Raw genomic sequence first — 56622 nt, 5'->3', positions numbered from 1 at the left:
AAACAACCCCACCAGTTGATTACGAATCAATGGGTCATTGGCTTTGACCGCCCTGGCTGCATCGGCACCCGTCACGCGCAAGGAAATATCAGCCTTGTACACCTTGAGCCTGGAACTGCCATCCAGACCGTAGTTACCCACAAATGGCGGGCTCAGACTGATGTAGCTGACCTTGTCGCCACCTTCCTGCGCCTCTTCCCCGACCGCCGCCATCGGCAAAGCCAGGGCCAGCATCAACATGATCCACGCTTTCACAATTCGCTCCTTCATTCGGTGTGGAGGCAAGCATACGGGGCTGCTTGAGGGCCTATCTAGCGTTATCGGCCAGCGGGTGACTTACTTGTGCCTGTGGTTGCCATCAGCAGTTTCTGAACGCTCGCGGGCAACATGTCCACAAATGGACGACTGCCTATGCGCCGGCAGGTCTTGACCACCTTTTCCACATCCCTCGATAGCTCGTACATGGCAGTCGATAGCTGGTCGCGTGAATACAGCCCGTCCTCAAACCCTTCAATCAACCGGTTGCGGGTTTGCCTGAACAGCGTCAACTCAGCCAGAGGCAGGTCGACCCCGCGACGAATATAGCCCCTGATTTCCCGGTTTAACTTCAGGCAGGTGAAACTGTTGATATCTGGCGCAGGTTCGCCAGCCCACGCAGTAAACGCCACAAACCCCAGCACAAGCTTCATAGCCTTCCCCCGGCGGCGCACCCCATAGGGCTGCAAAGGGGAAATTCTATTGATGTGCAGGCCAATAGCTCAGTCCTGGAGCTCCGATTCCAGCGTGGGATTGTTCCTATTGAACTTGCATTTAAACCCTACGAAAACATTTGTTGCCGCTGTATTCGCCGAGCCTGTGGATAGTTTTCAGATAGACCCGAGCAGCGAAGCTAGCCTGCTTAGGGTTTTATACCCAGGCGACATGTTCATAAGCGAAAATCGCATGTGGGATTTTTCCTTCAGCTCTAAAGGGCAAGGCCTGTCATTTTCAGTAACGAAAATGTAACGTTCGGCACCGCCGATATAACAAGAAATTTGGAGCTCTTGAATGTTTGCTTTTTTCCGACCTGCCGTACACCAGGCGCCTCTGCCTGAAGAAAAAATAGACAGCACTTACCGACGACTGCGCTGGCAAATCTTTGCCGGTATCTTTTTTGGCTATGCGGGTTACTACCTGCTGCGCAAAAACTTCTCTCTGGCCATGCCCTACTTGATCGATGAGGGCTACACCCGAGGTCAACTGGGTGTCGCAATGTCAGCGATTGCCATTGCCTACGGCTTATCCAAGTTCCTCATGGGGCTGGTGTCCGACCGCTCTAACCCGCGCTTCTTTTTACCCTTTGGCTTGATGATCTCAGCGGGAGTGATGTTCATTTTCGGTTTCGCACCTTGGGCAACATCCAGTGTGACCATGATGTTCATTTTGCTGTTTATCAACGGCTGGGCGCAGGGCATGGGTTGGCCGCCCAGTGGCCGTACCATGGTGCACTGGTGGTCGCAGAAGGAACGCGGCGGTGTGGTATCGGTGTGGAACGTGGCCCACAACGTGGGCGGTGGTCTGATCGGCCCGCTGTTTTTACTGGGTATGGCCTGGTTCAACGACTGGCACGCGGCCTTCTATGTACCTGCCACGGTGGCGCTGCTGGTGGCGCTGTTTGCGTTTGTCACCATGCGCGACACCCCACAGTCCGTTGGTTTGCCGCCGATCGAGCAGTACAAGAATGATTACCCGGCGGGTTACGACGCCAGCCACGAAGACGAATTCAGCGCCAAAGAGATCTTCGTCAAATACGTGCTGCGTAACAAAATGCTCTGGTATATCGCCCTGGCCAACGTGTTCGTCTACCTGCTGCGCTACGGCGTGCTGGACTGGGCGCCGACCTATCTGAAGGAAGCCAAGCACTTCACGGTGGACACCACGTCGTGGGCTTACTTCTTCTACGAGTGGGCGGGAATTCCGGGCACGCTGCTGTGCGGCTGGATGTCGGACAAGATTTTCCGCGGCAATCGCGGGCTGACCGGCATTGTCTTTATGTCGCTGGTGACCGTCGCAACCCTGGTTTACTGGCTTAACCCGCCAGGCAACCCGACCGTGGACATGATCGCGCTGTTTTCAATCGGCTTTCTGATTTACGGGCCGGTAATGCTGATCGGTTTGCAGGCACTGGAACTGGCACCGAAGAAAGCCGCAGGTACTGCCGCAGGCTTTACAGGGCTGTTCGGCTACCTGGGTGGCTCGGTGGCGGCCAGTGCGGCCATGGGCTATCTGGTTGACCACTTCGGTTGGGATGGCGGCTTTGTGCTGCTGATCAGCGCGTGCCTGCTGGCCATCGCATTCATGATCCCGACGCTGCGCCACAAGAACCAGGCCAGCGAAGAACGTGCGATAACCGCTCCCGCTTAAGGCGCAATCGGTACGCAGCGCTTGAGCCGCGCCTCCAGGTTTCGATCTGGCATGGCGTGGCTGCGCAGGGCACTTACGGTCTGCTCGACATAATCGCGAGTAGTGCCGTAGCGCCCGCTGGCGTTGGCCAACACCTGGCTCAACACGTCATCCGGCAGGTTGCCCGCATAGCTGGGTAAATGCCGCTCCAGCACAAAGCCCAGGGCCTGCACCTGACTGCCATCGTCCAGTCTGCACGTCAGCCAGTGCGGGCGATACGAGGGCACCGGCATTTCGCGAAGCCACAAGGCATGCAGTGAGGCGTCCAGGTTTTCTTCCGGCAAGCGATAGGCAAAGCCACTGCACGACCCCCCTCGATCCAGACCAAAAACCAGACCTGGCCACTGCGGTGTGCCGCGATGCTCGTGAGACCACAGATACAGCCCGCGATGGTAGCCATGCACCCGCCCACGCACGCGCTCGACCGCCGTGCACTCAGGGCGCCAGATCAATGAACCATAAGCAAATAACCAGACCGGCCCGCCCTGATGGCGCGCCATGGTGCTGTGCACGGAGTTGAGCAGTTGCTCTGGAGTCAACGGTGCCCCGAGATCAAGCTGCGGGGGGTAGATCGAGTTTAAACCAGCAGATTCAATAACAGTCATAACGGGGAAATGGATCCTGCAAACATGACGTAACAGAAACTAATCCACCAATCTTATATCACTGCACACTCAATGATCTGACCAACCGGACAGGCTGCTGACAGGCGCGAAACAGGATAATCAAGCCAGCGACTCAAACCAGGCGAGAATCGGTTACGCGCCAAATAAGCACAAACACCCAATAAGAAAAAGAAAATTCCTACAAGCATATATGACATTGCTTAGGTACTGCCTACACCAATTAAAACAGGATAGGTACCTCTGGATAGCTGTGCACCCTACGCACACTTCAAATAACCACCAGAAGGTGCAAAATGCGAAAAAGAGCTCTCTGCTACTGTTTACCGATACTTGCATACGCCAGCACAACCCTGGCGCAAGACAATACAACACAGGACGACAAAGGGTTCTGGTACCTGCAAACCAGCGTATATACCCGACACTTTTCACCTGACTCCGAGCACAACAACAATCAGGATTTGATTGGTATTGAACGCAATGAAGCTTCGGGGCTGGTCTATGGAGCGGCCACCTTTCGCAACTCATTCAGCCAGCGATCGTTTTACACCTACGCGGGCAAACGCTTTGATAGCGATACTTATCCTGTTTACTTGAAGTTGACGGGCGGCCTGCTGCAAGGTTACCGCGGCGAGTACAAGAACAAGATTCCCCTCAATCGCTTCGGCATTGCGCCGGTGATCATTCCCTCAGTCGGCGCCCACTACGGCCCGGTAGCCGCCGAGCTGGTGTTGCTCGGCTTCAATGCCGCCATGATTACCACTGGCGTGCGGTTTTAAGGGCGTGGGCAGTAGGCAAACACGTCGGCACGCATCTGGTGCGCGTCCATGCCGGCAGCTACCAACGCGTCGAGAGTACCGTAGATCATCGCTGGCGAACCGCTGGCATATACATGCACACTGGCCAGATCGCTGATGTCTTCGCACACGGCTTCATGCAGCATGCCGCAGCGCCCTTCCCAACCACACAAATCACTCACTACCTTATGCAGGAACAGGTTGGGGGTTTTCTCCCATTCAGCCCATTCATCCAGGGTGTAGAAGTCTTCCGGGCGACGCACGCCCCAGTACAAATGCACCGGATGCTTGAAACCCTTGGCACGGCAATGTTCGATCAGGCTGTGCATTTGCGCCATGCCGGTGCCCGCCGCGATCAGCACCAACGGCCCGTCCGGCAATTCAGACAAGTGCGTGTCACCAAACGGCAGCTCCAGGCGAACCATCCTGTTGCGCTGCAACTGCTCGATCAGCTTGCGGGCGCTGTCTTCACGCACCAGTACATGCAACTCCAGGTCGCGCCCCGAGTGCGGTGCGCTGGCCAGCGAGAATGCCGACTTGTCACCGTTTTCACGCTCCAGCATCACGTATTGCCCGGCGTGATAACGCGGCGGCTTGCCCGCAGGTGCGCGCAAGCGCACCCGCCACACATCGCCACCCATATCGACACACTCGGTCAACTGACACGCCAGGCTACGCACCGGTAATTCTCCCAACGCAAGCACGCCATCCCACAACACCACACAGTCTTCAAGCGGGGCCGCCAGGCAGGTATAAAACTCGCCATGATCACGCACGTCTCCCGCCTGCTCGACCTGGCCTTCAACCAGCAAGGCCGCACACACGTGGCAATTACCATTGCGACAGCTCTGCGGGCATTCATAGCCCAGACGCTGCGCCGCATCCAGAATTCGCTCGCCAGGCAAGGTTTCCAGTACCGCACCTGAAGGCTGCAAGGTTACACGCATCAATCTATTCCTAATTGATTCCAGATGTCATCGATCCGGCGAGTGACCGCCTCATCCTTGACGATGACCCGACCCCATTCACGGGTGGTTTCACCCGGCCATTTGTTGGTTGCATCCAGGCCCATCTTCGAACCCAGGCCGGAAACCGGTGAGGCAAAGTCGAGATAGTCGATTGGCGTGTTGTCGATCATTACCGTGTCGCGCTTGGGGTCCATACGCGTGGTAATGGCCCAGATGACGTCGTTCCAGTCTCGGGCATTGATGTCGTCGTCAGTCACGATAACGAATTTGGTGTACATGAACTGGCGCAAAAACGACCACACACCCAGCATTACGCGCTTGGCGTGCCCCGGATACTGCTTTTTCATGGTCACGATGGCCATGCGGTACGAGCAGCCTTCGGGCGGCAAGTAGAAGTCGGTGATTTCAGGAAACTGCTTTTGCAGGATCGGTACAAACACTTCGTTGAGCGCCACGCCCAAAATCGCCGGCTCATCCGGTGGACGGCCGGTGTAGGTGCTGTGATAGATCGGCTTGACCCGATGGGTGATGCGCTCGACAGTAAACACCGGGAAGCTGTCCACTTCGTTGTAGTAACCGGTGTGGTCGCCGTACGGGCCTTCGGGCGCCATCTCGCCAGGGTGGATCACGCCTTCAAGGATGATCTCGGCAGTGGCCGGCACTTGCAGGTCGTTGCCGCGGCACTTCACCAGTTCGGTACGATTGCCCCGCAGCAAGCCGGCAAAAGCGTATTCCGACAGGCTGTCGGGCACCGGGGTCACGGCGCCAAGAATGGTCGCCGGGTCTGCGCCCAGGGCCACGGATACCGGGAATGGCTGGCCGGGGTGTTTTTCGCACCAGTCACGGTAGTCCAGTGCACCGCCTCGGTGGCTCAACCAGCGCATGATGACCTTGTTGCGGCCAATCACCTGCTGACGATAGATACCGAGATTCTGCCGGTCCTTGTTAGGGCCTTTGGTCACGGTCAGGCCCCAGGTAATCAGGGGCGCCACGTCGCCAGGCCAGCAATGCTGCACCGGCAGCATGGCGAGGTCTACGTCATCCCCCTCAAGGACCACTTCCTGGCACACCGCGTCCTTGACGACTTTCGGCGCCATGGCAATGATCTTGCGGAAGATCGGCAACTTGGACCACGCATCCTTCAGACCTTTAGGCGGCTCGGGCTCCTTGAGGAACGCCAGCAGCTTGCCGATTTCCCGCAGCTCGCTGACAGACTCGGCGCCCATGCCCATTGCCACGCGCTCTGGCGTGCCGAACAAATTGCCGAGCACCGGAATCGTGTGGCCAGTCGGGTTTTCGAACAGCAAAGCCGGGCCTTTGGCACGCAGCGTGCGGTCGCAGATTTCAGTCATCTCCAGGACTGGAGAAACGGGAATCTGGATGCGTTTCAATTCTCCGCGCTGCTCTAGCTGCTGCACGAAATCCCGAAGATCCTTGAATTTCATTGACGGTGGCACCCCTAAAATAGGCGTACATCCTACCTGCTATGCCGGCCGCTGGCAGCTTATCGCTGCTCAGCGGGCGGTATTGGCCTGCTCCGGGGCACGCAACGCCAGATCATCGAACAGCGGGGCCAATGCCGGGAGAACCAGGCGAGCGCCGATTTCGGACAGATGATTGTCATCGGTATACAACGAATGACCGTCCTGTTCGGCCCGGCACAACCCCGAGGCATCACACAACTGCGGGGTCGGGTCCAGTACCTGCACATTGGAATCAGCAGCCGCGATATCGGCAAACAGCCGGTTGATAAACGCTTTTTGCCTGAGGTGGTCTTCAACCGGCATGCCGACTTCGGCGGTTGGCTGGTGCAGCATCGCCAGGCGGCTCAGGCGGTACGGCGGATTGAACGGTTGCAACGGCGCCTCCTTCATCAGCCATACGCGGTACCCGGCCTTGCGCAATTGCTCGACCCTCGCCCGCAAGCCATCGGCCAACCGTTGTTCGGCGACCGCGCGGTCATAGTGGCCATTGCCATCGCGCAACGCATGGCCGTGATCGCCCTTGGCATCGCCATACAAGTACAGGCTCCAGCGGGCTACCAGCAGGATGTCGCGCACTGGCTCGGTCGCCAGGGTGCGCTCGACACGACGGTTGTAATCGGCGCACCGCGTACCGTGCTCCAGCCCCTCAAGCGGCAGGCAACCGGCCGAACTGGCCAGCATCACATTGACGCCATGCTGGCGGGCGCTTTCTTCCAGTGCCGGGATCAGGGCCGTGGCGTGGCTGTCGCCCCACACCAGCAACTGAGCCGGCGCGGTGGGCGATTGTCCGTAACGGCAGAACGGCGTGTCGGCCGGGCTCTTGTCATCAGTGATGCAGGCCATCAGCTCAGGTCGCCATTCGCTGGCCCGCGCATATTGCAACGCCTGCTCGGACAAACGCGACGGCAGGCCATCGGTCCAGCGCAGCGCCTGGCCGGCGATACCCAACACCAGAATGCCCAAGCCCGCCGCGACGAGAATCTGACGACGGCCAGCCAATATTCGACGCTCACGAAACGGCGTTTCGACAAAACGCCAGGACAGATAGCCGAGGATCAACGTCAGCGCAATCAACCCGCCCGTCAGCACGGGACCAAACTCCTCCGCGCCGGCATAACTGCCAAACACGAAAACCGGCCAGTGCCACAAATACCAGGAATAGGAAATCAGCCCGAGCCCGACCATTAGCCGCGTGCTCAACACACGCCCGACCCAGGTGCTCTGATGCTCATTGGCCCAGATCAGGGCCACCACGCCCAGCACGGGCAGCAACGCTGCGGCACCCGGGAACGGTGTGCTGTTGTCATAGCCGAACACAGCAACAAGAATCAGCCCCATGCCCAACAGGCTGATAGCTTGCGCTGCCGCCGGGGTCAGGCGCTTCTGGCTGGCAGGCGCAATCGCCAGCATGGCACCGGCCAGCAGTTCCCATGCCCGCATCGGCAACAGGAAAAACGCTTTCTCGGGATGCTGGGCCACGGCCCAGACGCTGAGCCCGAACGACACCAGCAACAGGCTGAACAAAGCCAGCCGCCAGTGCTTGAATCGGCTGGACAGCAGGGTCAGCAGCAAGGGAAAGACAATATAGAACTGTTCCTCAACCGCCAGCGACCAGGTATGCAGCAGCGGTTTTAGATCGCTGGCCGCATCGAAATAGCCCTCCTGGCGCATAAACAGCAGGTTGGAAACGAACATCACCTGGTAGCGCACCGAACGCCCCAGCTCTTCGTAGTCCTTGGGTGCCATCAGGAACCAGCCCACAGCCAGCACGGCGGCCATCATCACGAACAAGGCCGGCAGGATTCGCCGCGCGCGACGGGCCCAAAACTCGACAAAACTGAAGCGTGCCGCCTCACGCTGGCGCCAGATGATCGAGGTAATCAAATAACCGGAAATGACGAAGAACACATCGACGCCAACGAATCCGCCTGAAAAACCCGGCACACCAAAGTGGAACAGTACTACGGCAATCACGGCAACAGCTCGCAGGCCATCAATGTCCCTGCGATAAACAAGAGAAGTCATATACGCTCAATTTCGCTAATACATTGTTTTTATTGACCGAAGTTAAGCACAAACCTTCCTTTTTTTTTGGCATAAAAAAGGCGCCCTCGCGGGGCGCCTGATTTTTGTGCGAGAAACCGTGTTACTTGCGTTTCATCGACAAGAAGAACTCATCGTTGGTCTTGGTCTGCTTAAGCTTGTCGACCAGGAACTCGATGGCTGCAACTTCGTCCATCGGGTGCAACAGCTTGCGCAGGATCCACATGCGTTGCAACTCGTCGTCTGCAGTCAGCAACTCTTCACGGCGGGTACCGGAGCGGTTGATGTTGATCGCAGGGAAGACGCGTTTTTCAGCGATCTTGCGGTCCAGAGGCAGTTCCATGTTGCCAGTGCCTTTGAACTCTTCGTAGATCACTTCATCCATCTTCGAGCCGGTTTCAACCAGCGCGGTAGCGATGATGGTCAGCGAGCCGCCTTCTTCGATGTTACGCGCAGCACCGAAGAAACGCTTTGGCTTCTCAAGGGCGTGAGCATCGACACCACCGGTCAGTACCTTGCCGGAGCTCGGGATAACGGTGTTGTAGGCACGGGCCAGACGGGTGATGGAGTCGAGCAGGATCACCACGTCCTTTTTGTGTTCGACCAGGCGCTTGGCCTTCTCGATCACCATTTCGGCAACCTGCACGTGGCGGGTTGGTGGCTCGTCGAAGGTGGAAGCAACCACTTCGCCGCGAACGGTACGCTGCATTTCGGTTACTTCTTCAGGGCGCTCGTCGATCAACAGAACGATCAAGTGCACTTCAGGATTGTTACGCGAAATGTTCGACGCGATGTTCTGCAGCATGATGGTCTTGCCCGCTTTTGGCGGAGCAACGATCAGACCACGCTGACCTTTACCGATCGGAGCACAGAGGTCGATCACGCGACCGGTCAGATCTTCGGTGGAACCGTTACCGATTTCCATCTTCATGCGTACGGTCGGGAACAACGGGGTCAAGTTCTCGAAGAGAATCTTGTTTTTCGCGTTCTCGGGACGATCGTAGTTGATCGTGTCGACTTTCAGCAGTGCGAAGTAACGCTCGCCTTCTTTTGGCGGGCGGATTTTACCGACGATGGTGTCGCCGGTGCGCAAGTTGAAGCGTCGAATCTGGCTAGGCGAGACGTAGATATCGTCAGGGCCTGCCAGGTACGAGGCGTCAGCGGAGCGAAGGAAGCCGAAGCCGTCCTGGAGAATCTCCAGCACGCCATCACCGGAGATTTCCTCGCCGCTTTTCGCGTGCTTTTTGAGCAGGGAGAAAATCACGTCCTGCTTGCGCGAACGGGCCATATTTTCTATGCCCATCTGTTCGGCCAATTCGAGCAGTTCGGTAATCGGCTTTTGCTTGAGTTCAGTCAGGTTCATATAGGAATGACGTAATCATTTATGGGGAGGGAAATTAAGCTTTGGGCTTAATGAGGCCGCGCCGCAGAGAAGGCGACAGGATCGCGTACTAATTCGATAAGGAGTGCGTCGGCGACGGCTTGCAGGGGGCAATGGAGAAACCAGTGCGGGGCCGAATGTACCACTTGAGTTTCATAGCGTCTAGTCCTTGAGCCATGAAAAAGCCCCGCATTTAGCGGGGCTTTTATCGACGCTTAGATATTGGCGTCGAGGAATGCAGCCAACTGCGACTTCGACAGCGCACCGACCTTGGTGGCTTCAACGTTGCCGTTCTTGAACAGCATCAGCGTAGGAATACCGCGTACGCCGTGCTTGGCCGGGGTTTCCTGGTTTTCATCAATGTTCAGCTTGGCAACAGTCAGCTTGCCTTTGTAAGTCTCTGCGATCTCGTCCAGAACCGGCGCGATCATTTTGCAAGGGCCACACCATTCAGCCCAGTAGTCGACCAGTACAGCGCCTTCAGCCTTGAGAACATCGGCCTCAAAGCTAGCGTCGGTGACGTGTTTAATAAGATCGCTGCTCATGGAAGTCTCCGTGGTTGTAAGCAAAAACGTAGCACATCATAGCTGTCATCACCGCGTTCAGGAAGGTGAGGGACGATTGACTCTCACTATAGTGGTGCATGAGTGCAGATATCGCCCGTTTCAGGAGCCGTCGGGGGTGACGAAGGCAATCCCGGTTCGCGAGGCCGCCTGGCGAATGTGCTCGCTCATGGCCTTTTGTGCAGGGCCGCTGGCATGACGGGCCAGGGCCCGGAGGATTTTGCGGTGCTCCTGCCAGGTTTCCATGGCCCGCTCCGGGCGGATAAACGGCAGCTTCTGGCTTTCCAGAAAAATATCGCCACGGGTGATCAGCATAGTGGCCATTGCCTGATTGCCACTGGCACGCAGGATCAGTTGATGGAACTCGAAGTCCAGCTGCGCGGCACGCTCAAAATCCCCGGCGCGTAACTCATGGCGCATTGCCTCGACATTGTCCTGCAACACATCCAGTTCGTCGCGGGTCAAGCGCACCGCCGCCAGCCCCGCAGCGAAACCTTCCAGTGCGTATCGCAGCTGGAAAATATCCTGCGGGCAAGCCTGGGCTGCATAGGGCCAGTCCGTAACCGGAACAACCGGGACATCTGCTTGCGCGGCCTGCACATACACGCCTTTACCCGGCTGCACACTGATCACGCCCAGGGCACTGAGCGAAGATAACGCCTCGCGCAGCGATGCCCGGCTGACCCCCAACTGCACCGCCAGCTCGCGCTGCGACGGCAAGGCATCTCCCGGCGCAAAAGCGTTTTCGGCGATCAATTTACGAATGGCCAGCAATGCCACTTCGGGTACGGCCCGTGCGCTTGAATTCATCACAACTCGGCTTGATCGGCTCAGGAAAGGCGTAGTTGTAAAGCTATTGCCAACGCTCGGCAAGTCACGCCCCAAGCCGGTTCAAGCCCTGTGAGAAACGCCCGATAGAGGTGCAAAAAACGTCATCACTGTTCAGACCAGTCAGACCGCCGCATGCCTTTTGAAATCAGCCCTGGCGGTCATAAAAGCCCTGTTGGCATGGCCTGTGCTCTGGCTCAACGGCGCACACCACCGCGCGCCCTTTCCGGAGAATTGCCATGACCCAGCGTTACAGCGCCTTGATTTGCGCCTTGTTCGCCAGCCTGATGCTGAGCCAGGCCCCGGCCCACGCCAGTGACCTCGATGAGGTGATGGCACGCGGCACCCTCAAGGTCGCAGTCCCCCAGGATTTTCCGCCCTTCGGCTCGGTCGGCCCGGACATGCAGCCTCGCGGGCTGGATATCGACACCGCCAAATTGCTGGCCGATCAGCTCAAGGTCAAACTTGAACTGACGCCCGTAAACAGCACCAACCGTGTGCCCTATCTGACCACCGGCAAAGTCGATGTAGTGATTTCCAGCTTGGGCAAAAACCCGGATCGTGAAAAAGTCATCGATTTTTCCCACGCTTATGCGCCGTTCTACCTTGGCGTATTTGGCCCGCCAGACGCGCAGATCAAGACCCTGGATGACCTCAAGGGTAAAACCATCAGCGTGACCCGTGGCGCCATCGAAGACATCGAACTGACCAACGTGGCGCCAGCCGGCGTGACCATCAAACGCTTCGAAGACAACAACTCGACCATCGCCGCGTATCTGGCAGGCCAGGTGGACCTGATCGCCAGCGGCAACGTGGTGATGGTCGCCATCAGCGAACGCAACCCCAAGCGCATCCCGGCCATGAAACTCAAGCTCAAGGATTCACCGGTCTACGTCGGCGTGAACAAGGGCCAGCCCGAGTTGCTGGACAAGGTGAACCAGATTCTGGCCACGGCCAAGGCTGACGGCAGCCTGGAAAAAAACGCGCTGCAATGGCTTAAAGAGCCGCTGCCAGCTGACCTCTGACACTTTGCGACGGGGTCAATCATGGCTTATCAGTTCGACTTTTTACCGGTGCTGCAAAACAGCGACCTGTTATTACGCGGCGCCCTGTTTACCCTTGAACTGACAGCGATCGGCACAGTATTCGGCGTCAGCCTGGGGATTGTCGGCGCCGTGGTCCGGGCGTGGAATATTCGACCTTTCGCTGCGTTGTTCGGGTTGTATGTCGAGTTGATCCGCAACACGCCGTTTCTGGTGCAGCTATTTTTTATCTTTTTCGGCTTGCCGGGCCTGGGTGTGCATATCAGCGAGTGGCAGGCCGCGGTGCTGGCGATGGTGATCAACCTGGGTGCCTATTCCACGGAAATTATCCGCGCAGGTATTCAGGCGATCCCCAAAGGCCAGCTGGAAGCAGCATCTGCACTGGCCATGAGCCGATTCGAGGCGTTCCGCCATGTGGTCCTGCAACCGGCGCTGGCCAAGGTTTGGCCAGCTCTGAGCAGCCAGATCATCATCGTGATGCTCGGCTCGGCGGTCTGCTCGCAAATTGCCACTGAAGAGCTGAGCTTTTTTGCCAATTTCATTCAGTCACGCAATTTTCGCAGCTTCGAAACCTACGTCCTGACCACCCTGATTTACCTGTGCATGGCCTTGTTGATCCGCCAGTTACTGAACTGGTTCGGCCGCCGCTACCTGAGCAGGAGTCGCTGATGGATTTCACGTTCTGGGACATCGTGCGTAACTTGCTGACGGGTTTGCAGTGGACAGTCGCCCTGTCTCTTGTTGCGTTTATCGGCGGCGGCTTTATCGGCTTGCTGGTGTTGCTGATGCGCATTTCCAAAAGCCGCTTCGCCCGCACTCTGGCGCGCGGTTATATAGAGCTGTTCCAGGGTACGCCCCTGCTGATGCAGCTGTTTTTGATCTTCTTTGGCATTGCCCTGCTGGGCATCGATATTTCGCCGTGGATGGCCGCGGCCCTGGCGCTGACATTGTTCACCAGTGCCTACCTGGCCGAGATCTGGCGCGGCTGCGTCGAGTCGATTGCCCACGGCCAGTGGGAGGCCTCGGCCAGCCTGGCACTCAGCCCGCTGGAGCAATTGCGCTACGTGATCCTGCCGCAAGCCTTGCGGGTCGCCATCGCGCCGACCGTCGGCTTTTCGGTGCAGGTCATCAAAGGCACTGCCGTGACCTCGATTATTGGATTCACCGAATTGACCAAGACCGGCAGCATGCTGGCCAATGCCACCTTCGAGCCTTTCATGGTCTATGGCCTGGTGGCTCTGGGTTACTTCCTCTTGTGCTACCCCCTGTCGCTCAGTGCGCGCTATCTGGAAAGGAGACTGCATGCCTCTGCTTAGAGTTACCGCCCTGCATAAATACTACGGCGACCACCACGTGCTCAAAGGCATCGACCTGACGGTCGAACAGGGCCAGGTGGTCGCGATCATTGGCCGCAGCGGCTCGGGCAAGAGTACCTTGCTCAGAACCCTGAACGGGCTGGAGTCCATTAACGACGGGGTGATTGAGGTCGATGACGAATACCTGGATGCCGCCCGCGCAGACTTGCGAAGCCTGCGCCAGAAGGTCGGCATGGTGTTTCAGCAGTTCAATCTGTTCCCGCACCTGAGCGTGGGCGAAAACGTCATGCTGGCCCCGCAAGTGGTGCAAAAGGTGCCCAAAGCCAAGGCCGCCGAACTGGCGCGCCAGATGCTGGAACGGGTGGGGCTGGGCGACAAGTTCGACGCCTTCCCGGAGCGCCTGTCGGGCGGTCAACAGCAGCGGGTGGCGATTGCCCGGGCTTTGGCCATGTCACCCAAGGTGCTGTTGTGTGATGAGATCACCTCGGCCCTCGACCCGGAGCTGGTCAATGAAGTGCTCAGCGTGGTGCGCCAGCTGGCCCGTGAAGGCATGACGCTGATCATGGTCACCCACGAGATGCGTTTTGCCCGTGAAGTTGGCGACAAACTGGTGTTTATGCACCAGGGCAAGGTGCATGAAGTGGGTGACCCCAAAGTGCTGTTCGCCAACCCGCAAACCCCGGAACTGGCGAATTTCATCGGAACGTTGTAGTCACTGACGAGGTACGAGGCTACGGGAATCGTAGAGCCTGAAAACACGAGGCCTCGGATAACAGCTAACCTCATTGCTTTCGTGCTCCACATCAAGGCAGGTGATATCACGCGTTGGCGCGAGCCTTTGATCGTGGCACGATGGCCGGGTTATCGACCGAGACCCCTCAACCATGCCCCAATCCCAAGCAAGGAATCCGTCCCTGATCGCCGCCATTGATCTGGGTTCTAACAGCTTTCACATGGTGGTGGCCAAGGCCCAGAACGGCGAAATCCGCATACTTGAGCGTCTTGGTGACAAGGTGCAGTTAGCTGCCGGCATCGACGAAGAACGCAAGCTCAGCGAAGAATCCATGCAGCGCGGGCTCGATTGCCTCAAGCGTTTCGCCCAACTGATCAACGGTATGCCGTTGGGTGCCGTGCGTATTGTGGGAACCAACGCATTGCGCGAGGCGCGCAACCGCAACGAGTTTATCGTGCGTGCCGAAGAGATCCTGGGTCACACCGTTGAAGTGATTTCCGGTCGTGAAGAAGCGCGCCTGATCTACCTGGGTGTGTCCCACACCCTCGCCGACACGCCGGGCAAACGCCTGGTGGCCGACATCGGCGGCGGCAGTACCGAGTTCATCATTGGCCAGCGTTTTGAGCCCCTGCTACGCGAAAGCCTGCAAATGGGCTGCGTCAGCTTTACCCAGCGCTATTTCCGCGACGGCAAGATCACCCCGGCACGCTACGCCCAGGCCTACACGGCTGCGCGTCTCGAAATCATGAGCATCGAGCACGCCCTGCACCGCCTGACCTGGGATGAGGCCATCGGCTCTTCGGGTACCATTCGGGCCATTGGCCTGGCGCTCAAGGCGGGCGGTCATGGTAACGGCGAAGTAAACGCCGAAGGCCTGTCCTGGCTCAAGCGCAAGCTGTTCAAGCTGGGCGACGCGGACAAGATCGACTTCGAAGGCATCAAGCCCGACCGTCGCGCCATCTTCCCGGCCGGGCTGGCGATTCTTGAAGCAATCTTCGACGCCCTTGAACTGCAACGTATGGATCACTGTGACGGCGCCCTGCGCGAAGGCGTGCTGTACGACCTTCTGGGCCGCCATCACCACGAAGACGTGCGTGAGCGCACCCTCAGCTCGCTGATGGACCGTTACCATGTCGATCGCGAGCAAGCGGCACGGGTTGAACGCAAGGCGCTGCGCGCCTTCGATCAAGTGGCCAAGTCGTGGGGCCTCAAGGACGGTGTGTGGCGTGAACTGCTGAGCTGGGCGGCCAAGGTGCATGAAGTCGGGCTGGACATTGCCCACTATCATTACCACAAGCACGGCGCCTACTTGATAGAGCACTCCGACCTGGCTGGTTTCTCACGCGAAGACCAGCAAATGCTCGCGCTGCTGGTGCGCGGCCATCGTCGCAACATTCCTAAAGACAAGTTCGCCGAATTTGGCGAAGACGGCATCAAGCTGATTCGCCTGTGCGTGCTGTTGCGCTTTGCGATCCTGTTCTACCACATCCGTGGCAACCAGGAAGCCTCGCAGGTGAAGCTGCGCGCCGAGGGCGATCACCTGGACGTAATCTTCCCCGACGGCTGGCTGGAACAGAACCCGCTGACCCAGGCTGACTTCGAACAAGAAGCGCAATGGCTGACCCGGGTCGGAATTGTGCTGACGGTTTCCTGACCGGGCACAACTCAAACCAACTGTGGGAGCGAGCAGGCTCGCTCCCACAGTCGTTACAGCGCTATACCGATGGCCCGGTACTCACGGCCAGTACCGGCAGGCTCAGACGCTCAAGCAGCGTGGCTTGCGCACTGCGCGGGTTCTGGTTGCCCGTTGGCGTATTGCGGATATACCGCCCGTCCGACTGAAGGCTCCAGCTGTGGGTGTTGTCCGTCAGATAGCACTCAAGCTCCTTCTTGACCCGCAGAATCAGCTTTTTACCCTCGACCGGGAAGCACGTCTCAACACGCTTATCGAGATTGCGCTCCATCCAGTCGGCACTCGACAGGAACATCTGCTCCTCGCCGCCATTGAGGAAGTAGAACACCCGTGTGTGCTCCAGGAAGCGACCGATGATCGAACGCACATGAATATTGTGCGAAACGCCGGCAATCCCGGGACGCAGGCAGCACATCCCGCGTACCACCAGATCAATACGCACGCCGGACTGACTGGCCTTGTACAGCGCACGGATGATTTTCGGATCGGTCAGCGAGTTGAACTTGGCGATGATATGCGCCGGTTTGCCTTCAACAGCGAACTGGGTCTCGCGGGCAATCATGTCCAGCATGCCCTTTTTCAAAGTGAAAGGCGCATGCAGCAGTTTTTTCATGCGCAGCGTCTTGCCCATGCCGATCAACTGGCTGAACAACTTGCCGACGTCTTCACACAGCGCGTCGTCGGAGGTCAGCAAGCTGTAGTCGGTGTAAAGCTTGGCGTTGCCGGCGTGGTAGTTGCCGGTACCCAGATGCGCGTAACGCACGATCTCCCCCGCCTCACGGCGCAGAATCAGCATCATCTTGGCGTGGGTCTTGAAACCGACTACGCCATAGATCACTACCGCACCGGCAGCTTGCAGGCGACTGGCCAGTTGCAGGTTGGACTCTTCGTCAAAGCGCGCACGCAACTCGATCACCGCGGTCACTTCTTTACCGTTACGCGCCGCATCAACCAGCGCATCAACGATTTCCGAGTTGGCGCCGCTGCGGTACAGGGTCTGGCGTACGGCCAGCACATGCGGATCCTTGGCAGCCTGGCGAAGCAAGTCGACGACCGGAGTAAACGACTCAAACGGGTGCAGCAGCAAGATGTCCTGTTTGCTGACCACGCTAAAAATGTTCTCGCTGTTCTGCAACAGCTTGGGAATCGCCGGGGTAAACGGCGTGTATTGCAGCTCAGGGTGGCTGTCGAGGCTGGTGATGCTGAAAAGGCGTGTCAGGTTGACCGGACCATTGACCTGATACAACTCGGTCTCATGCAGGCTGAACTGCTTGAGCAGGTAGTCGGACAGATGCTTGGGGCATGTGTCGGCCACTTCCAGGCGTACGGCATCGCCGTATCGACGCGAGAACAACTCGCCACGCAGCGCACGGGCCAGGTCTTCAACATCTTCGGTATCAACCGCCAGATCGGCGTTACGGGTCAGGCGGAACTGGTAGCAGCCTTTCACCTTCATGCCTTGAAACAGGTCATCGGCGTGGGCGTGAATCATCGACGACAGGAACACATAGTTGTCGCCTGCCCCACCCACGTCTTCAGGCAGTTTGATCACGCGTGGCAACAGACGCGGTGCCGGGATGATCGCCAGGCCTGAATCACGACCAAAGGCATCGATGCCTTCCAGCTCGACGATAAAGTTCAGGCTCTTGTTCACCAGCAACGGGAACGGGTGCGTCGGGTCCAGGCCAATCGGCGTGATGATCGGCGCGATTTCGTCGCGGAAGAACTTGCGTACCCACGCCTTGATCTTGGTGTTCCAGTGCCGGCGACGGATAAAGCGCACCTGATGCTTTTCAAGCTCGGGCAACAGAATGTCGTTGAGGATCGCGTACTGGCGATCCACATGGCCGTGGACCAGTTCGCTGATGCGGGCCAGCGCCTGATGCGGCTGCAAGCCATCGGCACCGGCCTGCTCACGGGCGAAGGTGATTTGTTTTTTCAGGCCTGCGACACGAATTTCGAAAAACTCATCCAGGTTGCTGGAAAAAATCAGCAGAAACTTCAAGCGTTCAAGCAGCGGATAGGACTCATCCAGCGCTTGTTCCAATACGCGAATGTTGAACTGTAATTGCGACAACTCACGATGGATGTACAGGCTGCTGTCATCAAGGCCAGGAACGGCAATCGCCGGATGCACCGCCGCGTGCGACTCGGCCGCAGCAGGCGCATGGGCTTGCTGTTCAGGCGGGGTTTCAGGGACTGGCTCAACAATCGGCTGAGCTTCAGTGGCAACGATTTCAGCAAGTCCTTCGGTATTCATTGAATGTTCCTGTAAGAGCGGGTTTGACTCTCGTAACAGTTAAGCGACACCAGCAGTCAAGTTGTCAGAATGCCATCAACGCCTGTGGGTTTAAACCGCTCCCGGGCGCTTTATGCGGGCCAGAGACTGGTTAGAGGCCGATTTGTCGAAATTGTTTCCTGATCAACCGACGCAGACACTGCGGGAGCGGACTTGCTCGCGATTCAAACACCGCAGAGTTTCAGATTGACTGAGTCAACCCCATCGCAGTCAAGCCAGCTCCCACAGGTTCGAAGCAATAATCACCTGCGCGCATGGTTATAACGCTTCGCCATGAACACTAGATGACAACGCTAATGATGTAGGTCAAATACACATGATTTGTAGGACTTGTTAACGCAAAGTCACATTTCGATACTTTCCCGAACGTCCCTTAAGGCGTAGGCTGCGCGTTCATTTCGCCAGCATCCAGACAATGCTCCAACAATTTCTTCAAGAATTCGGCTACTTCGCCCTGTTTCTAGGGACGTTCTTTGAAGGTGAGACCATTCTGGTTCTCGCAGGCTTCTTGGCGTTCCGCGGATACATGGACCTCAAACTGGTCATGATCGTGGCATTCCTCGGCAGTTATGCCGGAGATCAGCTGTGGTACTTCCTGGGGCGCAAGCACGGCCGCAAACTGTTGGCGCGCAAACCGCGCTGGCAACTTATGGGCGACAAGGCGCTGGAGCACATTCGCAGGCACCCGGATATCTGGGTCCTGAGTTTCCGCTTCGTCTACGGCCTGCGTACCGTCATGCCCGTGGCAATCGGCCTGTCAGGCTACCCTCCGGGCCGCTATTTGCTGCTCAACGGCATTGGTGCGGCCATCTGGGCCATTGCCCTAGCTACCGCCGCCTATCACTTTGGCGCCGTGCTCGAAGGCTTGCTGGGCAACGTCAAGAAATATGAGCTGTGGGTGCTCGGTGCCCTGCTCCTGATCGGCCTGTGCCTGTGGGCCCGCCGCCGCTTCAAGAATGCACGCCTGGCCAGACAGACCGCTCTTGAAGAGAAAAACAAGAGCAACGCCGAAGTCAGCAACCCGCCAGCCGAGTGATACGGTTTCTGCACACGTAGAGCCCCATCACGCTCAACAGGGTGTAACTGGACAGGCCGACCCAGCCCAATGCGCTGGCCGGCCACAGACCGGCCACAGGGGCCAGCCAGACCAGTGGCAGGTTGAGCGCCAGGCGCAGCCACTCAAGTTTCAGCGCCCAGGGCCGGTTCTCCAGACCTGCCCCCAGCACAAACAGCCCCAACGCCATATACCCCCAGCCCAGCATCAGCGCCTGGGGCGACAACGTCTCGCCCAGATTCAGCAAATAACTGCCCAGCGCCAGATAAACTGCAAATTGCGCCGCGATATACACCTGTTGGCGCCGTGCCAGTGGCACCTCGAATTTTACAAACCGGCTCAGGTCCGGCTTGTTTATCGGGTACTTCGCCGCTACATCCGCCGGACGCCAGCCCGTGGGCATAAACCAGATCCTCAGCTTGTCCCGCCAGCGCTCGGTGCGCTGCGCATCAGCCAGCAACTGGCCATAGAACTGCCAGTTGGCCCACAGCGGATTCCAGCTTTGCAGCGGCGTGGTCACGCCGAAAATCACCGGCTCGGCGTCGTCTTCTTCCTGAAAAGTGCCGAACAAACGGTCCCAGACAATGAACACTCCACCGTAATTGCGATCCATATACAGAGCATTCTGCGCATGGTGAGCCCGATGATTGGAAGGTGTCACAAACAACCACTCGAACCAGCCCAGCTTGGGCACATGGCGGGTATGGACCCAGAACTGATAGAGCAGGTTGACGGTGGCCACGGTGACAAATACCGGCAGCGGCACACCCAGCACCGCCATTGGCAGGTAAAAGACCCAACCAAGCACAAACCCGGTGCTGGTTTGGCGCAGGGCGGTGGACAGGTTGTAGTCTTCGCTCTGATGATGCACCGAATGCGCGGCCCAGAGCACGTTGCGCTCATGCCCCAGGCGGTGGTGCCAGTAGTAGCAAAAATCGTACAAGACAAACGCAAACAGCCACACCCACAGGCTGTCTTCGGGCAATTGCAGCAGCGCCAGATATTTCAATGCCAGCGCGTAGGTGATCAGCCCCACGCCTTTGGTCAGCAAACCGGTGGTGGTCGACAGCACACCGGCGCTCAGGCTGCTGATAGTGTCAGCCAGGCGATAGGTGTGCATTGCGCGCCAGCGGTCGGCCAGCAGCTCGACAGCAATCAGCACAAAGAAAAACGGTACGGCATACAGAATCAGCTTCATGGCACACCCCGAGCGGTATTCCATCAAGCGTAGGCGCACTTGCTGCGAAACCCTATGGCATCAAGCGCCAAATCAGGCGACATTAATGCCATGAACAAGGAGATCGACATGACCACTAAAAAAGTTGCCGTGATTCTTTCCGGCTGCGGCGTCTATGACGGCGCCGAGATCCACGAAAGCGTGATCACCCTGCTACGCCTGGACCAGCGCGGCGCCAAAGTACAGTGCTTTGCCCCCGACATTGCACAACTGCATGTCATCAACCACCTGACCGGCGAGCCAATGCCCGAGTCACGCAACGTACTGGTGGAGTCAGCGCGGATTGCCCGGGGCGAGATCAAGGATGTTCGTGAGGCCAAGGTCGAGGATTTTGACGCCCTGATCATACCGGGCGGGTTTGGTGCCGCCAAAAACCTCTCCAGCTTTGCCACCGATGGTGCTGCGTGCTCGGTTCAGGCTGATGTGCTGAGCCTGGCCGAAGCCTTTGCCGAAGCTGGCAAACCGATTGGCCTGATGTGCATCTCACCTGCCATTGCCGCCAAGATTTATGGCCCAGGCGTGATCTGCACCATCGGCACCGACGCAGATACCGCTGCAGCCGTCACCAAAATGGGTGGCACCCACCAAGAGTGTGAAGTGTCGGAAATTGTCGAGGACAAGGCCCGCAAGCTGGTCAGCACCCCGGCCTATATGCTCGCCAAATCCATCAGCGAAGCAGCGTCAGGGATCAACAAGATGGTTGACCGCGTGCTTGAGCTGACGCAAAAAAACTGATCAACCCCGTGCCAGCCGGGTCAGGATACGGTCCAGGGCATTGGCGAACGCCTGCTTGTCGCGTTCGCCATAGGCACCCTGCCCGCCGCTGACCTGGCCTTGCTCGCGCAGATCGGTAAACAGATTACGCACCGCCAGGCGCTCGCCCATGTTTTGCGGGTCAAACTCCTTGCCGCGCGGGTCCAGCGCGGCAACGCCCTTTTTGACCAGCCGGTCGGCCAACGGCACATCGCTGCAAATCACCAGTTCGCCGGGCACGGCGTGCTCCACCAGATAATCATCCGCCGCATCCGGGCCGCTGGGCACCACAATCAGTTTGACCAGGGCGTAGGTCGGTTTGATCTGGCTCTGCCCTGCCACCAGCACCACCTCAAACTGACGCTTGAGAGCGAACTTGATGACCTGATCCTTTGCCGCCTTGGGGCAGGCGTCTGCGTCGATCCAGACACGCATAGAGAATTGCTCCTGAGTGTTGCCGCTCCCACTGAGGGGAGGTGTATAAGGATTTAAGAAGCCTGCACCCGACGCTTTTCCGCCAGTTTGCTTCGGCCGTACAACACGATAATTGCCAAAATGGCTACGGCCTGCGCACTCAGCGAGTACGCATCTGCATGAATACCCAGCCAGTCGAAGTCGAAGAACGCGACAGGCCGCGTGCCAAAGATGCCCGCCTCTTGCAGCGCTTTCACGCCATGCCCGGCGAATACCACCGACAGGGCGCAGAGCAAAGCCGCGTTGATGCTGAAAAACAGCGCCAATGGCAATTTGGCCGAGCCACGCAGGATGATCCACGCCAGGCCCATCAGCAAGACCAGTGCCGTGGCGCCGCCCGCCAGTACCGCGTTGTGGCCCGCCGGACCGGCTTGCAGCCACAGGGTTTCGTAGAACAGGATCACTTCGAACAGTTCGCGGTACACCGAAAAGAACGCCAGTATCGCGAAGCCAAAACGACCGCCACCGCTGACCAGGCTGCTCTTGATGTAATCCTGCCACGCGGCGGCGTGACGACGGTCGTGCATCCATACGCCCAGCCACAGCACCATGACGCTGGCGAACAGCGCAGTACAACCTTCCAGCAGTTCACGCTGGGCACCGCTGACGTCAATCACATAGGCCGCCAGCGCCCAGGTCGCCAGCCCGGCCACCAGGGCCAGACCCCAGCCGACGTTGACACTGCGCACCGCCGATTGCTGGCCGGTATTGCGCAGGAAAGCCAGGATCGCGGCCAGCACCAGAATTGCTTCCAGCCCTTCACGCAGCAAAATCAGCAGGCCGGAGACATAGCTCAAAGTCCAGCTCAGGCCATCGCTGCCCAGCAGCCCGGCAGATTCCTTGAGCAAGACTTTGGCCGCCTCCAGTCGCTGCTCGACCTGCTCGATCGGCAAGCCGTCCTGCAGCGATTGCCGATAGGCCATCAGGGCTTTTTCAGTGTTTTTGCGCACATTGGCGTCAACGTTATCCAGCGAGCTTTCAACGAGTTCAAAACCTTCCAGATAAGCCGCCACCGACAGGTCGTAGGCTTGCTCACGGTCACCGGCGCGGTAAGCCGCAAGGCTTTTATCCAGGGTGGCGCTGGTGTAGTCGAGCAGCTGCGCCGGGCCGCGTTTGACTTGCGGCGGCTGCGCCCGCTGGGCACGGAACGTTGCGGTCGCCTCGGGGCCTTCAGCCGCCAGCACTTCATTCGGGGTTTGACGGGCAAGGTCCGCCAGGTTGTAGGTTTTGTCTGCCTTGCTGGCACTCGGGTCGGCACTCAGCCCGGCGATGTAGGTGGCCAGGTCCCAGCGCTGACGCTCGTCCAGCTGATCAGCAAACGAAGGCATATCGGTGCCTTCAACCCCCAGGCCAAGGGTGTTGTAGATCGCGTAGAGGCTCAGCCGGTCCAGGCGCTGCGCGTCACGCAGGTTCGCAGGCGGCGGCGTCATACCGACACTGGCAGGGCCGTCACCGGCGCCGGTTTCACCGTGGCACACCGAGCAATGCTGGGCATACAAGGGTGCGCCACGGGTAGGGTCAGGGGTAATGGCGGGGGCCTGGCTGACCTCGTAGGCCACCGCCAGTTTGGCACCCAACTGACGTGCTTCATGCGCAACGGCGGTGCCGTCTACACGCTGTTCGATGGCGCTTTGCAGGGCGTTCACGCCTTGCAGCAGCTCCTCACGCTCAGGGCGTTGCGGCAAGTCCGCGAGCAGGCCTTTGAGCACGGCCAGAAACTCGAGTTGCTCGCGGTATTCGGTCTCATCAATAACCTTGCCGTTTTCAACTGTAGGCGGATAGTCAGCACCAATGTAGTCAATCAGGTGCAGCGCTTGTGAGGCGCCTTCCGGGGTGTTGGCAGAGGCAACAAGGCTGCACAACGCGAGCACGGGCAACAATAGCCATGCCAAAAAACGCGAGCGGGAGGTCATCGATCAATCCGGATGGAAATGAGAAGTAACATATTGTTTACCGTTACTGGCCGCCGACTCAAGGCCCTCGTATGCGATCGCGCCGTAAATCAGCGAATTGCAATTCTGCGATTGAACTGGCTAAACATAGCGAGCCTTGCAGATTGATAGCCCCTTTATTGCAAGTGCTTGTGGGTTAACTATCGCCACAAATGTAGGCAATTTCCCAAAGTGATTAAACACAGCCATCACGCCCTGATTAAGGCTACTTCCCCTCCGCCGACGCTGCTAAAAATACCGATCCTTCACCACAACTGATCACCCGTACTCGGGCCCGGTCTCTGCGGTATCGACAAGTATTTATGGTTTACACGCCCGGGGACACTCATACCCATGACCGCTCGCGCCCTTAACGCTCTCATTTTGAGCGTGCTCACCTTACTGACTGGATGCTCGGTATTTCGTAGTTATGACAGCGAACTGCAAGCCACCAACCAGCAGTTGTCGGCTGGCAATGTCGATGGCGCACTGGTCCTGCTCGAACAAAACAACAGCAGCCAGAACAAAGACCTTCTCTACTACCTGGAAAAAGGCGAGTTATTGCGCGCAAAGGGCGACCTTGCTGCAAGCCAGAAGGCATGGCGCAACGCTGACAAATTGATATATGCCTGGGAGGAGTCGGTCAGGCTCGATACCGCCAGGTACCTCGCACAGTTCTCCAGTTTTCTGGTCAACGACAAAGTCCGCCGCTATGAAGGCCATGACTACGAGAAAGTCTGGTTGAGTACGCAAATGGCTCTGAATCTGTTGAACCTTAACGATTTCGAAGGTGCCCGCACGGAAATCAAAAAAACCCATGAACGCGAAGCCCTGATCACTGAACTTCGGGACAAGGAATACTTGAAACGTGAGCAGGAAGCAGAACGCAGGGGAGTACGGGCCCGGCTCAAGGATCTGCGTGGCTACCCGCTGGAAAGTCTTGATGCACCCGACGTACTGGAGCTGAAAAATAGTTATCAGAGCGCCTTTAGTCATTATTTGGCGGGCTTTGTTTACGAGGCTTTGGGAGAACGAAGCCTTGCCGCACCAGGCTATCGAAAGGCCGCAGAACTGCGACCCAACACACCTCTGATCGAGCAAAACCTGCTGAACCTGGACAAACCAGAGGCCCGCAGCGATGAAAGCGAAGTTCTGATAGTGCTGCAAAATGGCTTTGCACCGGCGCGAGACTCAATACGTCTCCCACTGCCATTAACCATCAGCAACAACCTCGTCATTACGCCGCTGTCATTTCCGGTGATCAGGCCTTACACCCCCAATACGCCCCTCACCCATGTCGTCGTCAACGGCCAGCTTCATCCCCTCACCTTGCTTAACACCACCACGACCATGTCGCGTCGCGCCCTGCGCGATGAACTGCCGTGGATCCTCCTGCGTAGCAGCGCGCGGGCTGTCACTCGAGGCGTCGCACAAAAACAACTCAATGACGACAACCCGCTGGCCGGCCTGCTTCTGGGAGTTGCTTCGACTGTTCTGGAAGACGCGGATACGCGCACCTGGCGCACCCTGGCAGACAACACATATGTGGTGCGTTTACGCCTCAACCGTGGTGAGCATCAAATTAGTCTGCCCGACATCCCGGGCAGTACGCCGATACGCATAAGGGCCGAACGCGGCTATCAGGTCATCACGATACGCACGATCGGTAATCGCGTTTTCCACCATGCCGCCGCTGGCAGTACTACACCCGTCACCCCCCCGCTGGCTTTCATAAGCCGACAAAAACCCTGAGGAACCCACGATGCGATATTTGCTCTCGGGCGCTCTGGCGCTGTTTTTACTGATCGGCTGCGCCACACCGTCACCTCCACAACCCAACAGTGCAGCAAGCAAGATTACGGTCATGGGCAAGTTCAAACATATCTCTGCCGGAGCGATCCGCGTAGCGCGTGTAAATGGCTTCATGACCGTAAACGCCCAGATGACCAACACCAGCCGCCACAACCGAATGGTTTATTACCGCTTTACCTGGCTGGGCAAGGACGGTTTTCCCGTTGCCAATGAAGAAGGCTGGAAAACCATCACCCTGTACGCCAAACAAAACACTTTTATTCCTGCTATTGCACCAGTGCCCCAAGCCAGGGATTTCCGTTTGGAAGTGAAAACGCCCTGAACCCATAACTTTTGTCACTCCTGGAGAGCTATTCCATGCTTGCACGCACTTCATTACTCGCCCTTATGCTGATTCTGATCAGCGGGTGTTCCAACACTTCGCCAGTCATCGGCGGCAAAAACATAGCTTATGGCGACACCAAGGCTGTGGAACTGATCACCAATGAATTTGGCTCGACTGACCTGCAGATGATCGCCGAAAGCATGACACGCTCCCTTGCGCAGTCCGGCATTCTTCAGGGAAGACCGGTGGTGCAGGTCTACGATGTGAAAAACAAAACCAGCGAGTACATCGACACCCGCCAGATAACAACGTCGATAAAAACCCAACTGATGAAAACTGGCACCGTTCGTTTTGCGAGCGACAACACCGACATGCAAAGCCAGGTCGACCAACTTCAGTTGCAAAACCAAAGCGGCTTGTACAAAAAAACGACGATCAGCAAGACCGGTAACATGATCGCAGCCAAATACCGCCTCGAAGGCTCCATTACCTCGATTGTGAAGCGCAGCAAGGACTTCAAAGATGTTTTCTACACATTCAACCTGCAACTGGTCGATCTCGAAAGCGGCCTGGCGGAATGGATGGACGACAAAGAAATCCGCAAAACAACGGAGCGCTAAGCGATGCGTATCTGGATATGCGTTATCAGCCTGCTCTGTATCTGGGAAGTTCAAGCTGCCCCCAAAATAGCCGTGACCGACCTGGCTTATGAGACCCGCGTACAGCAATACGTCCAGTCAACCACTGCACGTAACCGTTTTCAGTCCGGCCCGTACAACGCCAATGGCTCGGCGAGCTACCAAACGTACGAGAACCGCAACAGCTACATCCAGCAAAACGAGTTGCGCAATTTCAGTGGCGATATCAAAGGAAAGATTCTCAAATCCGGGTTGTTCCGACTGGTGCAGGCCACGCCTTACAAAGCCAGCGACAAAACGGATGTTTATGACATCATCAAGCGCATAAAGGCCGGTCATTTCAAAGGCGCCGACTACGTTCTGTTTGGCACGGTGTCTGACATTGATTTCACCCGGGACCTCAACGCACTGGCCAATACCAGGAGTTATTCGGCGATACTGGGGTTGACGCTGGTTGCTGACTTCAGCCTGATCAACACCCGTACCCTTGAGGTCACCTCAGCATTCACTGCCATGGGTAAAGGGGAGGACATCAAACTGACAAACCGCCACGATCTCAGAGTGTCCCTTAACCGGCCCCAGGTTATACGCGACGTAGCCGCAACCCTTGGCGAGGACGTGGTACGGCAACTACAAGAGCAACTGACAGGCATTGCACCTCAGCCGCCAAAGAGCGCGCCAGCACCACTCAACAGACTACCCGAGGATGAAGCTGCGGTGATTCTGCGCTGAGCCCTGAGCACAAGCCAGTTGTCGCTCAACAGCTGAGATCAGACCGACGTGTAATGCTGAGCCATGAACTCGACAAAAACACGCACTTTGGGGGCCAGAAGGCGGGCGTGCGGATAGAGGGCAAAGTAATGACGCTGGCCTGCGTTGTAGTCGGGAAGAATCTGTACCAACTGGCCGCTTTGCAAGTTCTGTTGCACCGTCGCCCGTGTGAACGCGGCAATGCCCAGACCGGCCAACGCGGCGCTGTGGAGGGAGGTAATGGTGTCGGTTTTGAAACGTCCGTTGAGCGCCACCACCACGGTATCAGCCCGCGCCGAATTCAACCGCCACTCATTGCTCCCCGTAAAACCGAGTAACTGATGGGTAGCCAGCTCGTCGACCTGGCGTGGCAAGCCTTGGCGACTGACATAACCGGGTGCAGCCACCAGAATCAGATCGGATACGGTCAGTTTCTTGGCCACCAGCGAGGAGTCTTCCAGGGGGCCGCTGATGCGCAGTGCAAGGTCGAAGCGCTCAGCCACCAGATCAACAAAACGGTCCTCGCAGGACAGGTCTACCCGGATCTTGGGGTAGCGTTGCTGGAACCCGGGCAACCAATTGCCCAACTCCAGCGTCCCGATCACCAAAGGCACGCTGATACGCAGAGTCCCTGACGGTTCGCTGCCATCGTCGGCAACAGCCAACGCCGCTTGGTCGAGCCGCTGCAAAATGTCGAGGCAGGCCGCGTGATAGCGCTCCCCTGCCTCAGTCAGGCTCAAGTGCCGGGTTGTGCGGTTGATCAACCGCACACCGAGTTGTGCCTCCAGATGCTGTAAATGCCGGGACAATGTCGAAGACGTGGTTTCCCATTGCTCGGCTGCTGCCGAAAATCCACGATTCTCGACGATGCAGCAAAACGCCCGCATGGCCAGCAACTGATTCATCGATTGAGCTTCACTTTAGAGGCAATTTAACGATCTGCGCCGTAGTCATGACGTCGCCAAAGGTGTCTTCGACTGAAGCCAGGGCTGCGCGGTGCAGGCTATTTGCATCAATGCTCGAGCCGTCTGCCCGGGTAATACTGCGGGTAGCGGAAGCATCAGATGCTACCACGACCTGGTACCCCAGCGGCGCAGCGTCCCGAGCGCCGCCGGCCACGCAGGCATGGGTCATCAGGCCGGCAATAATTACCGTCTTGATGCCTTTTTCCTTCAGCAGGCGGTCCAGTTCAGTGCTGCCAAAAACGCTCACGGTGGTTTTTTGCAACACCGTATCACCCGCGCGAGGCAGCATCTGCGGGTGGAATTTCACACCTTCGCCGTCCAGCGCAAAAACCGCTGAGCCCGCCGGGGCGATATGCTGAATCTGATAAACCGGAATCCTGGCCTTGTCCGCGAATGCAATAAGCTCGCGAGCCTTGTTGAGTGCCTTCTGGCCGTCCGGGATCGGCAACCGGCCGGTGAAGTACTCCTGCTGAAAATCAATCACCAGTAAAGCCGTAGAGGCCGGGTCAAGACGATCAATCGGAACAGCGCCAGACATGGCACGGATAGTGGGGTTGGGATTGACGGCAGGCTCAGCCGCGATGGCTGAAGTTGCCGCCAGACTCAGACAGGCGAGCAATGAGGACAGTAGTTTGGGCATTGTAAAAGTCATATGAACCTCTGGTTTGGAATGATGCAACGGAGGGTAAAAGTCTAAAAAGACCGATACCTCGCAACAACGCCAGGGCGCGCATATGACTTATGCGCTTTTTGCACAGATTTCAGTTTGTAGCGCGATGCAACGTCGCCAGAAAACCCGCCGCGCCAACAAACAGACCGGCAAAGGTGCGGTTCATCCGGCGCTGTTGTTGCGGCGTACGCAGCAGACGCAGGACCTTGGACGCCAACCCTGTGTAACCGGCCATGACGATCAGGTCGACGCAGATCATGGTCACGCCCAACGTCAGGTATTGGGACACCAGCGGCGCTGCCGGGTTTACGAACTGCGGCAGCACCGCGAGCATGAACACCAGCGCCTTGGGGTTGCTGACGTTGACCAGAAAGCCGCGAAATACGAGAGCCAGCGGCTTGCCGATGGGACGCACGGCGGCGTCATCGCTCAGATCAGCCGGCAGGGCACGCCACTGTTTGACGGCGAGGTAAACAAGGTAAGCCACGCCGAACCATTTGATGGCATAGAAAGCGGTAGACGAGGCTGCAAGGATGGCGCCGACACCGGCTGCGACAATGGCGATTTGCAACGCCAGGCCCAGTTGCAGGCCCAGGGCATTCCAGTAACCGCGCCAGAAACCATACTGCAGACCGCACGACATCGAAGCAATCGCGCCAGCGCCGGGGGACAGGCTGATCACCCAACAGGCAGCAAAAAAGGCCAACCACGTTTCCAACGACATCGCACACCTCGGACAAGATCTGTAACAAGTCCCTTAAGCTAATGCGTTGGTTGAAAATTGACCACAAATTTCTGAGGGTAGTTTTGACTCTGCGGGAGCGTTACAGGTCGCTTTCTCGCCAGCGGCGTACCGAGCGCTGGAAGAACAGACTGTTGGGGACTTGCACCATGCTGCTACCACTGCCCGATTCAGCGGGTTCGATCAGCGTGGTGTAAAGCAGATTGATGGCCACCACACGACCTTTGACGCCGGGCTTGTCCAGCGTGTCGAGCAACTCCACCACGTCGCCAATGCGAAACGGCCCCACGGTAAAGATCAACACTGCACACAGCAGATTGGAAAGCACGCTCCACATGGCGAAGAAGGCAATCGCCGCCACCGCCACAAAGCCCGACAGCGCCGTCCACAACACGGTGGCCGAAACCCCCAGACGTTCCAGCACGACGATCACCGCACTGCCCATGATGAACCAGCGCAAACCGCCGCGCAGCGGCATCATCAGCTGTGGCGGGAACGGATAACGCTCGCCCAGCCGCGTCAGGAAGCGCGCCACGACACGTTGGGAGAAGTAACCCGCCAACAGAATCAGCAAAATCTGCACACCGATCCACAGCGGTGCGATCAGTTCGGCGGGCACTGGCAAGTGCAGGGCTTCCATCAGGACAGGGCTTCCAGTTCTGCTTGCATGGACTCAAGCAATTCCAGCGCTTCCATCCACCGCTCTTCCAACTGGCTTTCGAGCACTTTGAGCTTGGCCTGTTCCGCCAGCAGATCACGCAATTCATCTTTGCGCGCAGCTTCGTAAACGGCACTGTCGCCCAGGCTGGTTTCGATTTTCGCCAGCTTTTCGTTGACCTTGCCCAGCTCGCTCTCAAGCTTGTCAGCTTCGCGTTTATGCGGTGCCAGCTGCTGACGCAACGCTGCAGCGGCCTGACGTTGAGCCTTTTTATCGGTCTTGTCAGGGTTGACCAGCGTGGTGCTGACCGGCGCATTGCGCAAACGGTAGTCGGCCAGCCAGCGCGCGTAGTCTTCGAGGTCGCCGTCAAACTCCTGAACCTTGCCATCGGCAACCAGCAGGAACTCATCCGTAGTGCTCTTGAGCAGATGGCGATCGTGGGACACCACCAGCACCGCGCCGCTGAACTCTTGCAGAGCCATGGTCAGCGCCAGACGCATTTCCAGATCGAGGTGGTTGGTCGGTTCGTCGAGCAGCAACAGATTCGGGCGGCCCCAGGCTATCAATGCCAGCGCCAGGCGGGCTTTTTCGCCACCGGAGAAGTTCAGTACCGGCTCGTCGATCCGCGCACCCCGGAAATCGAAACCACCGAGGAAGTCGCGCAGGGTCTGTTCGCGCTCGGTCGGCGCCAGACGCTGCATATGCAGCAACGGGCTGGCCTTGGAATCCAGTGAGTCGAGCTGATGTTGGGCAAAATAGCCAACCACCAGATTCTCGCCACGGGCCAACCGACCCGACAGTGGTTCCAGCTCGCCTGCGAGGTTTTTGATCAGGGTCGACTTACCCGCGCCGTTTGGCCCGAGCAAGCCAATACGGGCGCCCGGAACCAGTTGCAGCTTGACCTTCTCGAGGATGGTTTTGTCGCCATAACCCAGGCGCGCATCGGACAAGTCGAGCAACGGGCTGGAGAGCTTGACCGCTTCGCGGAACACGAAGTCGAACGGCGAATCCACATGGGCCGCGCTCAGCTCTTCCATACGCTCAAGGGCCTTGATCCGGCTCTGCGCCTGACGGGCCTTGGTGGCCTGGGCCTTGAAGCGGGCGATATAGCTTTCCATGTGCGCACGTTGCGCCTGTTGCTTTTCGTAGGCCTGCTGCTGCTGGGCCAGACGTTCGGCACGGGCACGCTCAAATGCGCTGTAACCACCGCGATACAGGGTGATTTTGCGCTGATCGACGTGGGCAATGTTGTCGACCACGGCATCCAGGAAGTCCCGATCGTGAGAGATCAGCAGCAAGGTGCCAGGGTAATTCTTGAGGAAGTCTTCAAGCCAGAGAATGGCGTCGAGATCCAGGTGGTTGGTCGGTTCATCGAGCAACAAAAGATCCGACGGGCACATCAGGGCCTGAGCCAGGTTCAGGCGCATCCGCCAGCCACCGGAAAAATCGGCAACCGGGCGATCCATCTGTTCGTTGGTAAAGCCCAGTCCGGCGAGCATTTTGCGCGCCCGTGCATCGGCGGTGTAGCCGTCGGCGCTGTCCAGCTCGGAGTGCAGGCGCGCTTGCGCAGCACCGTCCTCGTCAGCTTCGGCCCTGGCCAGATCGGCCTGCACCTGGCGCAATCGCTGGTCGCCATCGAGCACATAGTCGATCGCAATGCGGTCGAGGGTGTCGATTTCCTGGCGCATATGGGCGATCCGCCAGTCGGCCGGGAGCAGACAATCCCCGGAATCAGGCGTCAACTCACCCAGCAGCAAGGCGAACAAAGTGGATTTACCGGCGCCATTGGCGCCGACCAGACCGGCTTTGTGGCCGGCGTGCAGGGTCAGCTCGGCGTCTTCTAGCAGACGTTGCGGGCCACGCTGTAAAGTCAGGTTCTGAAGTCGGATCATAATGGCGGCGGAGTCTACCAGCTTCCCTCTCAACTGGCGCGAATTGCACTATGCAGACTGACCTGTGGAATTACTGTTTGAACCTCTATGCCCGACCTGGGGTGGAGCAGGCCTGCCTGCACTTGCAGGACCAGGGTGTGGATGTGTGTGTGCTGCTGTGTGCAGCCTGGCTTGAGGAGCGCGGCGTGGCCTTCGACAAGGCGCGCCTTGGGCAACTGAATGCCTGTGCCGGACCCTGGCAGCACGAAGTGGTTCAGCCGTTGCGACAACTGCGAACACGCTGGCGCGAAGCAGCCGCGCACGACGATGCACTGGCGACGCTGCGCGTGCAGGTCAAGGCATTGGAGCTGGAGGCCGAACGGATGTTGTTGCGGCGCCTGGAATCCGTGACTCAGGGCTGGTCGAAAACGCAATCGCAGGATACCTGCGCCTGGCTGCAGAAGATGACGGTCGATGCCGGTCACCCTGATTGCGACGCGCTGCATACGCTGCGCGTCGCAATCAATCGCGCTTAAGAAGCGCTGGCTGGGGTCGTAGCCGAGTTTGTAGCGGTTACCGGAGTTGACGCCGGGGTTGTAGCGGGTGCCGCGGCGGCGGACGTCACGGCGGGCTTGGCCGGAGCCGCGGCCGGTTTGGCAGCTGCTGGCCTTCTTGCGGCAGGCTTGGCTGCTGCAGGTTTAGCCGCTGCGGGTTTTGCCGCAGGCTTGGCCGCTGCAGGTTTGGCCGTTGCGGGTTTTGCTGCAGGCTTGGCCGTTGCGGGCTTGGCCGCTGCGGTTTTAGCGGCAGGTTTGGCCGCTGCCGGTTTGGCCGCCGCTTTTACCGGGGCTTTTGCTGGTACCGGTTTGGCCGCTGCGGGTTTGGCGGTCGGTTTTGCCGCAGCCGTTTTGGACACTGCCGGCTTGGCCGCTACGGTTTTTGCAGCAACTGGCTTGGTCGCAGGCTTAGCCGCCGCTACTTTGCCGGCAGGCTTGGCGGCTGCTTTGGCCGGAGCTTTGGCCGGAGCCTTGGCAGCCCCTTTGGCAGCCGGTTTTTTCGCTGCCGCTGCAGGCTTGGCATCGCGACTCGACAAAGCCTTGCCAACAGCCTCTTTGACTCGACCGATACCTTGGGCCAACTTCAGGCTTTCTTGAGCATCACGTTTGAGTTGCAGAATATAAGTGCGCGTTTCGCTTTGACGGTCTTTGAGTGAGTCGAGCAGTTGCTCGAGCTCTTTGACCCCAGACTTGGCCTTGGCCTGAGCCTTGGATTTTCCGGCGTTGGCGGCGTCTTGCAGTTTTGCACGTGACTTGTGCAGTTTTTCCTGCGCTTTACCGCGCTGCTTTTCAAGCTTGGCGAGCAGTTTCTCAGCATCAGCCAACGCTTGGGAGCAAGCGTTTTCCAAATGCTCAAGCAGACTGCCTGAGAGCTGTTGGAGCAAGTGCAACGGCGTATTTACGGGCTTCTTATTGGCCGACATGGTTTACCTCCTGGCTGAAGTGAGTGCGGCTCATACTAGACCTCTGCAACTACCGCCGCTAGGGCATGTTGACACTAAGGATAGCTGCACGTTGCATGACGTCGAAAAACTTGTGCTGGATCAATCTTTAACGGCCAAGCCAGCTAAATTCAAAGAGTGCCCAAACGTCTTTTAGCCCCTTCGAATTAAAACATCGGCGCCGCTCGGGCGCTGGCATAATCGCTCGCACATCACGCCGGAGAACCACCATGCCGCGTTACATGTTTTGGATGTTGTTGTGCCTTGCGCCTGTGGCTGACGCAGCCCCCTCTCCCTCCCCCGACGACGCCCGCGATCTGGCCTACAGCATGGGCGCCAGCCTGGGCGAACGCTTGCGCCAGGAAGTCCCCGAGCTACAGATCCAGGCACTGATCGAGGGCCTGCACACCGCCTACCAAGGCAAACCGCTGGCCCTGACAGATGAGCGCATCGGCCAGATTCTGGCGCAGCATCAGGCTCAAACAGATCCCGGGCAGGCCTCGTCAGGCATCAACGCCGCCCTGAGCGCTGAAGAAGTTTTTTTGCTGGTCGAAAAACAGCAACCCCAGGCTCGCGAGCTGGCCGACGGCATCATCCTGACCGAACTAAAACCCGGCAAAGGCGCCAAGCCCGGCCCACAGGATTCGGTGTATGTGAGCTATGTGGGCCTACTGCCCGATGGCACCGTGTTCGACCACAGCACCCAACCACAATGGTTTCGCCTGGGCAGCGTAATCGCCGGCTGGCGCAGTGCATTGGTACAGATGCCGGTGGGTGCGAAATGGCGGCTGGCGATACCTTCAAGCCAAGCTTACGGCACCCAGGGGGCCGGGGATCTGATTGCCCCCAATACACCACTGGTGTTTGAAATCGAACTGTTCGCTACCCGAAAGTAACCGTCCCGGAAATAAAAAACGGCGCGCCATTGCGCACCGTTTTTTAAATGGATTGTTGCTTAAGCCTGAGCGGCTTCTTTCTGCTTGTGCGCGCTGTGCAGCACTTCGATCAAGCAGTCTTCAAGCTCAAAACGCTCATCAAGCAGAGCGCCCAAAACCTTGATCTCTTCTGCCAGCTTGTCACAGTCAGGGCGATGGGCCTTACCATCACAATGATCGTTGAAAGCCAGGGCGGCCTCGGTAATCACGTTGATACGCGGGTAGATGGTCTCTGCCAGGGCAAGCCCGCGCTCGTCATTGAAGGCCTTGGCCTCCTGATTCAGCTGCTCGTAAATCTCGAAATGGCCTGCGGACACATAATCGACCAGCAGCTGGCAAAACTCTTTTTGAGGCCCGCGTTTGGGATTGTTTTGCTGCTCCAGCAGAGCCGCATAAGCCTTCACAAGTTTACGGCGCTCAAGCAACCAGCGGTCTACCAGTTGGTGGACGCCGTTGAATCGTTCCTGAGCACTCTCGCATCTTTCGAGCATGATGATCTCTCTTCCCTTGTGGGCCCATGCCACCCGACATCAGCCAGGCCTGTGTGAACCAAAACCTGCACGATTGCACGGGCATTGGGCGGCATAACTCCGTGATACGTGCGGGCCAGATTATGCCCGCTTGCCAACTGCTTCAAGGTACCCACGAGAGAAAATTCATACAAGTGTTTAATCCCAAGTGCTACTTCACGTCGCAGTCACGGGGTAATTTGTCCCTGGCAATCGAGCGACTGATCTGAAAGATGGCAAGAACAAGCAGCCCGATAAAGGCCAGCAAGCTCAACTCGGGAATGCTCAAGTCAAAGATGGTCCAGTGAATATGTGTGCAGTCCTCACTGCCACGATAAATCATCGAAATGATTTCACTCGGCGACATGTCGCGCCAGATGCAGGCCAGCTCTGGCTGACAGAGCATCAGTTGATCTGGCGCCAGCTCTTGCAGCCATACCTGCCTCAAGGCACTCGCCGCGCCACCCAGCGCGAACAACATGGAGGCAAGGGAGTAACACAACATGCCAAAACCTTTGGGGCCATGGGCAAAAGCCACCAGGTTGACGAGGCAGAAATCCAGCAAGAAAAAACGCTGAACCTGACATAGCGAACAAGGCTTGAGCCCGGGCCCGTACTCGAGATAAAAAGTGCCGCCCATTACCAAGGCGCCTACTACAAAGGCTAAAAAGAAAATAAAACGTGAAGCTGCCAAGAACATGGCTTTTCCATGACAAAAGAGACAGTTGGTTACGGTAGATGAAAGCCATTAGCCCTTTCAAGGTGACCCTAAGCGGATAGTTCTCGAAGAAACCAAGGAAACCCCAACAGAAACACTAAGCCTTTAGAACAAATCATGTAGGAAAAGGCAGATTGCCCCTCGCTCGCTCAATACTGCAGGCAGCCCCACGTGTGCCGAAACACACGCCAGGCTGGCCTCTTCACAGGGTCGTGGCAGTGACTGGCAAGGGGGATGCGAGCAAACGCTCATCCAGCAAATTCAGCCCTTCCTGAAAAAGCTGATTACTGCGCCCCGTATCTCCCAACTGGGCCAGCAGTCGTGCCAGCTCGGCACAGGTTTCGGGGTTGCGCTCCACCTTGAGGCTGCTTTCAAGGTAATCCCGCGCTTTGCCCCACAAGCTGTTTTGCAGGCACAGGCGACCCAGGGTCAACAGCAGGCTGGCATCGCCGGGATGGCTCTTGAGCCAGCCTTCAGCGGCCTGCAACTGCTTCACCGGGTCACTGCCGCGCAGCAGGCCATAGAGGCGCACAAGATGGCTGTCATAACTGCGCTTGAGCGCCCCGCGCAAGACTTCTTCGGCTTCAGTTTGCGCGCCCAGCTGGCGCAATTGCTCGGCATAGGCCAGCACGAGCGCGGGCTCCTGGCGCTGGGCCGAGGTAAGCTGTTGCCAGGCGCGTTGAAGTGACTGCAACCCGGCCTCGCCTTCGCTTTCACGCTGGGCCGCCAGGCTCAGATTCTGCCCCCAGGCCCGTCGCTCCAGCTCGGCCAGCTCCTTGGGCGGCAATACCTTGTCCTTGCGCAGCTCTGGCAACAGGCGGATCAACGCCGTCCAGTCGCCACGCTGCTGGTGCAGACGCTGCAGCTGGCGCAACACCTGAACATTGTGTGGATGGCGCTCATGCATGGCCTGCAAGGTCACCAGCGCGCCCTCGGTGTCAGCACGGTCCACCTGCAACTGGGCATGGCTCAGGGCAATGGCCAGTTCGGCCTGAGGCTGGCGTTCCAGCGCTCGCTCCAGCAGGTTGTCGCTTTCTTCGTAGTGCCCCTGCTCGTTGGCCGCTCGTGCAGCCCCCAGGTAGTAGAGCAATGGCTGCGGCTCGGCTTCGGCGGCACGGGCCAGATGCTTCTGTGCGCTGGCCCAGCGGCCCTCGGCAAGGTCCATCTGGCCTTGCTCGATGGCGATCTGCACTCGACGGCTGCGGTTGCGCCGCGACCACGGGTTGACCAGCCCTGTAGAAGCCGTCACCAGCTCCACCAGCAGCTTGACTCCCCACACCAGCAGCCACAGGACGGCCAGCAGCGCGAGCGTTGCCCAGACACTGGATTCGTAACGGAAATTTTTATAGGCGATCAGCACATAGCCCGCATCTTCAGCAATTGCCAGGCCGATGCAGGCCGCAGCTGCAATCAACAAGAACACAATCACGTAGAAGCGCTTCATGGAAGTGCCTCCTGCGCCGGGCTGGCAGCCGCTTTGACCGGCTCTTGCGCACGCACATGCCGACGCTCAAGGTAGGCCTGTACTGCGCTCAAGGCAGCCGCAAGGTCCGGGGTTTTTACCGTAACCGGCTGCTTGCCGAGTTCAATCACTTGCTCGAGGATTTTTTTGCTCTGCGGGTTATCCGCATTGAAGTTGCCCTTGAGCACATCTTGCGCCTGCGCCAGGGCCTGGGTGTAAACCGACTCCTGGCCATTGAGCGCCGCCCACTGGGCTTGCTCCAGCGCCAGGCTCAAGGCCAGGCGAACCTGGGTCAGGCTTTGGCCAGCCAACAGGGGGCGCACATTTTTGTCGGCATTGAAGTCGATGCGGATGTAGTGCGAGATCTCCTCCCACCACCGGGACCAACGGCTCGCGCCATCGCCATCAGCGGTGAGGCTGGCCAGCGAGTCACCCTGGTTCTGATAGGCCGGGGCCAGCGCACTGAGTTGCGCCACTTGATCACGCAAGGCCGCCAACTGCAAAAACAGTCCGGTGCGGTCCGGCTGCTCAACACTGCGCAATGCAGTCAGGCTTTTGGCCAGTTGCTCACGAGCGGCGAATGAACCCGGATCGTTCTGCTCACGCAAAATCGCGTCCGCGCCCTGTACCAGTGCCTGGGCGCTGGTGACGTCTTGCAGGGCCGACAAGCGCAAGGTGGCAAGACGCAACAAGTGCTCGGCCTCGGCCAGGCGCCAGTCTTTGCGGCTTTCGCCCAGTACGGTTTCCAGGCGCTGGTTCAGGCGCTGCTGATCGCCTTGCAGCTGCACGACCAATTGGCGCTGATTATCCAGTTCACTGGCCGAAGGCAGTTGGTTGAGCCGCGCCAGCAGCTTCTGCTCGCCCTGCTTGATCGAAAGCGTTTGCGCGGCCAGGGCCGGTACGTCGCTCAGCTGCTCTGCGGTGGCAGCTTGCAGTTGACGCACCTGCCATACCCCCCAGCCGCCGACAGCAACACCGGCGGCGCCGAGCAACAGGGCGAAAACCGCCAGGCCATTGCCTCGACCCTGTGGTGCAGGTTCGGTTTTTTTAGCCGGCGCTTCTGGCGCGGGCTGCACGTGTTCTTTGGACAAGACTGTTTCGCTCACGAATCCATCCTTTGCATTAGAAAGCAGGTGCGGGATGCTCCCGCAGCGCCGCCAGCAAAGCCGTGGCGCTTGCACCACGACAATCCACAACATGTTGCGCCCCGGCGCTGCGAGCCAGCTCAGCAACCCGCGGGCTTGGAACAAACAACGGCAGGCACCCAAGCATGGGCCAGGAATCGCCTGCCATCTGCCGTAAATGTTCAAAACCCTGCCCACTGCTGACCACCAGCGCGTTCAGGCGTTCCACTTCAACCCGCCGGGACAGGGTTGCAGGCGGGTATGACGGCAGTACGCGGCGGTAGACTTCAAGGTAGTCGACCTGCGCGCCAATGCTGCGCAGACGATCCGCGAGCAACTCGCGACCACCCTCCCCACGCAGGATCAACACGCTGGGCTGATCCCCCCCCACTGCAGACTTGAGCTCGGGCATCGCCAGCAGCGCCTCGCTGTCATCACCCCGTTGAGGGTAGCTAACATCGAGGCCGTAATCGGCGAGAATCTGCGCCGTCGCGGCGCCAACGCTGAACCACTTCTGCCGGGGCGCATGCGGCCAGTACTGGCTGACCAGCTCAAGCCCCAGGCGCGCCGCAGGCTTGCTGACCACAATCACTGCGCAATACCGGTCAAGACCCGCAATCAGCGCACGCTGAGCATCAGTCATAGTCAACGGGCTGATCGCCAGCAGTGGCAAGCTGCTGCTATATATCCCGGCAGCCGCCAGCTCAGCGGCCAGCGCGGCCGATTCCTCGGCTGGCCGGGTCAGCAGCAAGCGCCAGCCTGTCACTCGTGACCTGCCTCACCATAAACGGCTTTGAGAATATCCCCAGCCCCTTGGGCCAGCAGAGCCTCAGCCACTTGCACACCCAACTCACTGGCGTGTGCACGCGGCGCACGGGCGTCGGCACTGAGCAACACACCGCCACTCGGTTCGCCGACCAGGCCGCGCAGCCAGATTTGCTCGCCTTCAAGCACGGCATAACAGGCAATCGGCACTTGGCAGCCACCGTTGAGATGCTTGTTCAGCGCACGCTCGGCCGTAACGCGCACGGCCGTATCGGCGTGATGCAAAGGCGTCAGCAGGGCATGGATTTCGGGATCTGCGCTGCGGCATTCGATACCCACTGCGCCTTGGCCACCGGCTGGCAAGCTGTCTTCGATGCTGATGGGTGATGTGATGCGCTGTTCAAAACCGAGGCGAATCAGGCCGGCAGCCGCGAGGATAATGGCGTCGTATTCACCTGCATCGAGCTTGGCCAGACGGGTATTGACGTTGCCACGCAGAAAGCGGATTTGCAGGTCCGGACGGCGAGTCAGCAACTGGGCCTGACGGCGCAGGCTCGACGTGCCGACAATGCTGCCCTGAGGCAAATCGTCGAGGCTGGCATAGGTGTTGGAAACGAAGGCGTCACGCGGATCTTCGCGCTCGCAAATGCAAAACAGACCCAGGCCTTCAGGGAAGTCCATCGGTACGTCTTTCATGGAGTGCACGGCGATGTCTGCTTCGTTTTCGAGCAGGGCTGTTTCCAGCTCCTTGACGAAGAGCCCCTTGCCGCCAATTTTCGACAGCGGCGAGTCCAGCAGCTTGTCACCACGGCTGACCATGGGCACCAGCGTCACCAAAATACCGGGGTGAGCCTGCTCTAAACGGGCTTTAACGTATTCGGCCTGCCAAAGAGCCAGGGCGCTTTTACGGGTAGCGATGCGGATTTCGCGAGAGGACATGGATCAATCCGTACTGAAAAGATACGGCTGATAATAACAGCTCAGCCAAAACAGCTTTGACTTGTATCAGAAAGTCCTCGGCCTCCCTGGCCCAAAAACGGCGTATCCACGCCTTTTGAGCACGAATTACAGTTGCTGCATCATCTTGCGAACACCCGCCACATGCCTGCGGCTCACAATCAGCGCATCCCCGTTCAGGCCGCGCAGGAACAGCTGGAAATGCCCAAGGGGCGTGCGTTGCAAGCGCTCGATGCGGTCTCGGGCCACCAGTGCATTACGGTGAATACGCACAAAGCGTTCACCAAACTCGTCTTCGAGTGCCTTGAGCGGCTCGTCGAGCAGAACTTCACCGCCAGCGTGACGCAATGTCACGTATTTATGGTCAGCGATAAAGTAGATCACCTGGTCGATAGGGATCAGTTCAATGCCTTTTCGGGTTCTGGCACTGATATGACTGCGTGGGCCACTGCCGGTTTGCGCGGCAGGCCGGGTGAGTGCAGCCAGCTGGATGCGGTTGGGCCGGTGCGCCTCTTTCAGGGCAGCACGCAGGGCATCTGCGGTGACCGGCTTGAGCACATAGCTGACACCGCTCTCTTGCAGGGCCTGTACGGAAAACTCGTCAGGCGCCACGCAAAACACCACCGAAGGCGGTAGCTCGCGCTCGCACAATTTGGCTGCAACCTGCAACCCGTCGAGGCCTGGCAGGCGGATATCGAGCAAAACGACATCCGGTTTCAGGCTTTCGATCAGGTTAAGTGCCTCTTCGCCATTAGTGGCGCCAGGCTCCAGCAACGTATAGCCCCCGAGCGTGCTGAGCAAATGGCTCAAATGCTCGCGGGCCAGGGTTTCGTCATCAACGATCAGGACATTCATATAGCGCTGTATTCCTGCGTGAGTCTCGCACAAGGATAGCGTAGACAGGTGATGTGACGACTGTCACGGCGATCCACGCTAAGACTAGCGCGAAGGCCAAAAAGTGCCGCAAACCTCACAGCAATATTCACCTGCCTCGATTGCTCGATTTAATACCGGATACGTCTGGCAATCTACAAAGACCTGCTATGACTGATCCATACGACCAACTGTAGACGGTTGCCAAGGCGAAAGTATTCAAACGATACATTTCCTTTCGGAAATTTATTTATACCGCACTTCACACAAAAACCTGCCGAGCTGCGTCAACGCCATGAATGGCAACCCTGTTATGATTCGCGGTAACTATTTGTGTAACTCCCCTCAGCCGATTACGAGCGAATCCATGAGCACCGACAAGACCAATCAGTCCTGGGGCGGCCGCTTCAGTGAACCCGTCGACGCCTTCGTTGCGCGTTTCACCGCCTCCGTCACTTTCGACCAGCGCCTTTATCGCCATGACATCATGGGCTCCGTGGCTCACGCCACGATGCTGGCCAAGGTCGGCGTGCTGACCGATGCCGAACGCGACAGCATCATCGACGGCCTCAAAACCATCCAGAGCGAAATCGAAGCCGGTACGTTTGACTGGCGCATCGACCTGGAAGACGTGCACATGAACATCGAGGCGCGTCTGACCGACCGCATCGGCGTGACCGGCAAAAAACTGCACACCGGCCGTAGCCGTAATGACCAGGTTGCGACCGATATCCGCCTGTGGCTACGTGACGAAATCGATCTGATCCTGGCCGAGATCACCCGCCTGCAAAAAGGCCTGCTGGAACAGGCAGAGCGTGAAGCCGAGACCATCATGCCCGGCTTTACCCACCTGCAGACCGCACAGCCGGTAACATTTGGTCACCATATGCTGGCCTGGTTCGAGATGCTCAGCCGCGATTACGAGCGCCTGGTCGACTGCCGCAAGCGCACCAACCGCATGCCTCTGGGCAGCGCCGCACTGGCGGGCACCACCTACCCGATCGACCGCGAATTCACCGCACAACTGCTGGGCTTTGACGCCGTGGGCGGCAACTCGCTGGACAACGTCTCCGATCGCGATTTCGCCATCGAATTCTGCGCCGCCGCCAGCATCGCGATGATGCACTTGTCGCGCTTCTCCGAAGAGCTGGTGCTATGGACCAGCGCGCAATTCCAGTTTATCGACCTGCCCGACCGCTTCTGCACCGGCAGCTCGATCATGCCGCAAAAGAAAAACCCCGACGTGCCGGAATTGGTACGTGGCAAAAGCGGCCGTGTATTCGGTGCGCTGATGGGCCTGCTGACCCTGATGAAAGGCCAGCCATTGGCCTACAACAAGGATAACCAGGAAGACAAGGAACCCCTGTTCGACGCCGCCGACACCTTGCGCGACTCGCTGCGCGCCTTTGCCGACATGATCCCGGCGATCAAGCCCAAGCACGCGATCATGCGTGAAGCGGCGCTGCGTGGTTTCTCCACCGCGACCGATCTGGCCGACTACCTGGTGCGCCGTGGCCTGCCGTTCCGTGACTGCCACGAAATCGTCGGCCACGCTGTGAAGTACGGCGTTGAAACCGGCAAGGACCTGGCGGAAATGAGCCTCGAAGAACTGCGTCAGTTCAGCGATCAGATCGAAGACGATGTGTTTGCCGTACTGACCCTTGAAGGTTCGGTCAATGCCCGTGATCACATCGGCGGCACTGCGCCGGCGCAGGTGAAAGCGGCAGTAGTTCGCGGCAAGGCGCTGCTGGCCAGCCGTTAAACCTCAAAGCGGCGCCCCTGTGGGAGCGAGCCTGCTGGCGAAAGGTGTTATGGATAACGCGTTTTGCTGGATAAACGCGATGTTCTTGAGACCTTCGCGAGCAGGCTCGCTCCCACAATAGGGGGCGACACCCTGTGTACTGGTTATTTCTTGCTGCTGATCCACGCCAGAAACTGCGGCATGGCGGCGTCCTTGTCCGCGGCGATTTTCTGCACGTGCGGGTTTTGCTGCAGACGCTCCAGCAATGCCTTGGCCCCCGGCATGTCGGCCAGCAGGTCGAGACCAAACACCTTGTGTGCGACGCCACAGGCCAGATCAACGCTGAAGGCGAAGTAGATATCCGCCACGCTCAGGGTCTCGCCCGCGACATAAGGCGCGAACTTGCCGTGACGGCCCAGGGAGGCGATACCGTCGAGCAGCTCGGTGCGGGCCTTTTCCTTGATCGCGTCGGGCACTTGCATGCCGAAAAACGCCTCGGGGTAACAGGCGCGGGCAGGCAACTCGATATACAGCTCGATTTCCTTGGCCAGTGCCAACACCTGCGCACGCTCAAACGGATCCACTGGTAGCAGCCTGAGGCCCGATTGGGTTTGCTCGATATATTCCAGGATCACGCTGGTTTCGTTGATAAACCCTTGTTCAACGCCCAGTGCCGGGACTTTGCCGCGGGGGCTGATGGCCAGCGCCTCAGGGGTCTTGCCCGCGAAAAACGGCACTTCTTCAAAGGGCACGCCCTTTTCCAGCAGCGCCAGCTTGACCATGTTGTAGTAGTTGCTGACTGCGAATCCATAAAGCTTGAGCATTACAAAGCCTCCAGGCCGTGTTGGGGTTGGCAGCAGCTGTTATAGAGCTTCGCCATCAGGCTGGCTAGCAGCATCAGCATCCTGAATACCGTTAGACTGCCAACCTTTACCCAAGGAGCCTGCCCATGAGCGAGCCAACCGATATCGACAACGAAGAAGAAGAGTTCGCCGAATCCACCCTGATTCAGGCGATTGAAAACCAGATTGAAAGCGACAACCCGCCTGCTGCCAAAGCCACGTTCAACAAACTGACCCTGGTCGGCTACGAGCGCGACGATATTCTGCAGATGATGGCCCATGTGTTGGCCGTGGAGATTGACGCGATCCTCGAAGAAGATCGCGCCTTTAACACTGAGTGGTACGAAGCCGCACTGCGCGCGCTGCCGACCCTGCCGCCAGAAAAGGACTAAGCCCGGTTCAGGGGCGAATTGCCGGCGCCCGCTGCCAGTCCAGATCCTTGGCAGGCATCGGACGCCCAAACCAGTAGCCCTGGCCCAGGTTGCAGTCAAGGTCGAGCAGGAACTGCGCCTGCTCAACCTGCTCTATCCCTTCGGCATGCACCTCCAGGCCCATGCTTTGACCCAGTGCGATAACCGCTCGCACGATCGCCACATCATCATTGTCCCCAGGCAAGCCGGCGACAAAGCCCTGATCGATTTTCAGCTTCTGCACAGGCAGGCGCTTGAGTCGCAGCAAAGATGAAAAACCGGTGCCGAAATCATCGATGGCCAGGCGCAAACCCAGCACCCGCAGACGATGCATCTGCTCCAGGGCCACTTGCGAGTTGTCCATCACCGCACTTTCGGTCACTTCAAGCTCCAGCAAGGCCGGATCCAGCCCGGTGTCTGCCAGTACCGTTGAAACCAGCGAAAACAGCTCGGGACGGGCAAACAGTCGGCTGGAAATATTCACCGCCACAAACGACAGTTCCACACCTGCAGCCTGCCACTGAACCATCTGCCAACAGGCTTGTTCCAGCACCCAGGCGTCAATCTCGGCGATCAACCCGGTACGTTCCGCGATCGGGATAAACTCACCCGGTGACAACAGCCCTCGCAGCGGGTGCTCCCAGCGCACCAGTGCTTCAACGCCAATCAGGCGGCTGGTTTTAAGGTTGTGCACCGGCTGGTAGTACACGCGCAGCTCGTGCTGCTCCAGGGCGCGGCGCAGATCGCTGGCCACCTCAACCCGGTATTGGGCATGGGCCGTCAGCTCCTCGGTGTACAAGGCATAACCCTCGCGTCCCGAACTTTTGGCCTTGAACAAAGCCGAGTCGGCATTGCGCAGCAATTGCTCGGCGTTCAGAGCATCGCCGGGGAACACGCTGATGCCGACGCTGGCGCTGATAAAGAGTTGATGCCTGTCGACATCGAACGGGCCTTTCATGACCTCCAGCACCTGCTGCGCAAGCCCGGCGGCCTGGCTCGCATGCTCACAGCTGTCGACCAGCACGGCGAACTCATCACCGCCCAGCCGGGCCACGGTAAAGCCTTTGCCGAACACCCTGAGCAAACGCTCGGCCACCGCCTTGAGCAGCAGGTCACCGACGTTGTGGCCCAGGCTGTCATTGATGATCTTGAAGTGATCGAGGTCGATCATCAGCAGAGCACAGCCGGTCTGGTGGCGTTGCGCAGAAGCCAGCGCCTGCTCGGTGCGGTCGGTGAACAGCAGACGGTTGGGCAGGTCAGTCAGGGGATCATGGTGAACCAGACGTGCGAGTTCGGTCTGGGAGTTCTTGATCGCGGAGATATCCGAAAAAACCGCGACATAGTGACTGACCTGGCCCTTGTCATCGGTAATCGAGCGCACGGTCTGCCACTGCGGGTAGACCTCGCCGCTTTTGCGCCGGTTCCAGATTTCGCCGTGCCACTCGCCGCGCTCATCGATCGTCTTGAACATTGCCTGATAAAACGCGGGGCCGTGGCGACCCGACTTGAACATGTTCGGGCGTCGGCCAAGCACCTCTTCGGCCGGGTAGCCGGTTATTTCAACCAAGGCACGGTTGACGTGAACGATCACCCCGCGGCTGTCGCTGACCAGCACCCCTTCACGGGTGCAGTCAAACACCACCGCTGCCTGACGCAAGCGCTCCCTATCCTGAAGCTGGCGCTTCAGACCGGGGTTCATCCCCAAAAAATCGAACAAACGGGCCCGGGCGAAAAAAATCAGTACGGCGCTGAACAGGGCAAAAACATAGCCATTTACCTGCTGCCACCGCACCAACTGTGCTGAATCATCGAAATAACTGTTCAATAAATGATCAGTCACCAGCAGCCAGAAAACCGCTAGCAGCCCGTATAACAGGGCCGTACGCAAGGCATCGCGAGAAGAAACAGACATAAGAAAGTTAATGCGCCTACAAAAAAGTGGGAATTATAGTGTAAGAAACATCCGGGCACTCTTATCTGAAAGGCCGACTGGTTTTATCTGGCTGCATGGTGATAATGCGTGTTGCAGTTTTTTTCATCTTCCCGAGGGCCAAACAGCCTATGTGGTACAACGGTTTTCTCGACTTGTCAGCCTGGCAACTGGTGGCAGTCACTCTGTTGATGACCCACGTGACCATTATCGGTGTCACGGTTTATCTACACCGCTACTCAGCCCACCGCTCGCTTGAGCTCAATGGTGGCCTGAAACACTTTTTCCGCTTCTGGCTGTGGCTGACCACCGCGCAGAATACCCGTGAGTGGACAGCCATCCACCGCAAGCACCACGCCAAATGCGAAACCGTCGATGACCCGCACAGCCCGGTTATCAAAGGGTTATCGACCGTTTTGCGAAAAGGTGCAGAGCTGTATCGTGAAGAAGCGCAAAATCCTGAAACATTGCGTATTTATGGCAAAAACTGCCCTGAAGACTGGATTGAGCGAAATCTTTATTCGCGTTACAAAATGCTCGGCGTGGCGCTCATGCTGGTCATCGACCTGTTGCTGTTCGGTGCTATCGGCCTGACTATCTGGGCCATCCAGATGATGTGGATCCCGGTGTGGGCGGCAGGTGTGGTCAACGGTTTGGGTCACGCGGTGGGTTATCGCAACTTCGAATGCCGCGACGCAGCCACCAATCTGGTGCCTTGGGGCATCATCATTGGCGGTGAAGAGCTGCACAACAACCACCACACCTACCCCAACTCGGCCAAGATGTCGGTCAAGAAGTGGGAGTTCGACCTGGGTTGGGCCTGGATCAAGGTCTTCAGCTTTTTGCGCCTGGCCAAGGTTCAGCGTGTTGCGCCTATCGCCCACCGAGTGGAAGGCAAGGGCAATCTGGATATGGACACCGCCATGGCGATCCTCAACAACCGTTTCCAGATCATGGCGCAGTACCGCAAGCTGGTGATTGCACCGCTGGTGCAGCAAGAGCTGGCCAAGGTCGATCATTCGGTGCGTCATCAGTTCCGCCGCGCCAAGCGTCTGCTGTCGCGCGAAACCAGCCTGCTTGAAGACCGCCACCATCAGCGTATTGAAAAGATGCTGGAGCATAGCCACTCACTGAAAGTGATTTACGAGAAGCGGCTGGCCCTGCAACAGATCTGGGTCAAAACCAGCACCAACGGTCACGACATGCTGGCGGCGATCAAGGAATGGGTTCACGAGGCAGAAGCCAGCGGGATCCAGTCGCTGCGCGACTTTGCCCACCAGCTCAAGACCTACTCGCTGCGCCCTGCAGCGGTTTAAGAGCAAGCGCCCTCACCCTCTCCCGGAGGGAGAGGGTGCTGATCTTCAATGTGACGAAAATCCGCTTTTGCCTTTAGTCCCCTCTCCCTCCGGGAGAGGGTGAGGGGCTCTTGATCAACTGCGAAAGCTGCGACATACCCACCCGCAACAAGCGCGCCGTCTTCCCGCCGGCCACCTCGGCAATCCCCTCTTCCGACTCCAGATTGGCCACTTGCGCCGCCAGGTTCATCACCAGCGCTTCTCGCGAGTACACCCCGCCACCCAGGTGATACATCGCCGCAATCAACTCCCGCAGCTCCAGCGGCAATCGCCAGCGCGTGCGCAAGGCTGAACCATAGGCTGCGCCAAACTCGGCCAGAGAGGCATCAATAGCCTGGGTATCCAGCTCCCCACCCGCCTGGCGCCACTCCTGCAAGCAACGCACCAAGGCCAGATCACCCAGGCAGTGCAACAACCCGGCGCAGAAACAACGCTCCTGATCCAGATTCAACATGCCTGCCAATGTGCGGCCATAGTCTGCCGCGCGCTGGGACAACGCCCAGTAACGCTCGGCGTAGTCCGCCAGGCAAGGATCGCTCAACTGCGCGCTGTACTTGAGAGTAAGCCCCTGGACCAGGTTCACGCTTTGCGCAGGCCCCAGCCGCTGCATGGCTTGCGCAAGGGTCTGGGCCGGGCTCACAAGGTGCTGCGCCGCACTGTTGGCGGCCGCAATCAGCACCGCCGTAATTTGTGGATCGGTGCGTACTTGCTGCTCAAGCCGTGCCAGGTCCACCCCTTCAGGCGTGAGGCTGCCCTTGAGCGCCGATTGCGCATCCACTCTTAGCGGCGCGCCATCGGAAGACGCGCGGCGCTGCTCCAGAAAACGCTTGAGGGTCATGCCTGGCGCCAGTGCCGGTACGTCACACGAAATCTCTTGCCCCGCCGAGAGCAGCAGGCTCTTGAGGCGCCTGGTCAGGCCGGCAATATCCAAGGGTGTGGTCAGATAAGCCGTTGGCGCCAGCGGCAAGGCTTCGCGCACACTGGCGCTGTCATTGCGTGCACTCAACAAAATAAATGGCTGCGCTGCAACCGCGCGGCGTTGGCGCACAGTGCGCAACAGATCCAGACCACCTACACCCGGCAGCTCACGGTCAGCAATCACCAGGCCATAAGTTTTCCTGCCCAACTGCGCAAGCGCCTGCTGACCGTCGCCACAGACATCCAGTTGAGCGTCGCAACGTACCGTCAGCACCACTTGCTTGAGCAAATCCCGGGTCCAGGGATCGGCCTCGGCAATCAATACAGTGGGTGCTGCCATTAAATCTACAACCGTCATCCAGTTTGCTCCCCGTGCGATACAGGCACCTTAGTCAAAGGGCGCACGCGGATACAGGCCAAAACACCCAAATAGACGCTTCAGACGCAAAAAAACCGCCGAAGCGGTTTTTTTGTCTATCAGGTCACACCATCAGGTGCGCAGCTCACGCCAGTTCAGCGAAGCACTCCTCGATGATGGCCAGACCTTTGTCCAATTGCTCGTTAGGCGAGGTCAGCGGTACCAGTACGCGCAGGACGTTGCCGTAAGTGCCGCACGACAGCAGGATCAGACCCTTGTCGCGAGCCTTGGCAACCACTTGTGCCACTGCCGTCGGATTTGGCTTGTGCGAATCGCCGCCTTCGAACAGCTCGACCGCGATCATCGCGCCCAACGCACGCACATCACCGATCACCGGGTGCTTGGCCTGGATAGCCTTGAGGCCGGTTACCAGGCGCTCGCCGACTTCCTTGCAACGGTCCAGCAGGTGCTCTTCTTCAAACACATCCAGTACCGCCAGCGCTGCTGCGCAAGCAATCGGGCTACCGGCATAGGTGCCGCCCAGACCGCCTGGAGCGATGGCGTCCATGTACTCGGCCTTGCCGCACACACCGGCCAGCGGGAAGCCGCCAGCGATGGACTTGGCGAAGGTGGTCAGGTCGGCCGTTACGCCCATCTGTTCCATGGCGAAGAACGTGCCGGTACGGCCAGCGCCGGTTTGCACTTCGTCCGCGATCAGCAGGATGCCGTGCTTGTCGCACAGCTCGCGCAGACGGGCCATGAACGCTTTCGGCGCCACATAGAAACCACCTTCGCCCTGTACCGGCTCGATGATGATGGCAGCGATGTCTTTAGGCTCGGCGTCGTTCTTGAAAATGCGCTCGATGCTGGCGATGGAGTCATCCACGCTCACGCCATGCAGTTCGCACGGGTACAGCGCGCGGAAGATACCGCCTGGCATCAGCCCCATACCTGCCGAGTACGGTACGACTTTCCCGGTCAGGCCCAGGGTCATCATGGTACGGCCATGGTATGCGCCAGTGAAGGCGATCACGCCGGCACGGCCAGTTGCGGCACGGGCGATTTTCACGGCGTTTTCAACGGCTTCGGAACCGGTGGTGACCAACAGGGTTTTCTTGTCGAAATTGCCCGGGACCTTGGCGTTGATCTTTTCGCACAGCTCGACGTAAGGCTCGTAAGCCAGTACCTGGAAGCAGGTGTGGGTCAGCTTGGTCAGTTGTTCTTGCACGGCGGCAATGATTTTCGGGTGCAGGTGACCGGTGTTCAGTACCGCGATACCGCCGGCGAAGTCGATGAACTCGCGGCCTTCAACGTCGGTAACGGTGGCGTTAATCGCCGATTCGGCGAAAATCGGGTGGATCTGGCCAACACCGCGCGGAACAGCGGCTTCACGGCGTTTCATCAGGGATGCGTTGGTCTTGTTGCTCATGGTGTTCCTCATTCGCCGCTGATCAAGCGGCGTGGTTCAAGGCTGACGCGCCAGGCAGACACCCATGCCAGCATGCGATGATCGACTGGCATGGCGCTCCCGGCCACAAAAATTAACAGTTTGAAACGCAGGGGAAGCATCGCTCTCGTGCCCCCTCTGCTTGAACCACCCGCCGGGTTAGATGCCCAGGCAGAGATATTTGATTTCCAGGTAGTCTTCGATGCCGTACTTGGAGCCTTCACGGCCCAGGCCAGAAGCCTTGATCCCGCCGAAAGGCGCGACTTCGTTGGAGATCAGGCCGGTGTTGACGCCCACCATGCCGTACTCCAGCGCTTCAGCCACACGGAATACACGGCTCAGGTCGCGGGCATAGAAGTACGATGCCAGGCCGAACTCCGTATCGTTGGCCATCGCGATCACTTCGGCTTCGTCCTTGAAGCGGAACAGCGGCGCCAGCGGGCCGAAGGTTTCTTCCTTCGCCACAGCGGCGTTTTTCGGCACGTTCACCAAAATGGTCGGCTCGAAGAAGCTGCCTTCCAGGCTGTTGCCGCCGGTCAGCAGGGTCGCGCCCTTGCTCAGTGCGTCAGCGATGTGCTCCTTGACCTTGGCCACGGCCTTGTCATCGATCAGGGGGCCTGTGGTGGTGCCTTCGTCCAGACCATTGCCGATCTTGAGCTTGGCCACCGCTACTTTCAGTTTTTCTGCGAATGCGTCGTAGACCGAGTCCTGAATGTACAGGCGGTTGGCGCATACGCAGGTCTGACCGTTGTTGCGGTATTTGGAGATGATCGCGCCTTCTACGGCTTTATCCAGGTCCGCATCGTCGAACACGATAAAAGGTGCGTTGCCGCCCAGCTCCAGCGACACTTTCTTGATGTCCTTGGCGCATTCGGCCATCAACTGGCGACCGATTTCGGTCGAGCCGGTGAAGGACAGCTTGCGCACGATCGGGTTGCTGGTCAGCTCGCCGCCGATATCGCCGGCACTGCCGGTTACAACGCTCAACACGCCTTTAGGGATGCCGGCACGGTGCGCCAGCTCAACCAGGGCCAGGGCCGAGAACGGGGTTTGCGAAGCTGGCTTGATCACCATGGTGCAACCGGCGGCCAGGGCCGGGCCGGCTTTACGGGTGATCATGGCTGCCGGGAAGTTCCACGGGGTAATGGCAGCGGTCACGCCGATCGGTTGTTTGATCACGATCAGACGTTTGTCCGGCTGGTGGCCCGGGATAACGTCGCCATAAATACGCTTGGCTTCTTCAGCAAACCACTCGATAAACGAAGCAGCGTAAACGATTTCGCCCTTGGCTTCGGCCAGTGGCTTGCCCTGCTCCAGGGTCATCAGGCGGCCGAGGTCGTCCTGGTTTTCGATCAGCAGCTCAAACCAGCGACGCAGCTTGGTTGCACGCTCTTTGGCGGTCAGGGCACGCCAGGCTGGCAACGCTTTGTCTGCGGCTTCAATGGCACGACGGGTTTCAACCGCGCCCATCTTTGGCACTGTGCCGATGATTTCACCGGTAGCCGGGTTGTTGACCTTGATGGTCTGGCCACCGTCCGCATCAACCCAGGCACCATCGATATAGGCTTGCTGGCGGAACAACTGTGCGTCTTTGAGCTGCATGTGGGCTTTCCTTAACAGCACCGCGCAGGCGCGGAGCGAATTATTAAAGTAGAAAGGCGCCGTGGAAGGCTGCCGTCAGGAAGTCATTCACTGCCAAAGTATCTAAATGACGCACAAAGAACATGCCGTGCGATTCAGCACCCAGACAAGAGCGTTTGAAATCTCAAACGAATCCTAGGGATAAAGGGGGTAAAGGACAATAGCCTGTTCGAAAAAAAGAACAAGCTGCCAGACTTCACCGTTTTATCGCCCGGCCCCCATTAATAGCCCATAACGCGTAAGGAAACACCTCACGAATCAGCGGCATGGACGACTGACACGCAGATGAGTATGATGGCGGCCGCGTCGCACCAGTAGCTCAGCTGGATAGAGTACTGCCCTCCGAAGGCAGGGGTCGTGGGTTCGAATCCCGCCTGGTGCACCATTCTTTTTCCCTTGCTCAAGGGAATCGCGTCAAAACCCTGTAACCAACAGCATTTTGCCTCCCACCGAGAACCCGGTGAGCGATCGCACGCCTGTTTTTTGAGCTTTTCTGCGCAAAACGCAGATCAGGTTAAATTTTCTATGGGCAACTGACGAAAGGCTGGTTACTATACGCGGCGTTTCGCGGAGAGCTGGCCGAGTGGCCGAAGGCGCTCCCCTGCTAAGGGAGTACACCTCAAAAGGGTGTCGGGGGTTCGAATCCCCCGTTCTCCGCCATTATTTGTGGCACCTGAATGCGTTCCCTTGTTCAAGGGAACCGCGTTTTCCCCCCTACCCAATCAAACCCGATGTGCACCTGCGCAGGTTTTGTCGCGTCCGCAGAAAACTGTGGGAGCGGGCCTGCTCTCGACTCAAGCGGCGCGGTCGTCCTGCCAGACCGCATTGATGCCATCGCGGGCAAGCCACACTCCCACAAGACTTGTCGACCGCTATAACTCAATGCTCATCCCAGCAAGAGTCGTTGCGCCATCGGGTTCAATCGTTAATGATACGGCTTCTCATTAACGCCTGAGCCCTGCTCCATGCCCTCGCCTTCACCCTCCAGCCTGCTGGCCAGTTTTCAGGAGCACTACGACGATCTGTTGTCGTTCCTGACCCGGCGCCTGCGTGACCGGCATCGGGCAGCGGATGTGGCGCAGGAAACCTGGATCAAGCTGGCAAAAATCGACCCCGAGGCGGTCACGGTACTTAATGACCGGCACTTTATTTTCAAGGTGGCGGGCAACCTGGCCATCGATGCCTTGCGCGTGGATCAGCGCCAGACACGCAACCTGAGCGGCGAACCGCCTTCACTGCAAATCGCTGATCCGGGGCTGCCGCCCGAAGGTCTGCTGCTGGCCACCGAGCGCATCGGCATTCTGGATGAGGCGCTGCAACAACTGTCGCCCAATGCCCGCCAGGCGTTACTGCTGAGTCGCATCGACGGCATGACCCAAGCCCAGATCGCCGTCGAACTGGGCGTGTCGCCAAGTATGGTGGCAAAATACATTGGCCAGGCCTTGCGCCACTGCCGTGACTGGCTAAAAGACAACCATGCCTGAGCGTGCCGTGATGCCTTCAACGCCCTCCCCTGACGATCTCGACGATCAGGCCATCGACTGGCAGACCCTGCTGCACTCGGGCGAAGCCAGCGCACGCCAGCGCCTGGACTATCAGCGCTGGCAACAGTTGAGCCCGGCGCACAAAACCGCGGCCCAAGAGGCCGAAGCGCTATGGGCGGATATCGGTCTGACCGCCAGCGCCGAGCAACATCGCGCAAGACCGCGCCGCCGGGCTTATCGCTGGGCCAACGGGCTGGCGGCGGGGTTGGTACTGGCCGTACTCGGGTATGGCGCTACGGACTATGTACCAAGCTGGTCCGACACTCATCACACCGGGGTCGGTCAGCGCCAGCAATGGCTGTTGAGCGATGGCACGCGTGTCACGTTGAACAGCGCCACGGCGTTGTCGGTCGACTTCACGGGCAATCAACGTAGCGTCATCTTGCGCAAGGGCGAAGCCCTGTTCGAGTTGGCCGATGACCCGTCGCGCCCCTTTATCGTCCAGGCCGGGCAAGACCGGGTGGCGGCTAAAAACGGGGCCTTCAGCGTGCGCCGCGATGCAGTTCAGACCCGTGTACTGGTCGCCTCGGGCGCGGTGCAAGTGCAGCACCAAACGCAAACCCTGGATCTGCAACCCAACCAGCAGGCACTGTATCAACCAGGCCAGGCTGTCGCCGAGCGCCAGCAGGTTGATGCCAATGCCCTCACCGCCTGGCACCGCGGCAAGCTGATCTTCAACCGCAAACCCCTGCAGGACGTACTCGCCGAACTGGAGCGCTATCAATACGGCCGTATCGTGCTGCCCGATGCAACACTCGGCGCCATGCAGATCAGCGGCGTGTTCGACCTCAACGATCCACAGAACCTGCTGCATACCCTGGAACAGCGTTACGGCCTCAACATCACCTACTTGCCCTTTGTGGCGTGGGTGCACTGAAAATAATTTCGCACAGGCACTGCAAGATCCTGTCGGGCATATCGTCGTAGTAAGACCAGGAACGAATCCGTTCCCATTCGCGATATAAAAAACCTCGAACAAGGATCAAAAACGCAATGGTCGAGCACGTCAAGAAGCCGCGTGGCGCACACCTAAACGAACAGCGACTGCGCCAGGTATTCGTAGCCACAGCCTTGCTGGCCAGCCTGGGAGGCCCGCTGCAAGCCAGTGCCCAGACCACAACTGCGGCCACGCCCGGCACGTCCCAGCACACCCGCCAGGTCAGCGTGGACGTCAGGGCCCAGGACCTCGATCAGGCGCTCACCCAGTTTGCCGATCAAGCCGATTTGCACCTGCTGTTTACCTCAGCCGAAGTCGCCGGCTTGCACAGCCAGGCGCTGCGGGGGGAGATGAGTGTTGAACAGGCCCTGCAATCGCTACTCAAAGACAGCGGTCTGGTCTGGCAATTCAGCGATGCCCGCACCGTCATCTTGGGTAAACCTCAAGCCCCCGCTCAGAGCCTGCAACTCAAGGCCCTGGAAGTCAGCGTCGGCGCCCGTACCAGCACCTCCATCAGTGAAATCCCGGGCACCGTGTGGGTGGTCGACCAGGTGCAGTTGCAGGAGCAACTGGACACTGGTGTCACCCTCAAGGAAGCCATCGGCAAACTGGTGCCGGGGCTCGACCTGGCGCCCGAAGGGCGCAGCAACTACGGCCAGAACATGCGCGGGCGCAACGTGCTGGTGATGATCGACGGCGTCAGCCAGAACAGCTCGCGAGGGCTGTCGCGCCAGTTCGACAGCATCTCGCCGTTCAACGTAGAGCGGATCGAAGTGCTGTCCGGCGCCAGCGCGCTGTACGGTGGTGGCGCCACAGGCGGGATCATCAATATCGTGACCAAAAAGGGCACCCCCGGCCCCGCGCAATTCGAAACAGAGCTGTCCGCCACCAGCGGTTTCAACAACAGCGACGACCTCTCCAGCCGCATTTCACAATCCGTCAGCGGGGGCACTGATCGGGTCTATGGCCGCCTGGGGATTTCCGGTGAACAGAACGAAGCCTTTTACGATGGTAAAGGCGATCAGGTATTTATCGACAACACCCAGACCGACCTGCAATACAACCGCACCCTGGACCTGATGGGCAGCCTGGCAATCAAGCTCGATGACGTACAGGACCTGGACTTGCTGGCCCAGTACTATGATTCGGGGAACAACGGCAGCGTCGGGATTTACTTCCCCAACCTGCACGACAAAGCACCGTCCAATCTCGAAGACGCCGAAATCCGCAGCGGCTACGACACCGACCTGGAGCCGCGTTCCAAGCGCCTGCTGTTCAACGCCAACTATCACCACGCCGACCTGCTGGGCCAGGACTTCTACTTGCAGGGCTCGTACCGCAAGGAAGACAACAATTTCTATCCGTTCCCGTACTACAACGCCGGTAAACCGCAGGGTTCCAAGGGCGTGTACTTCGCCGCTTCGCAGCAGAACTTCGAAGTCACCAGCCTCAAGGCGCTGTTTGCCAAACAATGGGACAGCCTGAAGCTGACCTATGGCGTAGACCTCGACCGCGAGCGCTTCAATGCCGAACAAAGCGTGTTCGATTCGGCCATTTCATCCGAAAGCGGCGGCCTGGACCTGGTCACCCAAAGCAAGTCCCCGCGCTACCCAAGTTACCGGGTTGATGGGCATTCGGCCTACGCCCAGCTTGACTGGAAACTTACCGATGCCCTGACCCTGTCTGGCGGCGCGCGGCGCCAGCAAATGGACGTCGATGTCGGTGTGTTCAAGGGCATTGCCGGTGGCAGCAACGACTACGCGGTCAACCTGTTCAACCTGGGCGCCATTTATGACTTCAAGAATGGCCATCAAACCTGGGTCAACTACAGCGAAGGCTTTGATTTGCCGGACCCGGCCAAGTACTACGGCAAGGCGGGGCTGAGCGTCAAAGACAACCCGTTGGCCGGGATCAAGAGCCGTCAGGTCGAAACCGGCTGGCGCTTTGCCGATGTGGATTGGGACGCGCAGGCGGCGATCTATTACATCTGGTCTGACAAGGTCATCACCACGGACGCTGCCACGCTGACGATTGATGTAACCGACAAGAAGAGCCGTGATTTTGGCTTTGAAGGCGCGCTGACCCGTCACTTCAATAACGGTTGGGACGCAGGCGGCACCTTGCATCTGGTACGTTCCGAGGAAGAGGACGCGCAAGGCGACTGGATGAAGCGTGACGCCCGGTATGCGTCATTGTCCAAATCCACCGCGTTTGTTGGCTGGCACGGTGATGGGCGCAATGTGCGCTTGCAGGGTAACCATGCCTTTACGCTTAAAGACGATTCCGACCACAAGATCAGCGGTTACACCACGTTCGACTTGATGGGCAGCCAGGAGACTGAATTCGGCACGTTCAGCGCCGGCATCCAGAACCTGCTGGACAAGGAGTACAGCACGGTCTGGGGCCAGCGTGCGGCGCTGTTCTACTCGCCGACCTACGGCCCGGAGTATCTGTATGACTATCAGGGCCGTGGCCGCACATACACCATGACCTGGTCATTGGCTTATTGAACAGAGCAAGACAGTGGGAGCGAGCCTGCTCGCGAAGATCTGTCTCTTATACACATCT

At 58.6% G+C, this 56622-nt stretch carries 52 protein-coding genes, 2 tRNA genes and 1 pseudogene (1 of these 55 only partly in view); 23 read left to right on the top strand and 32 right to left on the bottom strand.

All coding sequences use genetic code 11. The features are described from left to right. Together QN377_RS10780 and QN377_RS10775 are read right to left on the bottom strand one after the other, a co-directional pair. Positions 1-255 carry the 5' portion of a flagellar basal body-associated protein FliL gene (locus QN377_RS10780; protein ID WP_095000707.1) on the bottom strand. It extends 150 nt beyond the left edge of the window, so only the first 255 of its 405 coding nucleotides appear in the window; the start codon lies at positions 253-255; its stop codon lies beyond the left edge, outside the window. A 62-nt stretch (positions 256-317) separates the two neighbouring features. Further along, positions 318-689, bottom strand: coding sequence for a hypothetical protein (locus tag QN377_RS10775; protein WP_095017821.1), 372 nt, complete (start codon positions 687-689; stop codon positions 318-320). A gap of 358 nt (positions 690-1047) precedes the next feature. On the opposite strand from QN377_RS10775, the gene glpT reads away from it, so the two are divergent. Next, positions 1048-2403 (top strand): glycerol-3-phosphate transporter, encoded by a 1356-nt coding sequence (glpT, locus tag QN377_RS10770; protein WP_095020106.1) that lies wholly within the window; start codon positions 1048-1050, stop codon positions 2401-2403. On the opposite strand, the gene QN377_RS10765 is transcribed toward glpT, so the two are convergent. Next, positions 2400-3047: a gamma-glutamylcyclotransferase gene (locus tag QN377_RS10765; RefSeq protein WP_095000704.1), complete on the bottom strand. Its 648-nt coding sequence runs from the start codon at positions 3045-3047 to the stop codon at positions 2400-2402. The genes glpT and QN377_RS10765 overlap by 4 nt on opposite strands. 314 nt (positions 3048-3361) lie before the next feature. On the opposite strand from QN377_RS10765, the gene QN377_RS10760 reads away from it, so the two are divergent. Then, positions 3362-3844, top strand: coding sequence for a sn-glycerol-3-phosphate transporter (locus tag QN377_RS10760; RefSeq protein ID WP_322213945.1), 483 nt, complete (start codon positions 3362-3364; stop codon positions 3842-3844). Here the strand turns inward: QN377_RS10760 and QN377_RS10755 are convergent. The 6 genes from QN377_RS10755 to QN377_RS10730 all read right to left on the bottom strand — a co-directional run bounded on the left by QN377_RS10755 (position 3841) and on the right by QN377_RS10730 (position 11111). Beyond that, a complete protein-coding gene (locus QN377_RS10755; protein ID WP_095000702.1) occupies positions 3841-4809 on the bottom strand; it encodes a CDP-6-deoxy-delta-3,4-glucoseen reductase in 969 nt (322 codons plus the stop codon). The two genes, QN377_RS10760 and QN377_RS10755, sit on opposite strands and share 4 nt — an antisense overlap. After that, positions 4809-6275 (bottom strand): 4-hydroxy-3-polyprenylbenzoate decarboxylase, encoded by a 1467-nt coding sequence (gene ubiD, locus QN377_RS10750; RefSeq protein ID WP_095025174.1) that lies wholly within the window; start codon positions 6273-6275, stop codon positions 4809-4811. The genes QN377_RS10755 and ubiD overlap by 1 nt, the downstream gene beginning before the upstream one ends. 69 nt (positions 6276-6344) lie before the next feature. After that, positions 6345-8339 (bottom strand): acyltransferase family protein, encoded by a 1995-nt coding sequence (locus tag QN377_RS10745; protein ID WP_322213942.1) that lies wholly within the window; start codon positions 8337-8339, stop codon positions 6345-6347. 121 nt (positions 8340-8460) lie between these two features. After that, the gene (gene rho / locus QN377_RS10740; RefSeq protein WP_016783019.1) at positions 8461-9720 is read right to left on the bottom strand and encodes a transcription termination factor Rho; all 1260 of its coding nucleotides are present in this window, start codon (positions 9718-9720) and stop codon (positions 8461-8463) included. 233 nt (positions 9721-9953) lie between these two features. After that, positions 9954-10283, bottom strand: a complete 330-nt coding sequence (gene trxA, locus QN377_RS10735) for a thioredoxin TrxA (protein ID WP_016783018.1) — start codon at positions 10281-10283, stop codon at positions 9954-9956. Positions 10284-10403: 120 nt separating this feature from the next. After that, on the bottom strand, positions 10404-11111 hold the full coding sequence (locus QN377_RS10730) for a FadR/GntR family transcriptional regulator (RefSeq protein WP_095000699.1): 708 nt from the start codon (positions 11109-11111) through the stop codon (positions 10404-10406). A 257-nt stretch (positions 11112-11368) separates the two neighbouring features. Between QN377_RS10730 and QN377_RS10725 the strand changes: the two genes are divergently transcribed. The 5 genes from QN377_RS10725 (at position 11369) to ppx (ending at position 15875) form a co-directional block, all read left to right on the top strand. Continuing rightward, the gene (locus tag QN377_RS10725) at positions 11369-12154 is read left to right on the top strand and encodes a transporter substrate-binding domain-containing protein (protein ID WP_095000698.1); all 786 of its coding nucleotides are present in this window, start codon (positions 11369-11371) and stop codon (positions 12152-12154) included. 21 nt (positions 12155-12175) lie between these two features. Continuing rightward, positions 12176-12841 (top strand): amino acid ABC transporter permease, encoded by a 666-nt coding sequence (locus QN377_RS10720; protein ID WP_095000697.1) that lies wholly within the window; start codon positions 12176-12178, stop codon positions 12839-12841. After that, complete coding sequence (locus QN377_RS10715) at positions 12838-13488, top strand: amino acid ABC transporter permease (RefSeq protein ID WP_169916205.1); 651 nt, start codon at positions 12838-12840, stop codon at positions 13486-13488. The genes QN377_RS10720 and QN377_RS10715 overlap by 4 nt, the downstream gene beginning before the upstream one ends. Beyond that, positions 13475-14200: an amino acid ABC transporter ATP-binding protein gene (locus tag QN377_RS10710; RefSeq protein WP_095000695.1), complete on the top strand. Its 726-nt coding sequence runs from the start codon at positions 13475-13477 to the stop codon at positions 14198-14200. The genes QN377_RS10715 and QN377_RS10710 overlap by 14 nt, the downstream gene beginning before the upstream one ends. Positions 14201-14372: 172 nt before the next feature. Further along, entirely contained in the window at positions 14373-15875 is a 1503-nt protein-coding gene (ppx, locus tag QN377_RS10705) for an exopolyphosphatase (protein ID WP_095000694.1), read from the top strand. Positions 15876-15936: 61 nt separating this feature from the next. On the opposite strand, the gene ppk1 is transcribed toward ppx, so the two are convergent. Next, positions 15937-18174 (bottom strand): polyphosphate kinase 1, encoded by a 2238-nt coding sequence (gene ppk1, locus QN377_RS10700; RefSeq protein WP_095000693.1) that lies wholly within the window; start codon positions 18172-18174, stop codon positions 15937-15939. Between the two features lie 454 nt (positions 18175-18628). Between ppk1 and QN377_RS10695 the strand changes: the two genes are divergently transcribed. Continuing rightward, complete coding sequence (locus QN377_RS10695; RefSeq protein ID WP_086799407.1) at positions 18629-19249, top strand: DedA family protein; 621 nt, start codon at positions 18629-18631, stop codon at positions 19247-19249. Here the strand turns inward: QN377_RS10695 and QN377_RS10690 are convergent. Beyond that, positions 19227-20465 (bottom strand): sterol desaturase family protein, encoded by a 1239-nt coding sequence (locus QN377_RS10690; protein ID WP_095020099.1) that lies wholly within the window; start codon positions 20463-20465, stop codon positions 19227-19229. The two genes, QN377_RS10695 and QN377_RS10690, sit on opposite strands and share 23 nt — an antisense overlap. Positions 20466-20573: 108 nt before the next feature. On the opposite strand from QN377_RS10690, the gene elbB reads away from it, so the two are divergent. Next, the gene (gene elbB / locus QN377_RS10685) at positions 20574-21239 is read left to right on the top strand and encodes an isoprenoid biosynthesis glyoxalase ElbB (RefSeq protein WP_095017800.1); all 666 of its coding nucleotides are present in this window, start codon (positions 20574-20576) and stop codon (positions 21237-21239) included. Here elbB and QN377_RS10680 read toward each other — a convergent pair whose 3' ends face one another. Together QN377_RS10680 and QN377_RS10675 are read right to left on the bottom strand one after the other, a co-directional pair. Beyond that, a complete protein-coding gene (locus tag QN377_RS10680) occupies positions 21240-21692 on the bottom strand; it encodes a YaiI/YqxD family protein (protein WP_016783011.1) in 453 nt (150 codons plus the stop codon). A gap of 53 nt (positions 21693-21745) precedes the next feature. After that, on the bottom strand, positions 21746-23644 hold the full coding sequence (locus QN377_RS10675; protein WP_095017801.1) for a cytochrome c/FTR1 family iron permease: 1899 nt from the start codon (positions 23642-23644) through the stop codon (positions 21746-21748). A gap of 372 nt (positions 23645-24016) precedes the next feature. Here QN377_RS10675 and QN377_RS10670 point away from each other — a divergent pair, with 372 nt between their 5' ends. From QN377_RS10670 to QN377_RS10655, 4 genes are read left to right on the top strand one after another with little or no spacing between them, the layout of a single operon-like run. Next, positions 24017-25414, top strand: coding sequence for a COG3014 family protein (locus QN377_RS10670; protein ID WP_095017802.1), 1398 nt, complete (start codon positions 24017-24019; stop codon positions 25412-25414). Positions 25415-25424: 10 nt separating this feature from the next. Beyond that, positions 25425-25796, top strand: a complete 372-nt coding sequence (locus tag QN377_RS10665; protein ID WP_095000688.1) for a YcfL family protein — start codon at positions 25425-25427, stop codon at positions 25794-25796. 35 nt (positions 25797-25831) lie between these two features. Further along, the gene (gene lpoB, locus QN377_RS10660) at positions 25832-26419 is read left to right on the top strand and encodes a penicillin-binding protein activator LpoB (RefSeq protein ID WP_095017803.1); all 588 of its coding nucleotides are present in this window, start codon (positions 25832-25834) and stop codon (positions 26417-26419) included. Positions 26420-26422: 3 nt separating this feature from the next. Further along, positions 26423-27169, top strand: coding sequence for a penicillin-binding protein activator LpoB (locus tag QN377_RS10655; protein ID WP_095017804.1), 747 nt, complete (start codon positions 26423-26425; stop codon positions 27167-27169). Between the two features lie 38 nt (positions 27170-27207). Here QN377_RS10655 and QN377_RS10650 read toward each other — a convergent pair whose 3' ends face one another. The 5 genes from QN377_RS10650 to QN377_RS10630 form a co-directional block, all read right to left on the bottom strand. Continuing rightward, entirely contained in the window at positions 27208-28092 is an 885-nt protein-coding gene (locus QN377_RS10650) for a LysR family transcriptional regulator (RefSeq protein ID WP_095000685.1), read from the bottom strand. 10 nt (positions 28093-28102) lie between these two features. Then, positions 28103-28792, bottom strand: coding sequence for a cysteine hydrolase family protein (locus QN377_RS10645; RefSeq protein ID WP_232527664.1), 690 nt, complete (start codon positions 28790-28792; stop codon positions 28103-28105). A 121-nt stretch (positions 28793-28913) separates the two neighbouring features. Continuing rightward, complete coding sequence (locus QN377_RS10640) at positions 28914-29546, bottom strand: LysE family transporter (protein ID WP_095000684.1); 633 nt, start codon at positions 29544-29546, stop codon at positions 28914-28916. A 100-nt stretch (positions 29547-29646) separates the two neighbouring features. After that, positions 29647-30204 carry a mechanosensitive ion channel family protein gene (locus QN377_RS10635; protein ID WP_095000683.1) on the bottom strand — a complete coding sequence of 186 codons (558 nt, stop codon included), beginning with the start codon at positions 30202-30204 and terminating at the stop codon, positions 29647-29649. Further along, complete coding sequence (locus QN377_RS10630; protein WP_095000682.1) at positions 30204-32114, bottom strand: ATP-binding cassette domain-containing protein; 1911 nt, start codon at positions 32112-32114, stop codon at positions 30204-30206. The genes QN377_RS10635 and QN377_RS10630 overlap by 1 nt, the downstream gene beginning before the upstream one ends. A gap of 50 nt (positions 32115-32164) precedes the next feature. Here QN377_RS10630 and QN377_RS10625 point away from each other — a divergent pair, with 50 nt between their 5' ends. Then, positions 32165-32629 (top strand): TIGR02444 family protein, encoded by a 465-nt coding sequence (locus QN377_RS10625; protein ID WP_138738749.1) that lies wholly within the window; start codon positions 32165-32167, stop codon positions 32627-32629. On the opposite strand, the gene QN377_RS10620 is transcribed toward QN377_RS10625, so the two are convergent. Then, positions 32626-33570, bottom strand: a complete 945-nt coding sequence (locus QN377_RS10620; protein ID WP_322213937.1) for an AlgP family protein — start codon at positions 33568-33570, stop codon at positions 32626-32628. The genes QN377_RS10625 and QN377_RS10620 overlap by 4 nt on opposite strands. A 248-nt stretch (positions 33571-33818) precedes the next feature. On the opposite strand from QN377_RS10620, the gene QN377_RS10615 reads away from it, so the two are divergent. Beyond that, on the top strand, positions 33819-34484 hold the full coding sequence (locus QN377_RS10615; RefSeq protein ID WP_095000678.1) for an FKBP-type peptidyl-prolyl cis-trans isomerase: 666 nt from the start codon (positions 33819-33821) through the stop codon (positions 34482-34484). A gap of 59 nt (positions 34485-34543) precedes the next feature. Here the strand turns inward: QN377_RS10615 and rsd are convergent, their stop codons facing one another. From rsd to QN377_RS10575, 8 genes and pseudogenes are all read right to left on the bottom strand, one after another. Beyond that, on the bottom strand, positions 34544-35014 hold the full coding sequence (rsd, locus tag QN377_RS10610; protein WP_095017807.1) for a sigma D regulator: 471 nt from the start codon (positions 35012-35014) through the stop codon (positions 34544-34546). 190 nt (positions 35015-35204) lie between these two features. After that, complete coding sequence (locus tag QN377_RS10605) at positions 35205-35732, bottom strand: disulfide bond formation protein B (RefSeq protein ID WP_095017808.1); 528 nt, start codon at positions 35730-35732, stop codon at positions 35205-35207. A gap of 220 nt (positions 35733-35952) precedes the next feature. Then, positions 35953-37194, bottom strand: a complete 1242-nt coding sequence (locus tag QN377_RS10600) for a heme biosynthesis protein HemY (RefSeq protein WP_095000675.1) — start codon at positions 37192-37194, stop codon at positions 35953-35955. Further along, entirely contained in the window at positions 37191-38318 is a 1128-nt protein-coding gene (locus tag QN377_RS10595) for a uroporphyrinogen-III C-methyltransferase (RefSeq protein WP_095000674.1), read from the bottom strand. The genes QN377_RS10600 and QN377_RS10595 overlap by 4 nt, the downstream gene beginning before the upstream one ends. A 16-nt stretch (positions 38319-38334) precedes the next feature. Continuing rightward, complete coding sequence (locus QN377_RS10590) at positions 38335-39102, bottom strand: uroporphyrinogen-III synthase (protein WP_095017809.1); 768 nt, start codon at positions 39100-39102, stop codon at positions 38335-38337. Then, the gene (gene hemC, locus QN377_RS10585) at positions 39099-40040 is read right to left on the bottom strand and encodes a hydroxymethylbilane synthase (protein WP_095000672.1); all 942 of its coding nucleotides are present in this window, start codon (positions 40038-40040) and stop codon (positions 39099-39101) included. Before hemC ends, QN377_RS10590 begins: the two co-directional genes overlap by 4 nt. Positions 40041-40166: 126 nt before the next feature. Further along, on the bottom strand, positions 40167-40913 hold the full coding sequence (locus tag QN377_RS10580) for a LytR/AlgR family response regulator transcription factor (RefSeq protein ID WP_095000671.1): 747 nt from the start codon (positions 40911-40913) through the stop codon (positions 40167-40169). Then, a pseudogene (locus tag QN377_RS10575) lies at positions 40910-41041 on the bottom strand (sensor histidine kinase); the annotation flags it as partial. The pseudogene QN377_RS10575 and the gene QN377_RS10580, both read right to left, overlap by 4 nt. A 257-nt stretch (positions 41042-41298) precedes the next feature. Between QN377_RS10575 and argH the strand changes: the two are divergent. Beyond that, a complete protein-coding gene (gene argH, locus QN377_RS10570; protein WP_095000670.1) occupies positions 41299-42693 on the top strand; it encodes an argininosuccinate lyase in 1395 nt (464 codons plus the stop codon). 143 nt (positions 42694-42836) lie between these two features. On the opposite strand, the gene QN377_RS10565 is transcribed toward argH, so the two are convergent. Continuing rightward, positions 42837-43496, bottom strand: coding sequence for a glutathione S-transferase family protein (locus QN377_RS10565; RefSeq protein ID WP_095000669.1), 660 nt, complete (start codon positions 43494-43496; stop codon positions 42837-42839). 125 nt (positions 43497-43621) lie between these two features. On the opposite strand from QN377_RS10565, the gene QN377_RS10560 reads away from it, so the two are divergent. Continuing rightward, entirely contained in the window at positions 43622-43906 is a 285-nt protein-coding gene (locus QN377_RS10560; RefSeq protein WP_016782995.1) for a hypothetical protein, read from the top strand. Between the two features lie 7 nt (positions 43907-43913). Here QN377_RS10560 and dibA read toward each other — a convergent pair whose 3' ends face one another. Then, positions 43914-45836 carry a phosphodiesterase DibA gene (dibA, locus tag QN377_RS10555; protein WP_095017810.1) on the bottom strand — a complete coding sequence of 641 codons (1923 nt, stop codon included), beginning with the start codon at positions 45834-45836 and terminating at the stop codon, positions 43914-43916. Between the two features lie 149 nt (positions 45837-45985). On the opposite strand from dibA, the gene desA reads away from it, so the two are divergent. After that, positions 45986-47170 carry a delta-9 fatty acid desaturase DesA gene (gene desA, locus QN377_RS10550; protein WP_165446538.1) on the top strand — a complete coding sequence of 395 codons (1185 nt, stop codon included), beginning with the start codon at positions 45986-45988 and terminating at the stop codon, positions 47168-47170. A 73-nt stretch (positions 47171-47243) separates the two neighbouring features. Here the strand turns inward: desA and QN377_RS10545 are convergent, their stop codons facing one another. The 3 genes from QN377_RS10545 to gabD form a co-directional block, all read right to left on the bottom strand. Further along, a complete protein-coding gene (locus QN377_RS10545; protein ID WP_095031433.1) occupies positions 47244-48485 on the bottom strand; it encodes an HDOD domain-containing protein in 1242 nt (413 codons plus the stop codon). A gap of 145 nt (positions 48486-48630) precedes the next feature. Further along, positions 48631-49914: a 4-aminobutyrate--2-oxoglutarate transaminase gene (gene gabT, locus QN377_RS10540; protein ID WP_095000665.1), complete on the bottom strand. Its 1284-nt coding sequence runs from the start codon at positions 49912-49914 to the stop codon at positions 48631-48633. 177 nt (positions 49915-50091) lie between these two features. Further along, positions 50092-51534: an NADP-dependent succinate-semialdehyde dehydrogenase gene (gabD, locus tag QN377_RS10535; protein ID WP_095000664.1), complete on the bottom strand. Its 1443-nt coding sequence runs from the start codon at positions 51532-51534 to the stop codon at positions 50092-50094. A gap of 347 nt (positions 51535-51881) precedes the next feature. Here gabD and QN377_RS10530 point away from each other — a divergent pair. The 5 genes from QN377_RS10530 (at position 51882) to QN377_RS10510 (ending at position 56564) form a co-directional block, all read left to right on the top strand. Then, positions 51882-51958: transfer RNA gene (locus QN377_RS10530), tRNA-Arg, on the top strand. Between the two features lie 184 nt (positions 51959-52142). Next, positions 52143-52233 (top strand) — tRNA-Ser (locus QN377_RS10525). Between the two features lie 305 nt (positions 52234-52538). Then, positions 52539-53057, top strand: a complete 519-nt coding sequence (locus QN377_RS10520) for an RNA polymerase sigma factor (RefSeq protein ID WP_095017812.1) — start codon at positions 52539-52541, stop codon at positions 53055-53057. Next, entirely contained in the window at positions 53050-53994 is a 945-nt protein-coding gene (locus QN377_RS10515; protein ID WP_322213932.1) for a FecR family protein, read from the top strand. The genes QN377_RS10520 and QN377_RS10515 overlap by 8 nt, the downstream gene beginning before the upstream one ends. 116 nt (positions 53995-54110) lie before the next feature. Further along, positions 54111-56564 carry a TonB-dependent siderophore receptor gene (locus tag QN377_RS10510; protein ID WP_254925226.1) on the top strand — a complete coding sequence of 818 codons (2454 nt, stop codon included), beginning with the start codon at positions 54111-54113 and terminating at the stop codon, positions 56562-56564. Positions 56565-56622: the final 58 nt, after the last annotated feature.

Origin of the sequence: Pseudomonas sp. CCC4.1 (assembly GCF_035019225.1) — a bacterium.
Classification (GTDB): Bacteria; Pseudomonadota; Gammaproteobacteria; order Pseudomonadales; family Pseudomonadaceae; genus Aquipseudomonas; species Aquipseudomonas bubulae.
The sequence above is the reverse complement of the archived record's forward strand: the minus strand, read 5'-3'. Positions and strand labels throughout refer to the sequence as shown.

What these genes read in the sequence shown, in the direction of transcription:
- QN377_RS10775 (WP_095017821.1), bottom strand. Translation starts at nt 689, where the DNA reads ATGAAGCTTGTGCTGGGGTTTGTGGCGTTTACTGCGTGGGCTGGCGAA.
- glpT (WP_095020106.1), top strand. Translation starts at nt 1,048, where the DNA reads ATGTTTGCTTTTTTCCGACCTGCCGTACACCAGGCGCCTCTGCCTGAA.
- QN377_RS10765 (WP_095000704.1), bottom strand. Translation starts at nt 3,047, where the DNA reads ATGACTGTTATTGAATCTGCTGGTTTAAACTCGATCTACCCCCCGCAG.
- QN377_RS10760 (WP_322213945.1), top strand. Translation starts at nt 3,362, where the DNA reads ATGCGAAAAAGAGCTCTCTGCTACTGTTTACCGATACTTGCATACGCC.
- QN377_RS10755 (WP_095000702.1), bottom strand. Translation starts at nt 4,809, where the DNA reads ATGCGTGTAACCTTGCAGCCTTCAGGTGCGGTACTGGAAACCTTGCCT.
- ubiD (WP_095025174.1), bottom strand. Translation starts at nt 6,275, where the DNA reads ATGAAATTCAAGGATCTTCGGGATTTCGTGCAGCAGCTAGAGCAGCGC.
- QN377_RS10745 (WP_322213942.1), bottom strand. Translation starts at nt 8,339, where the DNA reads ATGACTTCTCTTGTTTATCGCAGGGACATTGATGGCCTGCGAGCTGTT.
- rho (WP_016783019.1), bottom strand. Translation starts at nt 9,720, where the DNA reads ATGAACCTGACTGAACTCAAGCAAAAGCCGATTACCGAACTGCTCGAA.
- trxA (WP_016783018.1), bottom strand. Translation starts at nt 10,283, where the DNA reads ATGAGCAGCGATCTTATTAAACACGTCACCGACGCTAGCTTTGAGGCC.
- QN377_RS10730 (WP_095000699.1), bottom strand. Translation starts at nt 11,111, where the DNA reads ATGAATTCAAGCGCACGGGCCGTACCCGAAGTGGCATTGCTGGCCATT.
- QN377_RS10725 (WP_095000698.1), top strand. Translation starts at nt 11,369, where the DNA reads ATGACCCAGCGTTACAGCGCCTTGATTTGCGCCTTGTTCGCCAGCCTG.
- QN377_RS10720 (WP_095000697.1), top strand. Translation starts at nt 12,176, where the DNA reads ATGGCTTATCAGTTCGACTTTTTACCGGTGCTGCAAAACAGCGACCTG.
- QN377_RS10710 (WP_095000695.1), top strand. Translation starts at nt 13,475, where the DNA reads ATGCCTCTGCTTAGAGTTACCGCCCTGCATAAATACTACGGCGACCAC.
- ppx (WP_095000694.1), top strand. Translation starts at nt 14,373, where the DNA reads ATGCCCCAATCCCAAGCAAGGAATCCGTCCCTGATCGCCGCCATTGAT.
- ppk1 (WP_095000693.1), bottom strand. Translation starts at nt 18,174, where the DNA reads ATGAATACCGAAGGACTTGCTGAAATCGTTGCCACTGAAGCTCAGCCG.
- QN377_RS10695 (WP_086799407.1), top strand. Translation starts at nt 18,629, where the DNA reads ATGCTCCAACAATTTCTTCAAGAATTCGGCTACTTCGCCCTGTTTCTA.
- QN377_RS10690 (WP_095020099.1), bottom strand. Translation starts at nt 20,465, where the DNA reads ATGAAGCTGATTCTGTATGCCGTACCGTTTTTCTTTGTGCTGATTGCT.
- elbB (WP_095017800.1), top strand. Translation starts at nt 20,574, where the DNA reads ATGACCACTAAAAAAGTTGCCGTGATTCTTTCCGGCTGCGGCGTCTAT.
- QN377_RS10680 (WP_016783011.1), bottom strand. Translation starts at nt 21,692, where the DNA reads ATGCGTGTCTGGATCGACGCAGACGCCTGCCCCAAGGCGGCAAAGGAT.
- QN377_RS10675 (WP_095017801.1), bottom strand. Translation starts at nt 23,644, where the DNA reads ATGACCTCCCGCTCGCGTTTTTTGGCATGGCTATTGTTGCCCGTGCTC.
- QN377_RS10670 (WP_095017802.1), top strand. Translation starts at nt 24,017, where the DNA reads ATGACCGCTCGCGCCCTTAACGCTCTCATTTTGAGCGTGCTCACCTTA.
- QN377_RS10665 (WP_095000688.1), top strand. Translation starts at nt 25,425, where the DNA reads ATGCGATATTTGCTCTCGGGCGCTCTGGCGCTGTTTTTACTGATCGGC.
- lpoB (WP_095017803.1), top strand. Translation starts at nt 25,832, where the DNA reads ATGCTTGCACGCACTTCATTACTCGCCCTTATGCTGATTCTGATCAGC.
- QN377_RS10655 (WP_095017804.1), top strand. Translation starts at nt 26,423, where the DNA reads ATGCGTATCTGGATATGCGTTATCAGCCTGCTCTGTATCTGGGAAGTT.
- QN377_RS10650 (WP_095000685.1), bottom strand. Translation starts at nt 28,092, where the DNA reads ATGAATCAGTTGCTGGCCATGCGGGCGTTTTGCTGCATCGTCGAGAAT.
- QN377_RS10645 (WP_232527664.1), bottom strand. Translation starts at nt 28,792, where the DNA reads ATGCCCAAACTACTGTCCTCATTGCTCGCCTGTCTGAGTCTGGCGGCA.
- QN377_RS10640 (WP_095000684.1), bottom strand. Translation starts at nt 29,546, where the DNA reads ATGTCGTTGGAAACGTGGTTGGCCTTTTTTGCTGCCTGTTGGGTGATC.
- QN377_RS10635 (WP_095000683.1), bottom strand. Translation starts at nt 30,204, where the DNA reads ATGGAAGCCCTGCACTTGCCAGTGCCCGCCGAACTGATCGCACCGCTG.
- QN377_RS10630 (WP_095000682.1), bottom strand. Translation starts at nt 32,114, where the DNA reads ATGATCCGACTTCAGAACCTGACTTTACAGCGTGGCCCGCAACGTCTG.
- QN377_RS10625 (WP_138738749.1), top strand. Translation starts at nt 32,165, where the DNA reads ATGCAGACTGACCTGTGGAATTACTGTTTGAACCTCTATGCCCGACCT.
- QN377_RS10620 (WP_322213937.1), bottom strand. Translation starts at nt 33,570, where the DNA reads ATGTCGGCCAATAAGAAGCCCGTAAATACGCCGTTGCACTTGCTCCAA.
- QN377_RS10615 (WP_095000678.1), top strand. Translation starts at nt 33,819, where the DNA reads ATGCCGCGTTACATGTTTTGGATGTTGTTGTGCCTTGCGCCTGTGGCT.
- rsd (WP_095017807.1), bottom strand. Translation starts at nt 35,014, where the DNA reads ATGCTCGAAAGATGCGAGAGTGCTCAGGAACGATTCAACGGCGTCCAC.
- QN377_RS10605 (WP_095017808.1), bottom strand. Translation starts at nt 35,732, where the DNA reads ATGTTCTTGGCAGCTTCACGTTTTATTTTCTTTTTAGCCTTTGTAGTA.
- QN377_RS10600 (WP_095000675.1), bottom strand. Translation starts at nt 37,194, where the DNA reads ATGAAGCGCTTCTACGTGATTGTGTTCTTGTTGATTGCAGCTGCGGCC.
- hemC (WP_095000672.1), bottom strand. Translation starts at nt 40,040, where the DNA reads ATGTCCTCTCGCGAAATCCGCATCGCTACCCGTAAAAGCGCCCTGGCT.
- QN377_RS10580 (WP_095000671.1), bottom strand. Translation starts at nt 40,913, where the DNA reads ATGAATGTCCTGATCGTTGATGACGAAACCCTGGCCCGCGAGCATTTG.
- argH (WP_095000670.1), top strand. Translation starts at nt 41,299, where the DNA reads ATGAGCACCGACAAGACCAATCAGTCCTGGGGCGGCCGCTTCAGTGAA.
- QN377_RS10565 (WP_095000669.1), bottom strand. Translation starts at nt 43,496, where the DNA reads ATGCTCAAGCTTTATGGATTCGCAGTCAGCAACTACTACAACATGGTC.
- QN377_RS10560 (WP_016782995.1), top strand. Translation starts at nt 43,622, where the DNA reads ATGAGCGAGCCAACCGATATCGACAACGAAGAAGAAGAGTTCGCCGAA.
- dibA (WP_095017810.1), bottom strand. Translation starts at nt 45,836, where the DNA reads ATGTCTGTTTCTTCTCGCGATGCCTTGCGTACGGCCCTGTTATACGGG.
- desA (WP_165446538.1), top strand. Translation starts at nt 45,986, where the DNA reads ATGTGGTACAACGGTTTTCTCGACTTGTCAGCCTGGCAACTGGTGGCA.
- QN377_RS10545 (WP_095031433.1), bottom strand. Translation starts at nt 48,485, where the DNA reads ATGACGGTTGTAGATTTAATGGCAGCACCCACTGTATTGATTGCCGAG.
- gabT (WP_095000665.1), bottom strand. Translation starts at nt 49,914, where the DNA reads ATGAGCAACAAGACCAACGCATCCCTGATGAAACGCCGTGAAGCCGCT.
- gabD (WP_095000664.1), bottom strand. Translation starts at nt 51,534, where the DNA reads ATGCAGCTCAAAGACGCACAGTTGTTCCGCCAGCAAGCCTATATCGAT.
- QN377_RS10520 (WP_095017812.1), top strand. Translation starts at nt 52,539, where the DNA reads ATGCCCTCGCCTTCACCCTCCAGCCTGCTGGCCAGTTTTCAGGAGCAC.
- QN377_RS10515 (WP_322213932.1), top strand. Translation starts at nt 53,050, where the DNA reads ATGCCTGAGCGTGCCGTGATGCCTTCAACGCCCTCCCCTGACGATCTC.
- QN377_RS10510 (WP_254925226.1), top strand. Translation starts at nt 54,111, where the DNA reads ATGGTCGAGCACGTCAAGAAGCCGCGTGGCGCACACCTAAACGAACAG.